Below are 54661 nucleotides of genomic sequence, written 5' to 3' on the forward strand. Positions count from 1 at the left end.
GCCCGCGGCGCCCGCGGCGCCCGCGGCCCCGGCCGCGCGGGCTGCGCGGAAGGCGGTCAGGGCTGCTTCCTCGCCGGGGAGGGGGCCGTCCGGGAGGGGGGCGATGAGGGAGCGCAGGGCGGCGTCCAGTCGCTCGGCCGCGATGCGCGCGGCCTTCTCGGGACCGTCGGGCGCACCCGTGCCCGCCATGCCTTCGGCGACGACGGATTCGCCGCGCAGCACTCGCTCCACGGCGTCGTCATCCAGCCAGTCGTTGTCGTACCGGTGGTCGTCCGCCATCACATGTCCTTCTGCGTCCGCGCGCGCAATTGCGTCACACCGGCAGAAGCGTTGACTCCGCCCGCTCCGGTGTGTGACTGCCGCTGTCCGGGGGTGGCGTCGGCGGGCGTACGGCCGCCTCCGGACGTCACCAGTTCGGCCAGCCGCCGCAGGCCCCGGTGTGCGGCGGTGCGCACCGCTCCGGGGCGCTTGCCCAGCACGCCGGCGGCGCTCTTGGCGTCCAGGCCGACGACCACGCGCAGCACCACGGCCTCGGCCTGGTCCTGCGGGAGCTGGGCGATGAGGGCGAGGGTCCGGCCGGTGCCGAGCGCCTCCAGAGCCTCGCCCGCGGTGTCCGCGTCGCCCGCGCGGCCCGCGAGCTCGCTGTCGTCCCCGCCGATGGCGGGGCGTCGCCCGCGCATCCGTATGTGGTCCAGCGCCCGGTTGCGGGCGATCCGGGCGGCCCAGCCACGGAAGCGGTCGGCGTCGCCCGTGAACCGCTCCAGGTCCCGGGCTATCTGCAACCACGCCTCCGAGGCCACGTCCTCCGCCTCGGCATCGCCGACCAGCGTGCGTACGTACCCGAGCAGGCGGGGATGCACGGTCCGGTAGACCGTACGGAATGCCGTTTCGTCCCCGCCCTGCGCCGCGCGCACCGCGGCGGTCAGCTCAGCGTCGTCCCCCTGCACGCTCTCATCCTGCACTACGCGCCGTACCTGCGGTTCAGTAGCCCTGCGGACCGTTGCCGAAAGGATTCTGCGGCGGCGGCCCCTGAGGGGGCTGCCCGTAGGGCGTCCCCGGCGGCTGCTGCGGCATCGGCGGCTGCTGCTGGACGGGCGCCCAGCCCGCAGCCGGCGCCGGAGGCGCCGCCGGAGCACCGTACGGCATGCCCGGCATCCCCGGCATGCCGGGCGCGGGCACGCCGCCCATCGGCACGCCGCCCATCGGCGGCACGCCGAGCGGGCCGGCCAGGGCGCGCTGCTCCTGCAGCTTCGACAGCTGCCGCACGACCAGCAGGGCCAGGAGCGCGGCCACGATGTACAGCACGAGGGCGAGCGTGGAGACCGAGAGCGCGGTCTTCAGCGACTCGACGTCCTCCCGCGCCGACGAGAAGACGTAGCGGCGCGTCTTGAGCCGGCGCTCGGCGACCGCGAACATGATCGAGCCGACGATGCTGAAGCCGCCCGCCGTCAGCCACAGCGTCCACCAGGCATTGAGCAGGCCCTTGGGCGCGCTCTGCGGGCCCGCCGGGGCGCTGGCCCGGTAGATGTCGTTGGCCATCTGCTTGGGGAACCACAGGTTGACGACCGGCGTGAACCACGAGCCGACGGCCCAGCCGCTGCCGAAGCGGTGCGTTCCGGGCGCGAACGCCTCGGCGTTGAGCCGCATCCGGCGGAACCAGATGACCCACAGCACGGCCGTGGCGATGAGCACCAGGGAGTACAGCCCCACCATGGCGGCGTAGAAGCCGTCGGCGTCGTCGATCCGATCCCGCGCAGTGCTGGTGAGGCCGTCCCTGAGGATCTCGTCGAGCGCTCCGCGCTGCTCGCCGCGCGCCGCGATGAGGAGCAGCAGCACCGCCATCGCCAGCGACAGCAGCACCGTCAGCGCGATCCGCACGCCACGCCGCAGGTCCACGCCGCCGACCGGCATCCCGGCCGGCATCATGCCCGGCGCGCCCGGGTACGGGTACGGGTACGCCGCGGCAGGTGCCCCCACGCCCACCGGCTGCTGGTACGCCCCGCACGCGGCGCAGCGGCCGTCCGGGCCCACTGCGGCGGCGCGGCAATGACCGCACGGATACATCTCTTCGACCCCCCAGGTGGTGGCCGGTCCCGGCCACCCGGAAAACGGCTATGAGCGGGAGATACTACGCGCCCGCGGGGGCCGGCCAGGGTGTGACGAATTTTCGATTCCCGGCGCTGTAGGTAGTGCGTGCCCCACCAGGGTTCGCAACGGCGGCGGCCGGAGCCTCTCCTGTGGGGGGTGGCGGCTCCGGCCGTCCTCCGTCGTCCTTGCCGGCCGTTCACCGTCCGGCGAGCCGCCGTTCGACCATGCCCAGCCGCGCCAGCAGTTCGTGGAAGAGGTCCTCCACCAGCGGTTCGGGGTCGGCGGCCAGCACGTCCGCCAGTTCCGCCGCGTCCGCCGCGTGCCCCGCCGCGGCCGCCCACGCGGCGCAGTGCGCCGCGGCCGCCCACGGGCTGGGGAAGAGTTCGTCGAGGCCGAGCCCGGTGTCGGCCATGTAGTGGGCCAGCGGCGTCCGCCCCAGGCAGGCCGACCAGCACGCGCCCCCGGGCTCCGCGCCGCCGAGGACGGCGCAGTGGCTCTCCATCACGTACGCGGCCAGGGCCGGCGCGCCCGTCCGGTCCGCGAGCTCCCGCACCAGCGCGTCCACGCCGGCCGGCTCGGGCGGCCCGGGGTGCTCCCACAGCCGCCAGCCGCCGGCGAAGGTCCCGGCGGGTCTCAGGTGTTCACGGCGCACCGCGGGAACGGGGCACTCGGCGAGTGCCCCGTCGCCGCCGCGGCCGAGGAGTAAGTAGCCCCAGAAACCCATGAGCGTTCTCCCTCTGTCTGTTTCCGTCCGCGAAACAAACGGCTCTGGGTCTTACAGCGCGGCAGGCTCCTCCTACGTCACACCAGCCGCGGGCAACCTCACGCGTCCTCGCCCGCCACGTCCTTCACCGCGATCGTCAGGTCGTTGGTGACCGTGAAGTACGGCCGCAGCCGCACCTCGCCGCGCGTCGCGGCGGGGAAGGTGTCGATGCCCTTGCGGTCGGCAAAGTCCCCGGCGATCCGGCCGAGGCGCACGAGCGCCGCGCCGGCCGACGGGCGCACGTAGAGGTCCCACAGGTCCTGCTCCTCGCCGATGCGCCGGCTCATCGGCTCGTGCGGCAGGAAGCCGGTCCCGTTCTCGACGGCACCGCGGACGTCGCCCACCGAGCCGTCGGCGTCCCGCAGCCGGGCGATCAGCTCGGCGCCCTCCCCGAGCGTCGTGTCCCCGGAGGCGGCGAGGGTGACCATCGTCCCGTCCTCGCCCACCCGCACCTCCACGGCCTCGACGTGCCCGGGCCGCAGCCAGGTCCGTACGGCCAGGAAGCCGTCGCTGGTCGCGTACGGCACCCAGGCGGCGACGCCCCGCGCGGTGTGCTGCAGCGGCAGGTCCAGCAGCGCCTTCTGCTCGACGAGCGCGGCGCGCAGGCGGCGGCGCGAGGCGTCGCCCGCGCGCTCGGCGTACACGTCCCAGCGCCCCTCGGACAGCACGTGCGCGGCCCGGTCGACGCGGGCCTCCACCCACGTGCCCGGCTCGCGGCCCTGCGCGGGCAGGACCGCCCGGGCCGTCTCCTTGCCCTTGCTGCCCCGGTGGCGGAGCAGGACGTGCGTGTCGGCACCGGTCAGCTGCTCCGCCGGCACCCGGACGACCAGCGAGCCGTCGGCGTCGGCCGCGCAGCGTGCCTCGGGGTGGGCGATGCCGTCCTGCGGGCGCGGTGCGGCGGCCTGCTGCTGCTTGCGGCCGCCGAACAGGCCGCGCAGCAGCCCGCCCTTCTTCGGCGGCGTCGCGGTGGTGCAGCCCGGGCGCAGTTCCTCGAAGAGCTCCTCGTAGCGGCGGGCGACGGCGGCCGGTTCGTAGCGGTGTGCGGCCGTGCGGGCGGCCGAGCCCAGCCGGGCGCGCAGGCCGGCGTCGCCGGTCAGCCGCAGCAGGGCGTCCGCGTAGGCGTCGACGGTGCCGGAGCCGTCGAGCGGGACGAGCACGCCGTCGGTGCCGTCCGTGAGAATCTCGCGGGGGCCGTGGGGGCAGTCGGTGGCGACGACCGGCAGGCCCGCGTGCATGGCCTCGACGATGGTCATGCCGAAGGATTCGGCGTCGGAGGCCACGGCCGCGACGGCGCCCTTCGACCACTCGGTCTCGATGGGCGAGCGGGCGCCCATGAGCGTGATGCGCTCGTACAGGCCCAGGTCCTCGATCTGCCGGCGCAGCTTGGCCTTGGCGGGCCCGCGTCCATAGATCCGCAGGTTCCAGTCCGGACGCTCGGCGGCGACCTTGGCGAAGGCGTCGATCAGGCGGTCGTAGCGCTTGACGGCGACGAGGCGGCCGGCGGAGACGATCAGCTTGGAGGTGCCGTCGGAGGGCGCGGCGGCCGGGGCGGGGACGGCGTTGGGGACGCAGAGGATGCGGGCCCCGGCGTCCGGCAGCGCCCGGCGGTAGTGGCCGGCGTCGGCCTCGGAGACGGTGGTGAAGGCGTCGAGGGCGGCGATGGCCGGGTCCATCACGGCGTGCAGCTCGGCGACGTGCGCCTCGTGGGTGAGGTGCTCCTGGCCCAGCCGCAGGTACGGGCGGCCCTCGCCGTACTGCGCGAGGTAGCCGATGAGCTTGGGGCGGGTGGCGATGACGACGTCGGCGTCGGTCGCGGCCAGGTGCGCGGCGACGCGTTCGTCGGTGAGCGCGGTGGCGGCCATGCGGCCGTTGTCGATGCGCTCGTCGCGGAAGACCTCGCTGGGCCGCTGGTTGAGCGGGGCGGCGTGCTCGCCGGTCTCGGTGCCCTCGCGCAGGTCGACGAGGGACGTGAGCCGCACGCGCGGGTCGAGGGCGAGCTCCGGCTCGTCGGTGGGGCGGTTGACACTGACGATCCGCACGTCGTGCCGGTCGGCCAGGGCCGCGGCGAGGTTGACGGTGGAGCGGATGGTGCCGCCGATGCCGTAGGCGTTGTGCAGCAGGAATTCGATCTTCATCGGACCCTCGTTACGGTACGCGGTGCTTCCGGGGAGGGTAACGCTCCGCGCCGCGGCGGGGTGGCGCTTCGCGGTTCCCCCACCCCGCCCCTTCCCGAAACCGGGGCTCCACCCCGGGCCCCGGTCCTCGACCGCCGGACGGGCTGCATTCGTCAGCGGCGCACCCGTCCGGCCAAGGCCGTGAACTCCGCCCACGGGCGGGACGGGACCCGTGGGTCCCACAGGCGTTGCGCCACCGCCGCCAGCGGCAGCCGGATCCCCGACGCCACCTGGTCCGGCGTCTGGGCGTGGGCGAGGTCGCACCACACGGCCAGGCGGCCGCCGGGAATGCGGTCCGGGGTCGTCGGGCCCTTCGGCACGGGCACCGTGCCGCGCAGCACGGCCGGCGACCACTGCCGGTAGATCCGCTCGCCGGTCGGGTAGACGAACTGATTGGGCTGACCGAGCACGTAATAGAGGTATTCGTCGTTCAGGTTGACCAGCGTCCGTCCCTCGTTCAGGTACTCCTGCGGCTGACGGGCGCCGATCTCCTTACCGGTCCAGTACTCCACTTCGATGGATTTGTCCGGTGTGACCACGCCGCCCGTGAAGAATCCGTCGTTCCACGCCTTCGGCGTCTTGCCCAGGCTGCGCACGACCGCCGCCCGGTCGTTGAGCCAGCCGGTCGCCAGGTCCTGGACGCGCGCCTTGGGGCCGTACTTCTGGCGGGCCACCTCGGCCAGGCGGGGGTAGGAGGTCTGCGGGTCCTTGGCCATCAGCGCGCGGTACTCGTCCGAGCCGAGGTGGAACCACGGGCCGGGGAAGAGCGGCGCGAACTCGCGGATCAGGTCGTCCAGGATGCGGGCGGACTGGGGGTTGGCGACGTCCACGGCGCCGCGGGCGACCGTCCCGGAGGCGTCGCGCAACTGCAGGGACGGGTGGGCGTTCATGACGGCGCCCAGGTGGCCGGGCGAGTCGATCTCGGGGACGACGGTGATGTGGAGGGCCGTGGCCAGGTCGGTGATGCGGCGGAGCTCGGCCTTGGTGAGGTGCTGCGGGGAGACGACCTCGGGGTGCGAGGAGCTCTCGATGCGGAAGCCCTGGTCGTCGGAGAAGTGCAGGCCCAGCTGGTTGAGCTTGAGGTCGGCCATCTCGCGCAGCCGGCGCTCGATCCAGTCGCCGGAGAAGTGCTTGCGGGCGACGTCCAGGTTGAGGCCGCGCTGGGGGCGGTCGGGGCCGTCGCGCAACACCCCCTCGGGGAGCCCGCCGCCGGTGCGGACGGCCTGGACGACGGTGCGGGTGCCGTAGAACGCGCCCGCCTCGTCGGGGGCGGTGATCACGACCTTGCGGTCCTGGGTCGTCAGCTCGTACGACTCGCGGCCGCCGCTCTGGCCGGGGCGCAGCACCAGCTCGACGTCGCCGGGCCGGGCGGGCGCGGCGGCGAAGGGCAGCCGCAGGTCGGCGGCGAGCCGGCGGGCCTCGTCGGCCAGCGGCCCCTTCTCGTCGGCCACCACCCTGGCGCCCTTGGCCGGCCGCCAGCCGGGGCCGTTCCGCGCGGTGTACGCCCGGACGGCGGGCACGGTCTGCGGCACCCCGCGCGCCACCGGTGCCGGCGCCGGCGCGGGTGCGGCCGGGGAGGGTTTGCCCGATGTGGCCGCCGTCGATCCCTCGGGCGAGCGGGAGTCGTCGCGGGCCGGACGGTCGGCCGATCCGTCCCGTGGGCACCCCATGAGGGACATCGTGGCGAGGAGGGCGAGGCTGGCCACGGTTCCCCGGACGGCCGACGCGCGGGAGAGCCTGACGGTCCGTGCCATGGAGCAAAACCTCCTATGTGGTGCTTTGCTGCGAAGATATTGGTTTTCACCCGGAGTGTCGTGACTCATGGCCCGGACACGCCGGGACACATAGGACATCCGAGACCCCTTGGTCCCTGCGGCCTAGGCCGTACGTGCCTGTTTGATCACACCTGACAGACCCCGGGGGACCGAACCGACAGAGCGTCGCTACGATGGCCAGGGCCGGTGGACCGTACCCGGCCGGGCCCGACCGACAGTGAAGCCGGCAGGCCCCAATCCCCGCTCCCGGAGGGTTTTCCGTGCCGGCTGGAACGCTGTACCGCGGCCGGGAAGGCATGTGGTCCTGGGTGGCTCATCGAGTCACCGGCGTCCTCATTTTCTTCTTCCTGTTCGTGCACGTCCTCGACACCGCTCTCGTCCGCGTCTCTCCCGAGGCGTACGACGACGTCGTCGCGACGTACAAGACTCCGATCGTGGCCTGCCTGGAATACGGCCTGGTCGCTGCCATCCTCTTCCACGCGCTCAACGGCCTCCGGGTCATCGCGGTGGACTTCTGGTCCAAGGGCCCGAGGTACCAGAAGCAGATGCTCTGGACCGTCGTCGGCATCTGGGTCGTGCTGATGGCCGGGGCGATCTACCCCGTCCTCGGGCACGCCGCACGCGAACTGTTCGGGAGCTGAGACGCGAGATGTCCGCTGAAACCACCCCTGCTGTGAGCGACGTGTCCCTCTACGACGTGGACAACCCGGCTCCGCTCATTGAAGCGCCGCGCAAGCGCACCAAGAAGACCCCGAAGTCCACGCGCACCAATTTCGAGCTGTACGGCTGGCTGTTCATGCGGCTGTCCGGCATCGTGCTGGTCGTCCTGGTCCTCGGCCACCTGCTGATCCAGCTCGTGCTGGACGGCGGCGTCAGCAAGGTCGGCTTCGCCTTCGTGGCGGGCCGCTGGGCCTCGCCGTTCTGGCAGGCATGGGACCTGATCATGCTGTGGCTGGCGATGCTGCACGGCGCGAACGGCCTGCGCACGGTCATCAACGACTACGCGGAGCGGGACAACACCCGCTTCTGGCTGAAGATGCTGCTGTACACCGCCACGGTGTTCACCGTCCTGCTGGGCACGCTGGTGATCTTCACCTTCGACCCGAACATCCGCTAGAGCCGGGGCTGAGGCGCTAAATCATGAAGATCCACAAGTACGACACCGTCATCGTCGGCGCCGGTGGCGCCGGCATGCGCGCCGCCATCGAGGCGACGAAGCGCAGCCGCACCGCCGTGCTGACGAAGCTCTACCCGACCCGCTCCCACACCGGCGCCGCCCAGGGCGGCATGGCCGCCGCCCTCGCGAACGTCGAGGAGGACAACTGGGAGTGGCACACCTTCGACACGATCAAGGGTGGCGACTACCTGGTCGACCAGGACGCCGCCGAGATCCTGGCGAAGGAGGCCATCGACGCGGTCCTCGACCTGGAGAAGATGGGCCTGCCGTTCAACCGCACCCCGGACGGCACCATCGACCAGCGCCGTTTCGGCGGTCACAGCCGTAACCACGGCGAGGCCCCGGTCCGCCGGTCCTGCTACGCCGCGGACCGCACCGGCCACATGATCCTCCAGACGCTGTACCAGAACTGCGTCAAGGAGGGCGTGGAGTTCTTCAACGAGTTCTACGTCCTCGACCAGCTGATCACCGAGGTGGACGGCGTCAAGAAGTCCGCCGGTGTGGTCGCCTACGAGCTGGCCACCGGCGAGATCCACGTCTTCCAGGCGAAGGCCGTCATCTACGCCTCCGGCGGCACCGGCAAGTTCTTCAAGGTGACCTCCAACGCGCACACCCTGACGGGTGACGGCCAGGCGGCCTGCTACCGCCGCGGCCTGCCGCTGGAGGACATGGAGTTCTTCCAGTTCCACCCGACCGGCATCTGGCGCATGGGCATCCTGCTGACGGAGGGCGCCCGCGGTGAGGGCGGCATCCTCCGCAACAAGGACGGCGAGCGCTTCATGGAGAAGTACGCGCCGGTCATGAAGGACCTCGCGTCCCGTGACGTCGTCTCGCGCTCCATCTACACGGAGATCCGCGAGGGCCGTGGCTGCGGTCCCGAGGGCGACCACGTCTACCTCGACCTCACCCACCTGCCGCCGGAGCAGCTGGACGCCAAGCTGCCCGACATCACCGAGTTCGCGCGGACGTACCTGGGCATCGAGCCCTACACGGACCCGATCCCGATCCAGCCCACCGCGCACTACGCCATGGGCGGCATCCCGACCAACGTCGAGGGCGAGGTGCTGGCCGACAACGACACCGTCGTCCCCGGCCTGTACGCCGCCGGCGAGGTCGCCTGCGTGTCGGTGCACGGCGCCAACCGCCTGGGCACCAACTCGCTGCTCGACATCAACGTCTTCGGCCGCCGCGCCGGCATCGCCGCCGCGGAGTACTCGGTGAAGGCCGACTACGTCGAGCTGCCGGAGAACCCGGCGCAGCTCGTCGCCGACCAGGTCGAGCGGCTGCGCAACTCCACCGGCACCGAGCGGGTCGCCGAGCTCCGCAAGGAGCTGCAGGAGACCATGGACGCCAACGTCATGGTCTTCCGCACCGAGCAGACCATCAAGACGGCCGTCGAGAAGATCGCCGAGCTGCGCGAGCGCTACCAGAACGTGTCCGTCCAGGACAAGGGCAAGCGCTTCAACACCGACCTGCTGGAGGCCATCGAGCTGGGCAACCTGCTCGACCTGGCCGAGGTGATGGCCGTGTCCGCGCTGGCGCGCAAGGAGTCCCGCGGTGGTCACTACCGCGAGGACTACCCCAACCGCGACGACGTCAACTTCATGCGCCACACCATGGCGTACCGCGAGGTCGACGCGGACGGCAAGGACTCGATCCGCCTCGACTACAAGCCGGTCGTCCAGACCCGCTACCAGCCGATGGAGCGTAAGTACTGATGGCTACCCCGACTCTCGAGAAGGCCGGGACGGCGGCGCAGGACGCTTCGCCGTACATCACGGTCACCTTCCGGATCCGCCGGTTCAACCCGGAGGTCTCCGCGGAGGCCACCTGGCAGGACTTCGAGGTGGAGATCGACCCGAAGGAGCGCGTGCTCGACGGTCTCCACAAGATCAAGTGGGACCTGGACGGCACGCTGACCTTCCGGCGCTCCTGCGCCCACGGCATCTGCGGCTCCGACGCCATGCGCATCAACGGCCGCAACCGGCTGGCGTGCAAGACGCTGATCAAGGACATCAACCCGGCCAAGCCGATCACGGTCGAGCCCATCAAGGGCCTGACGGTCCTGAAGGACCTCGTGGTCGACATGGAGCCGTTCTTCCAGGCGTACCGCGACGTCATGCCGTTCCTGATCACCAAGGGCAACGAGCCGACGCGCGAGCGCCTGCAGTCCGCCGAGGACCGCGAGCGCTTCGACGACACCACCAAGTGCATCCTGTGCGCCGCGTGCACGTCCTCGTGCCCGGTGTTCTGGAACGACGGCCAGTACTTCGGCCCGGCGGCGATCGTCAACGCGCACCGCTTCATCTTCGACTCGCGTGACGAGGCGGGCGAGCAGCGTCTGGAGATCCTGAACGACAAGGACGGCGTGTGGCGCTGCCGCACGACGTTCAACTGCACCGACGCCTGCCCGCGTGGCATCGAGGTCACCAAGGCGATCCAGGAGGTGAAGCGAGCGCTCATCACGCGCCGCTTCTGATCCCCCCGTTCACGGGTTCCGGGCCCGCTCCGCACCACTGGTGCGGGGCGGGCCCGTCCGCGTTCACCCGAGCCGACCGGTGATGCGGGCCGGGGGGCGCCGTCAGGCGGTGCGCAGGCCCGACGTCACCCCGAGCAGCGCCTCCTTCTTGCGGAGGAGGTCGGCCAGCTGCTCGTCGACCCGGGTGAGCTGCTCGTCGAGCACGCCGACGGAGTGGTCGCAGGCGAGCAGGCCGGGGCCGCCCTGGGTGCAGGGCATCAGCTCCCGGATGGCCTCGGTCGTCAGACCGCCGGCCAGGAGCTCGCGGATGCGCGTGACGCGCTCGCCGGCGTCCGGGTGGTAGCGGCGGTAGCCGTTGGCGTCGCGCTCGGAGCTGAGCAGGCCCTGCTGCTCGTAGTAGCGCAGGAGCCGGGTGCTGACCCCGGTACGACGGGACAGTTCACCTATGCGCATCAGCGGATTCCCCCACCTGACTTGACCTTGACACTGATGTCATACGGCAACCTCTCGGCCATGACACGGATTCCCGCACTCTCCACTTCCGTCACCGGCACCGGCCCGGGCCTCCTCCTCGCGCACGGCGCGGGCGGCAGCATCGAGGGCAACTACGCCCCGGTCCTGCCGGCCCTGGCCGCCGCCCACACCGTCGTCGCCCCCGACTACCCGGGCTCCGGCGCCACGCCGCGCGCGACGGGCCCCCTGACCGTGGACGCCCTCGCCGACGCCGTCGTCGCCGCGGCCGACGAGGCGGGCCTCGACACCTTCACCCTGATCGGCTACTCGCTGGGCACGATGGTGTCCGTGCGGGTCGCCGCCCGCCACCCGGAGCGGGTGCGGGGCCTGGTGCTGTCGGCGGGCCTGGCCCGCCCGGACAACCGGCTGCGGGCCACGCTCGACCTGTGGCAGAAGCTGCTGGCCGAGGGCGACCTGCAGGCGTTCGCCCGCTTCGTCGCGCTCAGCGCCTTCGGCGAGGACTTCTTCAACGCCGTCCCGCAGGATCAGGTGGGCCCCTTCCTGGACCTGATCGCCGCGGGCGTGCCGGCCGGCACCGCCGACCAGGCCGCCGCCGTCCTGACGGGCGACAGCACCGCCGACCTCGCCGGGATCTCCGTCCCCACCCTGGTCATCGCCCCGACCCAGGACACCCTGGTCTCGCCGGCCCACTCCCGCTACCTGGCCGACCACATCCCGGGCGCGGAGTACGCCGAGATCGCCACCGGCCACGTCCCCATGGCCGAGCGCCCGGAGGAGTGGGAGAAGCTGATCGTGGCCTTCCTCGACCGCCACGGCCTCTGAGCACGGAAGGCGGCCTCCGGCGGCCACGTGAAGGGGCGTCAGATGCGCCCCAGCATCCACAGCCGCCAGATGCCCGTTCCGTCGGAGAGGTACTGCGCCCCCGAGACCGAGGACGTGCTGAGGACGTAGTCCTTCTTCTGCCACAGCGGCACCATGGGCACGTCCTCGGCGACGATCTTCTGGATGTCGCGGATCTCGCCGGCCACCCGGTTGCGCAGGGGATTCTGCTGCGTCAGCCGGATGAGCTGCTCCACGCGGGGGCTGGAGTAGCCGGAGTGGAACGCGTCGCCGCCGCCGACCAGCGGGGTGGTGAAGGTGTCGGGGTCGGGGAAGTCGGCCACCCAGCTGACGCAGTACGCGTCGTAGGCGCCCCGCGCGTAGCCCTCCTGGAACTCCTGCCAGGCCACCTTCCGTGTCGTCACCCGGAACAGGCCGGTGGCCTCCAGCTGCTTCTTCAGCAGCGCCGCCTCCTGGTCCGTCACCGCGCCCTGCGAGTAGGCGAGCCCGAACGACACGGGCACCTGCACGCCCGCCTTCTGCAGCAGCTGCCTCGCCCGTCCGGCGTCCGGCGTGGGATAGGCGTCGAAGAAGGACGTGGCATGGCCGGTGAGGCCCTGCGGGACGAGGGAGTACAGCGGCTCGACGGTGCGCAGGTGCACGTCGCGCGCGAGCGCCTGACGGTCGACGACGGCGGCCACCGCCTGGCGCACGGCCGGGGTCCGCAGGGGGGAGTCCTCGCGCAGGTTGAAGACCAGGAAGCGGGTGTTGGCGGCCGCGTTCTCGTTCACCCGGACGCCGGAGTCCGGCGAGGACAGCCGGGCCAGGTCGGTGGGCGGCATCTGCCGGGCGGCCACGTCCACGGACCGGCGCTGCCAGGCGTCGCTCATGCGCTGCGGGTCGGTGAAGTACCGCACCGTCACGTCCCCGCCGACCTTCTTCACGGCGCCGGCGTACGTGTCGTTGCGCTCCAGCTCGGCGGTGGCGCCCGGCTGGTAGGACGTGAGGACGTACGGGCCCGAGCCGTCGGCCTCGTTGCCCTCGCGCAGCCGGTCCGCGGGGTAGCGCGTGCTGTCGACGATGGACCCCGCACCCGTGGCGATCTTGAACGGGAAGGTCGCGTCCGGCGCCTTCAGCCGGAACGTCACCGTCCGGTCGTCGTCGGCGACCTCCACCGACCCCAGCGTCTCCAGCAGCGGCTTCGGGCCCTGCCCGGACTTGATCCGCAGGATGCGGTCGAAGGAGAACTTCACGTCCTTCGCCGTCAGGGGGTGCCCGTTGCTGAACTTCAACCCCTCCCGCAGCTCGCAGGCGTACGTGCGTAAGTCCTCGCCCCGGAAGCCGCAGCGGCGCGCCGCGTCCGGCACCGGGGCGCCCGAGCCCGGGCTGAACGTCATCAGTGACTGATACACGTTGCCGTACAGCGCCCACGAGCCCGCGTCATAGGCTCCCGCGGGGTCGAGCGTGCTGACCGTGTCGGTCGTGCCGACCCGCAGCGGCCCCCCGCCGCCGCCGTTCCCCGAGGTGATCCCGCAGCCGCCGGCACCCATGACACACAACGCCAGCAGTGCCGAAGGCACCACGGCCCTTCGCATTCGGACCCCACGCACCCCTGCGCCCCTCCCGCCCGGTGATGCGCATCACCGTAAACAAGCGAACGCGCGTCCGTCCCGGGAATCGGCCAAGTGATCGTCGGCCGTCCGCGGAGAGGGTGGGCAGGTGTCCGTTATGAGGTGCGCCGCAAGGCCCGTACGCCACGCAACCCGATGGCACCTACAGCCGTCCCCAGAAGAAACGAGGTGATCGCGAGCAGCAGATGCACCCAGAAGTACGCGGTCGGGGAACCCGCGTCGTCGAAGGCCAGCCCGCTGCCGTCCTTCCAGAGATTCTTCACGAAAGTGATCCAGATGACCCAGCTCCAGGCGCCGAAGGCGAGCAGGAACCACGACACGGGACGCGAGAGGGTCGCGGGGGTTCGGGGGGCCGCTTCCCCGGAAGACTTCACCATGGGTTTCAGTATGCGTTCCGGCACTCGCACTGGTCCTATCGGGTCCTCGCAGGCCGCACGCCGTGAGGCACCGTCCTGGTTCACAGTCCGTGGAGGTACGTTCACCAGCGTGCCGACCACAACATCACACCCCCCGCGGTACCCCGCGCACCGCACGCGGTACTCCGCACCGCGCCGAGTCCGGCGCTCCGCGACCCTGCTGGCGGCCGGCGCGTCGCTGCTGCTCCCGCTGGCGACCGCCGCACCCGCCCTCGCCACGCCGCCCGCCCCCTCCGCCACCCCGGCGGCCGACGGCAAGGGCCAGCCCAAGCAGCCGCCCAAGCGGCCGCCCGCCAAGATGTCCACGGTGGGCGGCGAGCTGCTGGGCCGGCCGGGCGTCCAGGTGCAGCCGGGCCCGGGCGCGCCCGCGCTGCCGAGGGAGCTCAGCGGCAATTCGTGGCTCGTCGCGGACGCCGAGTCGGGCGAGATCCTCGCCGCGAACAACGCGCACTGGCAGCTGCCGCCCGCCTCCACCCTCAAGATGCTCTTCGCCGACACCGTGCTGCCGAAGTTCCCCAAGAGCCAGCAGCACACGGTCCGCTCCTCCGATCTGGAGGGCATGGGCGACGGCAGCAGTCAGGTCGGGATGAAGGAGGGCGTCACCTACTCCGTCCGCGACATGTGGATGGGCGTCTTCCTGCGGTCCGGCAACGACGCGGTGCACGTGCTGTCCGCGATGAACGGCGGTGTCACGAAGACCGTCAAGGACATGCAGGCCCACGCCGACGCCCTCCAGGCACGCGACACGCACGTGGTCACCCCCGACGGCTACGACGCCGAGGAGCAGGTCTCCAGCGCCTACGACCTCACGCTCTTCGCCCGCTCGGGGCTGCAGAAGGCGGACTTCCGCGAGTACTGCTCCACGGCCCGGACGCAGTTCCCGGACGAGGACCACCCGGGGAAGACGAAGGAGATCGTCAACACCAACCGGCTCCTCACCGGCCAGGGCATCCCCGCCTACAAGGGCATGGCCGGCGTGAAGAACGGCTCGACGACCAACGCCGGCAACACCTTCACCGGCGTCGCCCAGCACGACGGCAAGAAGCTGCTGGTCACCGTCATGAACCCGGAGATCAAGGAGCCGCACCAGGTCTACAAGGAGACCCAGCTGCTCCTGGACTGGGGCTTCGAGGCGGCCGGTCACGTCAAGCCCGTCGGCGTGCTGGTGGCCCCTCCGGGCGCCTCCGACAAGCCGGGCGGGGTCAGCGGTGGCGGCACCGCCGGGCAGGGCGCCCAGGCGTCGGTCTCCGGCGGCGACGGCATGTGGACGGCCGTCGGGCTGACGGGCGGCGCGCTGGCGGTGCTGGCGGTGGCCGGCTACATCGTCAACCGCCGGCACCCGCTGCCGCAGCGCGTGCAGCACCGTCGCCCGAAGGAGTGAAGGCGGGCGTCACCCGTCGTTGCCCTTGCCGCCCTCCGCGTCGTTGCCCTTGCCGTTCTCCCCGTCGTTCCCGCGCCGCGTGGGCGCCGCCTCCCCGGAGCTTCCGGTGGCCGTCCACGCGGCGCAGTACAGGGTCAGCTTCGCCGTGAAGTTGATCCACAGCAGCAGCGCGATCGGCGTTCCGAACGCGCCGTACATGCTCTTGGCCGCCACGCCCTGCAGATAGCCGCTCAGCACCAGCTTGAGCACCTCGAAGCCGACCGCCCCGACGAAGGCGGCGACGACGAGGCGACGGCGCGGCGGCCAGACGCCGGGCAGCCGCGAGAGCACGTAGAGCAGCAGCAGGAAGTCGGCGAGGACGGCGATGCAGAAGCCCGCGGCCGTCAGCAGCCCGCCGACGCCGGACAGCCCCGTCCGGTCGGCCACCCAGCCGACGGCCGACGACGCGAACGCCGAGCAGGCGGCGGACAGCAGCGCGACCGCGCCCAGGCCCACCAGCACCGCCGCGTCCTTGAGCTTGAGCAGGAAGACGTTGCCGGGGTCCTCCTCCACCTCCCACACCGCGCGCAGGCACTCGCGCAGGGAGCCCACCCAGCTGACGCCGGTGAGGAGCAGCAGGACGGCGGCGACGAGCGAGACGGCGCCGGCGTGCTCGGTGAAGCCGTGCAGGTCGATGCTGCCGGCGAGGCCGGGCAGCTGCTCGGAGATCTTCTTCTCCAGCTCCTGGACCTGCCCGTCGGTGAGCAGGGCCGCCGAGACGGCCGCGCCGAGCGTCAGCAGGGGGAAGAGCGCCACGAAGCTGGTGAAGGTGATCGCCGCGGCCAGGCGGGTCCATTTCACCCGGTCGAGGGTCTCGTACGTCCGCCACGCGTGCGTACGCATCGCCTTGCCGATCGGGGGACCGATCCAGGGGAGCCGCGTCAGCCAGTCCATGAGGGAACGTCTACCCCCGATCCGGCCGGAATCGTCGCCCGCGCGCAGGTCACGGGGAGGGGCGGCTCAGCGGGGAGAGGTCGCTCTGGTGCGGCACCTCGCCCGCCGCGCCGTCCTTGCCGAAGGGGAAGTCGCGCTCCAGGCGCCAGATGCCGTCCTCCCCCTGCTCGTACAGCGCGAACCCCTCGATGGCCCACTCGGCCTCGTAGTCCGCGAGCTCCGCGTACGCCCGGTCCATCGCCTCCTCGGCGATGCCGTGCGCCACGGTCACGTGCGGGTGGTACGGGAACTGCAGCTCCCGCGCCACCGGCCCCGAGGCGTCCCGCACCCGCTTCTGCAGCCAGGCGCAGGAGGAGGAGCCCTCCACCACGTTGACGAAGACGACGGGCGACAGCGGGCGGAACGTGCCCGTCCCGCTCAGCCGCATCCGGAACGGCCGCCCGGCCTCCGCGACCTCCGCCAGGTGACGCTCGATCGCCGGCAGTGACGAGGCGTCCACCTCGGTGGGGGGCAGCAGCGTCACGTGCGTGGGAATGCCGTGGGCGTGCGGGTCGCCGAAGCTCTCACGGCGCTTCTGGAGGAAGCTGCCGTACGGCTCCGGGACCGCGATCGAAACGCCGAGCGTTACGGTCCCCACTGCGTTCTCCCTCCTGTGCGCCTGTACGTCCCCGTGGTCAGTGTGACGGCTGCGCCGCACCCGCTGCCAGGTCACCTGGTCCCCGGCGCCCGGGACCGTGGGCCCGACGTGCACGGACGCATCCGAACCGTATCCGGATGGCCCAGCCTCCGCTGGGTTTCCGCTAGTGCTTCGCGGGCAGGAAGCCGACCTTGTCGTACGCCTGGGCCAGCGTCTCCGCGGCGACGGCACGGGCCTTCTCGGCGCCCTTGGCCAGGACCGCGTCCAGCGTCTCGGGGTCGTCCAGGTACTCCTGCGTACGGGCGCGGAAGGGGGTGACGAAGTCGACCACGACCTCGGCGAGGTCGGTCTTGAGCGCGCCGTAGCCCTTCCCCTCGTACTTCTGCTCCAGCTCGGCGATCGTGCTGGAGGTGAGCGTGGAGTAGATGGTGAGGAGGTTGCTGACGCCCGGCTTCTCCTCGGCGTCGAAGCGCACGACCGTGTCGGTGTCGGTGACCGCGCTCTTGATCTTCTTCGCCGAGACCTTGGGCTCGTCGAGCAGGTTGACCAGGCCCTTGGGGTTGGCCGTCGACTTGCTCATCTTGGCCGTCGGGTCCTGCAGGTCGTAGATCTTGGCGGTCTCGCGGACGATGTGCGCGGCCGGCAGGGTGAAGGTGTCGCCGAAGCGGCCGTTGAAGCGCTCGGCGAGGTCGCGGGTCAGCTCGATGTGCTGGCGCTGGTCCTCGCCCACGGGCACGGAGTCGGCCTGGTAGAGGAGGATGTCGGCGACCTGCAGGATCGGGTACGTGAAGAGGCCGACGGTGGTCTGGCCGGCGCCCTGCTTGGCGGACTTGTCCTTGAACTGCGTCATGCGGGACGCCTCGCCGAAGCCGGTGAGGCAGTTCATCACCCAGGCGAGCTGGGCGTGCTCGGGCACGTGGCTCTGGACGAACAGGGTGCAGCGGTCCGGGTCCAGGCCGGCGGCCAGCAGCTGGGCGGCCGCGATGCGGGTGTTGGCCCGCAGCTCCTTCGGGTCCTGCGGCACCGTGATCGCGTGCAGGTCGACCACCATGTAGAACGCGTCGTGCGTCTCCTGCAGGGCCACGTACTGACGGATGGCACCGAGGTAGTTCCCGAGGTGGAACGAGCCTGCGGTGGGCTGGATGCCGGAGAGGGCGCGCGGACGATCAAGGGCCATGCCCACATTCTCTCAGGTGTGGAAGCGGACTCGGCCCAGCGGTGCATGTCGGGGTGTAGAAAGGCGTCACCAGCATGCCCCGACACGAACGGAGCACACGTTGACCGCCACGGAACGCAGCATCTCCGCCGCCGACGAGCACAGCGCGCACAACTACCACCCGTTGCCGGTCGTGGTCGCGACCGCGCAGGGCGCCTGGCTGACGGACGTCGAGGGGCGCCGCTACCTCGACATGCTCGCCGGGTACTCGGCGCTGAACTTCGGGCACGGCAACCGACGGTTGATCAACGCGGCCAAGGAGCAGCTGGACCGGGTCACGCTCACCTCGCGCGCCTTCCACCACGACCGCTTCGCGGAGTTCTGCGCCGCGCTGACGGAGCTGTGCGGCATGGAGATGGTGCTGCCGATGAACACCGGCGCGGAGGCGGTGGAGACGGCCGTGAAGACCGCCCGTAAGTGGGGTTATCGCGTCAAGGGCGTGCCCGACGGCCGGGCGAAGATCGTCGTGGCGGAGAACAACTTCCACGGCCGCACCACCACCATCGTCAGCTTCTCCACCGACCCCGAGGCCCGGGCGGACTACGGCCCTTACACCCCCGGCTTCGAGATCGTCCCGTACGGGGACCTGGCGGCGCTGGAGGCCGCCGTCGACGAGCACACGGTGGCGGTGCTGCTGGAGCCGATCCAGGGCGAGGCGGGCGTGCTGGTCCCGCCGCCGGGCTACCTGGCCGGGGTCCGGCGGCTGACCACCGAGCGGAACGTCCTCTTCATCGCGGACGAGATCCAGTCGGGACTGGGGCGCACGGGCCGGACGTTCGCCTGCGAGCACGAGGACGTCGTCCCCGACGTGTACGTGCTGGGCAAGGCGCTGGGCGGCGGCGTGGTGCCGGTGTCGGCTGTGGTCTCCTCGCGCGAGGTGCTGGGCGTCTTCCGCCCCGGCGAGCACGGCTCCACCTTCGGCGGCAACCCCCTGGCGTGCGCGGTGGCCCTGGAGGTCATCGCGATCCTGCGCTCCGGCGAGTACCAGGAGCGGGCCACGGAGCTGGGCGAGCACCTGCACCGCGAGCTGCACCAGATGGCCGGCTCGGGCGCGGTGACGGCGATCCGCGGCCGCGGGCTGTGGGCGGGCGTGGACATCGACCCCGCGCACGGCACGGGCCGCGAGATCTCCGAGCGCCTGATGGCGCACGGGGTGCTGGTGAAGGACACCCACGGCTCCACGATCCGCATCGCCCCGCCGCTGGTGATCAGCAAGGAGGACCTCGACTGGGGCCTGGACCGCCTCCGCGAGGTCCTCGGCGGCGCCTGAGCGGCCTCAGCGGCCGCCCCCGGGGGTCCTGGACCCCCGGGGGCGGCCGTCGGCCGTGGCGGGCGGCACCAGCAGCCGGCCTGCGCGCTTGATGTGCCGGGTCACGGGCATCGTCTCGGCAGCCCGCACCCCGGGCAGCGCGCCGATTTGGGTGGCCAGGTAGTCGTACAGCGCGTCGGCGTCCCGGGCGACGACGCACACCATCATGTTGCTCGGCCCGGTCACGGCCGCGGCGAAGGCGACCTCGGAGTGCCCGGCGAGGGCCTCGGCGACGGCGCCGAGTTCGGCGGGGGCGACGGTCAGCCACAGCACGGCCTCGTGGGTGAACCCGTAGAGCCGGGGCTCGATGTCGACGTCGAAGTACAGCACGCCGGCGGCGTGGAGTTCGTCGATCCGGCGCCGGACGGTGGACTCCGACCAGCCGGTGGCGGCGGTCAGGTCACGGACGGCGGCGCGGCCGTCCGTGGCGAGGACGGCGAAGAGGCGGTGGTCGGCGGCGGTCAGCACCACGTCCCGGGAGTGCGGCGCGGCCGGCGGCCGTGACAGCTGTGCGATCTGCTGCTCGTCGAGCGCGGCGGTGCGGCCCGGCCAGCCGGCCGTTCCGGCGACCGCGCGCAGCATGCAGTGGGCGGTCACCGCGGTGATCCGCGGGGTCCTGGGCAGCTTGGACAGGAGCATGCTCCCGTGGGCGGAGCCCGCCCGGGCGCGGGTGATGCAGGTGATCTCGGTGCCGCCGGAGGCGAGCCCGACCCACGAGGTGTCGTCCCGTTCGGCGAGCGCCGTGGCGATCGCGACGGATGCGTCGGGAGTGCACTGGATGCGTACGCACCAGTCGACGTAGCCGAGGCTGCGGGCCTCCGGCAGTCCCACGACCCGCAGGGCGCCGGCCGACCGCAGGCGGTGGTAACGGCGGGCGACCGTGCGGTCGGAGGAGCCGACGGCGGCGGCGATCCGGCTGAAGGGGGCGCGTCCGTCGATCTGCAGGGCGTGCGCCAACTGCCGGTCGAGGACGTCGAGGTCGGATATGACGGAATCCATCGGACGACGCTACTCGACGTCGGATTCCTTCAGAAGGAGGGTGGTTGGGGACAGAGGGCGTCCGGTGCGGCGAAGGTCGTCGGCATGACGAACGGAACACAACTCGACCCCGTCGCCGGTACGGCCCTGATCACGGCGGCCCAGCGGGCGAGGGAATCGGCCAGGGCGGACGCCCTCTTCCACGACCCGTCGGCCGCGACGCTGGCGGGAGAGACCGGCGCGTCCCTGCTCGCGACGGCCGGCGACATCCCGGCCATCGCGGTGCGGACGCGCTTCTTCGACGACGCCGTCAGGGATGCGGTGGGGTACGGGGGTCCCCACCGCCTCGTGATCGTAGCGGCGGGGATGGACACGCGCGCGTACCGGCTGGGGCTGCCGGACGACGTGACGGTCTACGAACTGGACCGGCCGGAGCTTCTGGCGCGCAAGGAACGTCTGTTGAAGGAAAGCCTGTTGGCGGACAGTGAGCCGACGTGCCACCGCGTGCCGGTGGGCGTCGACCTGGCAGCGGACGACTGGGGCGACGCCCTGGCCGCTGCGGGGTTCCGGGCGGACGATCCGACGTGCTGGCTGGTCGAAGGGCTCAACCAGTACTTGCCGGAGTCCGGCGTGCACGCCCTCTTCGACCGCCTCTCGGCCCTGTCCGCGCCGGGCAGCCGCCTGCTGACCGACTTCGTGTCCGGGGCGCTGCTCTCCGCCCCCGAGGCCCGGCCGGTGCTGGACCTGATGGCGGAGTGGGGTGCGCACTGGCGCTACGGGACCGATGCGCCGCAGGAGCTGCTGGAGGGCTTCGGCTGGGAGACCGAGGTGAGGTCGTTCGCCGAGGTGGGGGCGGCGCTGGGCCGGCCGATGCCGGGCGGGGAGGCGCTGTCGGGCTGGCTGGTGTCGGCGAGGCGCCAGCCGTAGCGGGGAGGGGCGGTCCGCCCGGAACGCGAGCCGCCCGCCCCGTACGCGTCCGGGGCGGGCGGTCATGGTGCTGGGGGGGGTTACGACCAGCGCTTGGAGGACTCGTTCTCCGTCTTGAGGCACTGGTTGAGGCGCTTCTGGATGGCGTCCGCCTGGGCGTTGGCGCGGCGGGCCGCCTCGGGCTCGCCCTCGTGCTTCATCCGCTTGGCCTTGGCCCGCAGGTTGGCGATGTTCTGGCGCATCTCGGCGGGCTTGCAGGTCGCGGTGGCGGCGGAGGCCGTGGAGGCGGGCAGAGCCGTGAACACAACTCCCCCGGCCAGCGCGGCAGTCAGGGCCAGGGCGGAAATGCGTCGACGCATGTGTCTCTCCTCAATCGGTTACACAACGTATCCGGCGGCACGGAGCGTAGTGGAGAACGTGATCACCGAGGACGGGCAAGGCGGGCAGAGACCGTGAAACCCGGCCGCCAAGTCCCCGTGGGATGCGTCACTTTCAGGCCATGATGGCTTGTTTACATGATCACATGCGGGACGAAGCGGGCGTACTCGTCCGTGATCAGCCCCGCCGACTCGCGGATGCCCAGCCCGGCGGGCTCGCCCTCGACCACCCAGGCGCCGAGCACGACGTGGTTGCCGTCGAACTCCGGCAGCGGGGCGAGCTCCTGGTAGCAGCAGGGCTCGTCCCGCACGACGGGCGCGTCCCCGGCGGGGTGGAGGGTGACGCCCGCGCCCTCCCGGCCGAAGAGCGGCTTGGCGGCGTAGCCGCGCGTGCGGGCCAGCTCCCGCGGCCCGTCGAGGTAGGCGGGCAGCAGGTTCGGGTGGCCGGGGTAGAGCTCCCAGAGGATCGCGAGCAGCGCCTTGTTCGACAGCAGCATCTTCCAGGCGGGCTCGATCCACAGCGTGGACCCCGTCCCGCCGCCGTTGTCGAGCGTGTCCAGGACGTGCGGGCCGAAGTCGTCCTCCGCCAGCCACTCCCACGGGTAGAGCTTGAAGCAGGCGCGGACGAAGCGGAGTCTCTTGTCGACGAAGCGACCGGAGAGCGCGTCCCAGCCGATGTCCTCCATCGAGATGGCGTCCGTCGCGATGCCCGCCTGCTCCGCCGTCTCGCGCAGGTAGGCGACCGTCATCAGGTCCTCGCCGAGCTCGTCCCCGGCCGAGTGCGCGAAGTGCACGGGTGCGCCGGGCGGCAGCAGGGCGGCCTGGCGGCGCCATGCGTCGACGAGCCGTTCGTGGAGCGAGTTCCACTGGTCGGCGTGCGGCACGTCCGCGAAGCGTTCCTCCATCCAGAACCACTGCGGTCCGGCGGCCTCGACCAGGGACGTCGGCGTGTCGGCGTTGTACTCCAGCATCGTGGCCGGGCCGCCGCGGCCGTCGTAGCGCAGGTCGAAGCGTCCGTAGAGCGAGGGGAGTTCCGCCCGGCGCCGCCAGGACTCGGCGATCAGTGCGGCGAGACGCGGGTCGGTGATGCCGAGGTCCGCGAAGCGGTCGTGCTCCACGATGTGCGCGGCCGCGGCCAGGCACATGGCGTGCAGCTCCTCGACCACCTCCTCCAGCGCCTCGACCTCGGACAGCGAGAAGGAGTAGTACGCGCTCTCGTCCCAGTACGGCCGCAGCGAACCGTCGGGGTGGCGGGCCAGCGGATAGATCAGGCCCTGCTCCTCGACGGTGGCCTGCCAGCCGGGACGGGGGGTGATGCGATGACGCTGCATTTCGGGAGATCAGCCGCCGCTCGAACCGGAGTGGCTCTTGGACGACGAGCAGCCGAAACCGCCCCGCGAAACGGCCTGGCTTTTGTTGAACGTGCCGTTGTCGGCACGCGTGCCGGAATTACCTGAGTTGTAGTACCAGGTTCCGGATGTCCCGCCGGAGCCGGTGCCGCTGCTGCCACTGCTACTGCTGCTGCTCTTCTTGCACGCCTTGGAATCGAGGACTTTGTAGCCCTTTCCCGCCTCATAGCTGTTGCGGTCCACGCAGCGTTTGTCGGGCTCGGAACCGCAGGAGGTCAGGGCGGCGGCGAGTACACCCATTCCGCCCAATATGACGGTGCTGGACCGCAAACGTCGTCGCGTTTTCTTTTCCATCTTTGACGCCCCCGTAGCGTTCAACGTTCGAAAGTGCGTACACCCTAATCCCCGGTCCGGCGTGCGGTCCCGGCGGGCAGGCCCTTCACTGGGAGACGGCACAGGCCGTCGATCCCGGTGGAGGCGACATGAGGGCTCAGGCAAGCGGCTGGGTGAGGGGCACGGTGGGCGTGGCGCTCACGGCGGTCGTGGTGGCCGGCGCGGCCGGATGTTCCGACGACGGGGAACCGTCCGGCAGCCATGGCAGCAAGGTCGCGTCAGCGGCGTCGTCCGCGGTCGCCTCCCTGGCCTCTCAGGGGGCGGAGGCGCTCGCGTCGGCCACCGCGGAGGCGCAGCAGAAGCTCAACGAGGTGAAGAACGGCGTCGCCGCCAAGGACGAGGTCAAGCTCGGCACGCCGACGATCGGCGGGGACGGGCGGGCGACCGTGAAGGTGACGGCGCACAACACGGCCGACTCGGCCAAGTCGTTCGCCGTGCTCGTCCAGTTCAAGGACAAGGACGGCAACCTCGTGGACGTGACGGTGGTGACGGTCACGAACGTCGGGGCGAAGGCGGACGGCGAGGCGACCGCCACCGGCAACCGCAAGCTGTCCGGCAGCGACATCCGGGCGGAGGTCGGCTCGGCGGTGCGGTACTGAGACGGGGGGCGGTACTGACACGGCCGTACTGACACGGGGTGCGGTACCGGCCGGACCGGGGCTGCGGACCGGGGCGCGGTAGCGGTCCGGGGCTGCGGACCGGGCCGGACCGGGGCGTGACCGTGCGCGGCTCCAGGCCGCCGCTGGTGGCGGCCCGCGGCCGCTCGGCGCATGAGCGCGTGGTGCGCTCAGCACGCGAGGCGGTGCCGCTCCTTCCAGACCGCCGCCGAGAGCCGCGCCAGCAGCCTCGCCGCGGGGTCGTCGACGTCGTGGCCGTTGGCGAGCGGCCCGCTGTAGCAGACGGCCATCGCGTAGGGCCCCGCGTCGGGCGGGTGGATCACGGCGGCGCTGTGCCGCACGCCGGGGAACCAGCCGTTCTTGCTCGCCAGCCGGGTGCCCGGCGGCAGCCCCGCCGCCAGGTCCACGCGGTGGACGTTGTCCTCCAGCAGGCCGAGCACCTCCGGCTCCAGCGACTCCAGCAGCCTGACCAGGTCACCGGCGGTCACCCTGTTGTGGAAGCCGGCCGCGCGGCCGGGAACGTCCTCGATCCCCCGCGGGCTCGCACTGCCGGTCGCACCCGCCCGGCGCCACACCTCGGCCACGGCCTCGTGCCCCACCTCGGCCAGGCAGAGGTTGGTGGCCAGGTTGGACGAGTGCGTGACCATCCGCCCGGCGAGCCAGCGCAACGACGCGGTGCCGCCCAGCAGCTCCCACGGCCCCGGGTCGCTGTCGTCCTCGCGCACGTTGGCGTAGGTGGCGTCGCCGGTCACGGACGTGAAGGCGTTGACGACCGGCACCCGCACGTCCAGGTCGGCGCCGCTGCGGTGGAGCGCGGCCAGCACCGCCACCTTCATGGTGCTCGCCGCGTCGTGCGGCACGTCCTCGTTCCGTTCGAGCACGGGAGCGCGCCCCCAGGGCGCCACGACCACGGAAAGCATGCTCCGACTGTAGGGCCGTGCCGCCTCACGTGGCTGCCTCACACGGAGGACGTACGGCGCCGGTAGTACGAGACGGTGACGGCGGCGAGCAGAGGACCCCACAGGACCAGCGGCTGGTAGAGGCGCCCGACCTGGCCGGTACGGGAGGATGACGCCCGGCCGGCGGGCTCAGCCGCACGGCGGAGCCGCCATCGGGGGAAAGTGGCGGTCGCGGGCCCCAGCTCGACGTCCGATCGCCGCCAGCGCGCCCCGGTGGGGCCGACCATGCTTGGCGGCATGAACGATCCACTGACGACGGACGCCGTAGCCGTCCTCACCCGCATGTACACGGCCGAGGCGGAGTACCTGGCCGCAGGAGGCCCGGGTGAGGCTTCGTTCGATCTGCTGGCCCCCTACTTCTCGCCCGATGTCGTGCTGCACCAGGCCGACGCCCTGCCCTATGGCGGCACATGGCGCGGGCACGCAGGAATGGAGCAGTTCTTCCTCGCGATGAGCGCGGCCTGGGAATCGTTCGACATGGAGGAGCAGGAGTTCCTGGCCACCGGCGAGACCGCGGTGGTCCTCACCCGGGTCCGGGCACGCGCGCGTGCCACGGGCCGGGAGCTCGCCTTCCCCATCCTGCAGACGATCAGGGTGGAGGACGGCCGGATCGTCGAGGTCCACCCGTTCTACTGGGACACCGCCGCCGTCGCCGACGCCTGCGCGCCTCAGTAGGCCGGGGCATCCGGGCTGGGGCCGGTCGCTCTCCGGTCGCTCTCCGGTCGTATCCGTCCTCCGCCGCCCGGCGGAGCCGGTTCGGGCCGCCGGGCGATCCCCGGCGGCCGGTCGGCTGCGATCTTCGGTAGGGAACGGGCCGGCCGGGCCCACCGAGCCGAGGACCGCGCATGCAGCCGCTCCCGCACACCGGATCACCCACTGCCGCCCGCACCGGGCGGTTCCGCGCCGCCTGGCGTGCGGCCCACGATCCCGTGGCCGGGGTGTCCCGGCGTATGCACCGCGTCGCGTGGGCCGTGCCGTTGTCCGTCCTGCCGTCCAGCATCTGGCGGCTCCCGGCGGCGTTCGACCGCGGCATCGGGTTCGGCGAGCGGCTGTACGTCGTGTTCCTGTCGGTCCTCTCCGAAGCGGTCGCGTTCACGGCGTTCGGGCTGATCGCCCGGTGGGGCGAGGTCTTCCCGCGCTGGGTCCCGGTGCTGCGCGGCCGCCGGGTCCCGCCGTTGGCGGCACTCGTCCCGGCCGGCATCGGGGCCGCCGCGCTGACGCTCCTGTGGACGGCCCTGACCCTCGTCACCCATGTGCTGGGCACGACGATCCGGGGCGACGACCTCCCCGCCGACTTCCCGAGCGAAACCGGCGGGTGGCAGGCCGCCTGGTTCTACGTCTGCTACGCGCCGCTGATCCTGTGGGGGCCGCTGCTGGCCGTGCTGACCATCGCGTACGCGAGGCGCCGACGGGTCGCGGCGGCAGGGGCATGCGGCGCGTAGCCTTCGCCGGGCCTCAGTGGTCAGCCCCGCGGCGCCGCCGCCTTGAGGGAGGCCACGAACGCGGACCAGGCCCCGGCCTCGATGAGGAGGGCGGGGCCTGCGGGGTTCTTGCTGTCGCGGACGGGGATGAGGCCGGTGGGTATGTTGTCGGCGACCTCTAGGCAGTCTTCCTGACCATCGCTGTACGTCGACTTGCGCCAGACCGCGGCGCTCAGGTCGGCTCGCATGTGCCGAACTCCTCCATTGCCTTTTCGATCCATCGGACAGACGCCTGCGGAGGTAGCGCCATGGCGTGCACGCGATCGTATCGATGGGAATGACGCGCCACCGATCGACGATCTTTCACCATCTCGGTCAAGGTGCCGCCCTCCAGATAGACCACGTCTGGAGCGTTGGCGAAGGACAGAACGGTCACCGAGCCGCCCATGCCTGCATGCCCCCCGACCGCGAAGGGCAGCACCTGCATCTCGACGTTGGGGGCCTCCGCAGCCTCCAGTAGACGTGCCAACTGGTCACGCATGACGGACGGGCCACCGACCGGGCGCCGGATCACCGCCTCGTCCAGCACAGCCCACAGCAGAGGTGGGACGTCCTTCGTGAGGACGCTCTTCCGGGCGAGTCGCGTCGCCACCTTCTCGTCGATTTCCTCCGCAGTGCACCACGGCAGCGCCTGGCGCATTACCTCGCGAGCATAAGCCTCGGTCTGCAGCAATCCTGGCACCGTGTGCGCCTGATACTTATGCATGGCGGCGGCCTTCGTCTCGTACTCCCTGTACTTGCGGTATGCGTCCGTGGGCGGGAATCGGTTGAGGTGATCCCACAGGTCGGACAGGTCACCGTCCGCGCCCAGGAGGCTGTCCATTTGGTCGGAGACGCAACGCGATGGCGTCTCCTTGCCCAGCTCGAATTGAGCGATACGACTATGGGCGATGGGAATCTTGTCGCCCAACTGGCGTTGGGTCCAACCTGCCCGTACGCGCAGCTTGCGCAGCTTCGCCCCGTACAGCGCGGGCAGTGAACTGGACGGGTCGAGTTCCTTGGGTGCTGGCACCGTCGCCACCTGTTTTCATCTTGAAGCGTCGAAAACCGTTACCCCTGGTGAGCGTAGCTCCACAGCCCGATGCTGAGAACCGGAACCGGAGCAACAGACCACGACCGAGGTACCCGACCATGAACCTCCACCACGCCGCCGCCCGCACCGCACGCGAGCTCGCCGACGCCTTCAAGGCGCACGGCTGCACGATCCAGGTCGTGCCCCAAGTGCCCGTCGACGGCCAGGTGTTCCTCGCCATCCACGACCCCCTCAGCGGCTACGAGGCCCAGCTGCTGACCGCCGCCCTGTCCGCCTACACCGGCGGCAGGCCGCGCTGCGAGGAGTGCCAGACCATCAAGCGGAACAGGGCCCGGGCCCTGCGCGACGGCAACCGCGACGAGGCCGCGGAGATGGCCACCGTCATGGGCATTCACCAGCGGATGGCGCACACCTGATCCATTCGTCACCGTACGGGTGTTGGAGCGGCGGAACGCCCTCGTCCAGCCGCCCCCGTCGCATACGTTGCGGCGCATCGGGTTGCTTCGTGCCGCATACGAAGCGACCCCCGGCGGTGCTACCAACACCGGTCGGGGGTCTGCACCCGCAAGGAGTAAGCAGGAACCCCTCGGAATGTTCCGGCATGTTATCGCGCCCACGCGCTTCTTCACCCAGATCTCGAACGACATCATCCGCCACCCCCGCCTGTCCTCCGACGCCAAATGCCTTCTGATCTGGCAGCTTTCGCTCCCGCCCGGCGCCGACGAGCCGCTCTCCGTGTCCGCCGGACGGGCCGGGATCAAGAAGACGGCGTTCACCCGGGCCAAGAGCGAGCTGAAGGCGGAGGGCTACGTGCACGAGTGGCGGCGCTCGGGGCCGCGGGGCCGGTGGTCCACGACGCAGCTCGTGTCGAACGTTCCGCTGACGGAGGCGGAGGCCCTGGCGGTGCGGAACAGCAGCAGCACGAGTGTTCCGCCGACGGCCGCCCCTCCGGCCGTCGGTGAGCCGACGCCCCGGGCGGTCGGCCGTTCCCAGGAAAAGAACGGGGAGCACACTCCCCACCCTCCCCACCCGCTCGCCGAGCGTGGCGCCGCCGCCCTCGCGGCGGTGTCGCACCGTGAGCGCAGGCTCCGCCTCTCGGGGCGGGACATCCTTGCGCTGGCCCCGATCGCGGGGCAGTGGTTCGAGCGGGGGGCCACCCTCACCGATCTGCACGACGCGCTGACCTCGGGACTCCCGGACGCCGTCCGCTCCCCCGCGGGCATCACCCGTGACCGTCTCGTCCGCAAGATGCCGGACCCGCTGCCCGAGCCCGCCCCGACTCCTCCCCCGCTACGGGCCTGCGCGGGCGGCTGCGGGCGGATGATCCGGCCGGTCGCGGACGAGAGCCGCTGCCGCGACTGCCGTCTGCAGGCCGCGGAGGCCGCGGAGGCCGCAGCCACCGCGCAGGACGTCTCCGGTGCCGTCGAGGCCACCAGACGCGGCATGGCCGCGATCCGCGAGGCGCTGAGCGGCGACCCGAACGGCGGCCCCCGCGACCGGCTCGGCCGCCCCCGATCCCGGCTCCAGGCGTGAAGGCGATGTCGCCGCCACCGTCCCGCCCGCGGAGCGGCTCGCGCTCAGCGCGGAAGCCTTCATCGGTACGTCCGACCACGTGGGGTTCGCCGCCCAGACGAACACCTACTCGTTCGCCATCCGTCCCGGCGCGGGCACCTCGAAGCCCTGAGGACCCGAACTGGCTTGATCGGGACAGTCGGTGGAAGTACCAACATGTAACGTGCGCTCCTGATTGCCGTCTCTTACACGGCCGTGGATACGGCCACTGCATCGGGAGGGTTTGATGATCGCGGACATGATCGGGACCTGGGCGACGGGCTGGGCTGTGTCACGGCAGGCACCCTCGCCGGTAGACAAGCCGTGGGGTTTCTACATCGACGTGGCCGACAACCCTCTCGAAGTGGGACGCCACGTCCTGCCGGAGGCCGACGAGTCGTTGGTCCGCAGTGCCGCCGCCTCGGTGACCGTCCCGCGGACCTGGATGAAGATGCCCGCCGAGCCGGAGGAGATCGAGCCCTGGCTGCCGGAGGGGTGGGTGATGGCCTGGGAGGACACCGGGCATCTGATGGCGGTCGATTTGGTGGCCACGGACCCGGTCGCGCCCGAGGGCTACACCGCGGCCGTGGAGGCCGTCGGCGCCGTCGTGCGCGTCCGGGTGCTGGATGCGGCGGGCGAGCAGGCCGCCCAGGGTCAGATGGCGGTCCTCGGGGAGGCCACGGTCGTGGACCGCGTGGTGACCGAGGAGGCGCACCGGCGGCGCGGGCTGGGCGACTTCGTGATGCGCGCGCTCGCCGACCGGGCGCTGGAACAGGGTGCGACCCTGGGCGTTCTCGGCGCGACCGATGCCGGGCGTGCGCTGTACGAGACGCTGGGCTGGAAGAAGCACGCGACCCTGGCGGAGTGCGTCTACCGGCCCTGACGGGTGCGGCGGCATGCGAGGAGCGTTCGGACAGGCGAGATAACGCCAAGTCGACTGCGGCGCGTGCTCAGGACACGAGGGGCTGCTCCTCCGACTCGGTCAGCGTCACCGTGCACAAGCCGCCGCGTTCCGCCTTCACGTCCGTCACCTTGAGCTGCGTGCCCGGCAGGAGGATGAATTCGTCCTCGTTGGTGAAGGCGGAGAAATCGCTGATGCCCACGGCCCGGGCGGGGCGCACCTCGAAGAGCGTCCGCTTGCCGCGGCTGCCGAGGAAGGCGCGGGCCACGCTGAGCTTGGGCGTGCACGACGACACGCCCCACCACGTCACGGTCCGGCCCACCGGGTACTGCGCCCGCAGGTCCAGCGACACACCGCGCCACAGCGACTCCGTGCGGGCGGGGAGCTGCGACACCGCCGAGAACAGCAGCCGCAGGTACGGGAGGTACGGGACGAGCCTGCTCCGGTCCGGGGAGCGCAGGATGGCGTTGATCTCGCGGTAGAACGCGGACTCGCAGGTGTAGAGGTAGAGGGCGGCGATCGCGTCGGCGGACAGGCCGCCGGCCGTTTCGTCCGCCCGCCTCTTGGCGAAGTCGTGCGACCGGTCGACGTGCCGGTCGAGGCCGGACAGCAGCTTGGCGACCGGGCCGACGGCGTCGCGGAAGTCCATGAGTGCGGTGTCGAACACGCCGGTGATGGCGGGGAGTTCGAGGCCCTCGTCCTTGACGCTGGCGAGCCGCTCCAGATACAGCTGGTGCAGCTCCATGGTGGACGCGATGAACGCGCCCATGCGCTCGGCGACGCCGCCGTCCGTCCCGCCGGCCTCCGCCGCGGCCTTGTTCCACCCCTTGCTCGGCAGCCAGTCGATCCCTTCGGCGCCCAGCGACGCGAGGGCGTCGTTCACCACCTTGAAGTGGTCGCCCTCGCAGAAGATGTCGCCCTGTGCCGCGGGGTTCGGGTGGTCGATGTGCCGGACCTCGACGTCGGGGTACTTCTCCTGGAGCTGGAGGACGATCTTCTTCAGGCTGCGCGCGTGAGCCCCCCACCACGCGAAGACGACGCCGCGGTCCTCCTCGTCGGCGTTCTGCTTGGCCTTGAGTATCTCTTCGACGATCCGCTCGGCGACCGGACGCCAGAACACGGTGTGCCGGTCGGATCCCCTCGCCGCGTCGCTACTGGCGGTGAGCGCCGTGTTCAACAGCAGCACGCCCTGCGTGAGCATCGCCTGGAACCACTCCGGCGGCTGGACGGTGTCCTGCTCCTTCAGCAGCGCACGGATGTCGGCGATCGGCGTCTTCTTGGGGATGCCGTACTTCCACATCGCCGCCGCCTTGATGATGCAGCGGATGCTGACGACCCTGCCGAACTGACTGTCCTTCCAGTCGTGGAAGGTGTTGTCGAACATGGCGATGCCCGTGGCGCTCTCCGGCCGCGGGTACGGGTTCTGACCGAAGACGACGACCTTCCACTTGTGCGGCGGATTGGGCTTGAGCGCCTGGAACGTCAGTTCGCGGGCCGGGACGACCTCCGTCCCACGGCCCGGGCCGATGAACGCGGCCGCGCCCGGCTGCGCCTCGATGACCGGCTTCAGCAGCGGAAGCCACGGTTCGCCGCCGCCCTTGAACAGTTCGGCGAGGGCCAGCGGGTCGTTCGCGTCGGGCTGGGCGGTGGCGTTGGTATCGATCATGGCCGGGAGGCTAGCAACGGGGTACGACAACGAGGTCCCGACCGGTTGTCAGTGGGGCGCTGTAGCTTCCTGATCACTGGAAGGACCGTTCCCGAGGGGGAGTGCACTATGGCTGTGAACCGCGAACAGACGCCGCTGAAGGTGGTGCTGACCGACATCAACGCCAACGTGGTGGAGGCGTGGCGGGCGGCGTTCGCCGACACCCCCGGGATCGAGATCCGCAAGGGCTCGATCCTCGACGAGACCGTCGACGCCTGGGTGAGCCCGACCAACGCACGGGGTCTGATGAACGGCGGGGTCGACGCCGTCGTCAAGCGGCACCTCGGGGCGGGCATCCAGCTGCGCGTGCAGCGGGCGATCCGCGACCGGTTCGCGGGACGGCTGCCGGTGGGAAGCGCGGTGTGCGTTCCGTCGGGGGCGACGAACCCGAAGTTCCTGATCTCGACGCCGACGATGGAAGGGTCCGCACAGAACGTCAGCGAGACCCTGAACGTGGCCCTGGCGTGCGCCGCCGCGTTCCAGGCCGTCCACCAGCAGAACGAGAAGGCGCCCGGCAGCATCGCGTCGGTGGCGCTGGTCGGCATGGGAGCCCAGACCGGCCGGGTTCCGGCGCGGGTGTGCGCCAACCTGATGTGGACGGGCTACACGTTGTTCAACGACTACCGCTTCGCGGACTACGACGAGCTGCGCAGCACGATCCTTGCGCAACTCGACGACATCGAGAACGCCCCCGCCGAGGAGCGGGTGCGCATAGCGCCGCCCACGCGCTCCGCCTCCCGCCGCTGACGGAGGCCGTCCGGGGCGGGGCCGGCGCGAGGCCGATTGTCAGTGGTGCCGTGCATCATCATCGGCATGACACAGAGCGCCCTCGCATCGCCCCTGATCGACCTCGCCCGCCGGCACCTCCCCGCCGACGTCGCCGAGCGGTGGATCGCCCTGCTGCGGCCGGCCGCCCGGCTGGTACCGGTGCCGGAGCCGCGGCCGGAGGACGTGGTGGTCGGCAGGCTCGGCGGGCTGCCGGCGCTGCCGGAGGGCATGGAGTGGCCGGTGTGGGAGGGCCACGGGCCGCTGTCGTTCATCGCGTCCGTCGACTGCGGGGCGCTGCCGGCCGGGGCGCTGGACATACCGCTGCCCGCCGACGGCACGCTGGCATTCTTCTCCTTTGACGGCCAGATCGACGACTGCGAGGCGTTCGTATGCGTCGACGACCCCGCGACGTGGGCCGGGACCCGCGTCGTCCACATCCCCGCCGGGGCTGCGGTCACCGAGCGCCCCCTGCCCGTCATCGACGACGAGGACGTCGAGTTCGAGGCGTACACCGAGGTGCCGCTGACCGTACGGGTGGAGCTGACCGCGCCCGACGTCTGGCACCCGGACACCATGGTGGCCCTGTCACCGGCCGGCGTGGTGAAGGACCCGCAGGCCCGCCCGGAGGAGGCCGAGGCGTTCCTCGACGCGCTGTACGACCTCCAAAGCGGCACCGACCACCACATCGGCGGCCACCCCAACCCCGTGCAGAACTCGGTGGAGTACGAGATCGCCCACGGCCTCCTCGGCAAGGGGACGCGCTGGGACGACCCGCGCGTCGCCGAGGACGCGAAGGGCTGGACGCTGCTCGCGCAGATCGACACGGACGGCGACGCCGACATGATGTGGGGCGACTGCGGCACCCTCTACTGGCTCATACGCCCGGAGGACCTGGCCGAACACCGCTTCGACCGCGCCATGTTCACGATGCAGTGCTGCTGAGCACTCTGACACCAAAGGTGACGGTGCGTCGCTTGTGACAATGGTCAAGTCGTGTGACACCAAATGTCGCACGGCTCGGCCAGGCCGCCCGGCGGGCGGCCCTGACACAGAGACACGACGTGAATCCCAGATCCTTTTCACGCAGGAAACCTGCCCGTCCGGGCCTGCGCTCGCTGGTCGTCGCGCTCGCGGCGGGCCTGCTGGCCGCAGGCACCGGGCTCGCCGCCCCGCAGCCCGCGCAGGCGGCGGGCGACTGGAAGGTGCCACGGCTGACGGTGATGCCGCTCGGCGACTCCATCACCGCGGGCGTCGGCAGCTCCGGCGGCAACGGCTACCGCGCCGAGCTGCGCGGGCAGCTGTCCGCGCACGCCGGCACCTTCGAGTACGTGGGCTCCCAGCGGGAGCAGCAGATGCAGCACGAAGGGCACCGGGGCTGGCGCATCGACCAGCTGTCCACCGCCGTCGAGCGCTGGCTGGCGACGGCCAGGCCCAACGTGGTGCTGCTGCACATCGGCGCCAACGACGTGAACTACCAGTACGAGACGGAGTCCGCGCCCGCCCGGCTCGGCCACCTCGTCGACCAGATCACGGCCGCCGCGCCCCAGACGACCGTGCTGGTCTCCTCGCTGAGCACGTCCACGGCCGAGGGGACGCGGGAGCGGATGAAGACGTTCAACGCCGCGCTCCCCCGGCTCGTCGAGGAGCGGCGCAGCAAGGGCTTCAAGGTCGGCTACGTCGACATGGGGGCGCTCACCACCAAGGACCTGGCCGACTGGCTGCACCCCAACGACGCGGGCTACCGCAAGATGGCCGACGCCTTCGCCGGGGGCGTCGCCCGGGCGGCCACGGACGGCTGGATCCGTGAACGCGTGGACGTCCGGCCCGCCCCGCACCGCACGGTGCCGGGCGACCACCGGGTCGACGTCGACGGCGACGGCAAGGCGGACTACCTGGCCGTCGAGACCGACGGTTCCGTGCAGGGCTGGCTCAACAAGGGCAACGGCAACTGGGCCGGCCGCGGCACCGTCGCGACGGGCGTGGGGGCGCCCGGCGACGGGGTGCGCTTCGCCGACCTCGACGGCGACCGCAAGGCCGACTACCTCGCCGTCGACGACAACGGCTCCGTCCGCGCCTGGCTCAACAAGGGCGGTGACGGGCAGGGAGGCTGGGAAAGCCGCGGCACCGTCGCCACCGGCGTGGGGGCGCCCCGCGACAAGGTGCGCTTCGCCGACCTCGACGGCGACGGCAAGGCCGACTACCTGGTGGTCGACGACGACGGCTCCGTCCGTGCCTGGATCAACAAGGGCGGTGACGGGCACGGCGGCTGGGACGGCCGGGGCACCCTCGCCGCCGGCGCCGGGGCGGGGGCGAGCGGCGACCGGGTCCGCTTCGCCGATCTCAACGGCGACGGCCGCGCCGACTACCTCGCCGTGGACGACAACGGCTCCGTCCGCGCCTGGCTCAACCCCGGTGACGGCAACGGCGCATGGGCGTCCCGCGGCACCGTCGCCGCCGGCGTCGGCGCGCCCGGCGACACCGTCCGGCTCTCCGACGTCAACGGCGACGGCCGCGCCGACTACCTCGTCGTCGACGAGGACGGCTCGGTCCGCGCCTGGCTCAACAGGAGCCCCGACGGCCGTGACGACTGGAGTGCGGGCGTCCTGCTGGCGACCGGTCCCCTCGGCAGCCCCGGCAGCCGGGTCCGCATCTAGCGGTTGCGGGTCACGACGTGGCCGTCGGGCCGGTGCGGACGACGGCCTGGTCGCCGTGGGGGCCGAACAGGTGGAGGATCTCCACGGCGGCCGTGCCGGCGGGGCCGAACCAGTGCGGTTCGCTGGTGTCGAACTCGGCGACCTCGCCCGGCCGGAGGGTGAAGTCCCGTTCCCCCAGGATGAGGCGGAGTTCGCCGGCGAGCACGTAGAGCCACTCGTAGCCGGCGTGGGTAACGAGCTTCGGTTCACGGTACGAGAGCACCTGCTTGAAGACCTGGACCCGGCCCGGGTACTGCGTCAGCGGCACGAGGATGTTGCCGCGCTCCTTGCTGTGGGGCTTGAGATGGACGCGGGGGTCGCCGGTGGCGGGAGCGGCCACCAGCTGGTCCAGGGCGACGCGGTGCGCTCGCGCGAGCGGGATGAGCAGTTCGAGCGTCGGGCGCCGTTTGCCCGACTCCAGGCGCGACAGCGTGCTCACGGAGATCCCGGTGTCCTCCGCGAGCGCCTCCAGCGTGAGCCCGCGGGCGCGCCGCAGCGCTCGCAGCCGCGGCCCGATGCTGTCCAGGATCTCCACGAGGCCGGCATCCATGGGGGGCATGGGGTTCGTGGGGTTCATGGGTTCCATTTTGCCGTCTTCGCAAAGGCGCTGTGCCGGCGTCGCCACCCGGTCCGAGCATGGGCGGCGACGATCCCCCCGGCAGAAGGCAGGCCCGTGACCACGACATCCTTGGCGGCTCAGCCCGCATTGAGCGCCCGCCGGCGCTGGACGGTGCTGGCCGTCTGTGCGCTGAGCATGTTCCTGGTGGGCCTGGACACCACCATCGTCAACGTGGGCCTGCCCGTGATCGGGCACGGCCTGGGCGTGGGCACCCGCAGCCTGGAATGGGTCGTGGACGCCTACACCGTGGTCCTGGCCAGCCTCCTCATCGTCTCCGGCGCGCTCGCGGACCGCTTCGGCCGGCGTCGGGTGTTCCAGTGCGGGCTGATCGTCTTCGGCGTCGCGTCACTCGCGTGTGCGGTCGCCCCGTCGTTCGGCCTCCTCGTCGCGGCACGGGCCCTCCAGGGGGTCGGGGCCTCGATGCTGAGCCCCGTGGCCCTGGCGATCGTGGTGAACGCGATGCCCGACCCGCGCGAACGGGCCCGGGCGATCGGCGTGTGGGCGTCGGTCTTCGGGCTCAGCATGGCGGCGGGACCGGTCACCGGCGGGGCGCTCATCGCGGCGTTCGGCTGGCGGTCGGTGTTCTGGATCAACGCACCGGTCATCGTGGCCGCGCTCGTCCTCGTCGCCGTGTTCGTGCCGGAGTCCCGCGGCCGGCGCGCCCGCCGGCTCGACCTGCCCGGCCAGGCGCTCCTCACGCTGGCCCTGTGCGTCTCGGTGGCCGTCCTCATCGAAGGGCCCCGCATCGGCTGGACGTCGCCCCTGGGGGTGGCCGGCTACGCGGTGATCGCGGTGGCGGCGGCCGGGTTCGTCCGGGTCGAGGGCCGCCAGAGCGAACCCCTGATGGACCTCGCCCTCTTCCGGCGACCGCCCTTCGCCACGGCGGCACTGGGCGCCGTGGCCGTGTTCGTCGCCCTGAACGCAACGCTCCTGCTCAACACGCTCTACCTCCAGCACTCCCGCGGCTGGACACCCCTCGCCACCGGCATGGCCACCCTGCCCATGGCCCTCGGAGCCACCCTGTGCGCGCCCTGGTCCGGCAACCTCACCGCACGCCTGGGCCCACGACGCCCGCTGATCCTCGCGGGCGCCTTCACCGCCGCCGGCGGACTGTGCATGGTCGGCCTCGGCCCGGACACGAACGTCCTGCTGCTCCTGCTGGCCTACCTGCTCATCGGCATCGGGTTCGGCTTCGCCAACGCACCGATCACCAACACCGCCGTCAGCGGTCTGCCGCCGTCCCGTGCCGGCGTGGCCGGGGCGATCACCTCCACCGCACGCCAGGTCGGATCGGCGGTCGGCATCGCCGCCGCCGGAGGGCTGGTCTCCGGCGCCGCCCCCGGCGACATCGCCCGGGCCTCCCACCCCGGATGGCTGCTCGTGACGGCCTGCGGGCTGTTCCTCCTCGTCGTGGCGCGGGCCTCCCGCCCTGCGACCGCACCGGCCCCCCGGCCGAACTGACGCACCGCCGCGCCCGCCGGGCCCGCGGCGGCCCGGCATCCGGAGGGGATCACGCCGGGTGGCCCGGCGGGACACAGTGGCCGCACGGCCGCCGCGTGGCCAGCTGGTAGGTGCGGGTGGCGCGGCCGAGGGCCAGCCCGTAGGCGGAGAAGCCGCCGTAGGCGAGGGCCACCACCCAGCGGGCGTGGCCTTCGAAGCCCCCGTCGATCACGCCCGCCCACAGGAGCGTGCCGTACACGAGGAGGAAGACGCCGAACGGCGCGAGTGCGCCCGCGCCCGTCCAGCCGAGGGCCAGCAGCGGCAGGCGCGGCAGGCGGCGTCCCCAGGGCAGGGTCAGGGCGAGGGCGAGCAGCATGCCGATGCCGCCCAGGACGGCGGTGATGTCGACGCCGTGGTCGTAGAGCCAGATCAGCGCGTCCCCGGCGTAGTACTCGTCCATGCCCGGCCGTTCGTTCTCGCCCGTGTAGCCGGTGCGCAGGCCCAGCGCCCACGCGGTCTTGAGCGCCGTGTAGGGAACGAGTGCGGCCACCGCCGCCCATCCGGCGCGGGTCCTCAGGTGCACCGCGCTGCGGCGGCCGCGCCCACCGCAGTGCGCGCAGGTGCCGAGGACGTGCCGCCGGTGGGCGAGCGCGGCACAGGCCCACAGCAGGGCGCCGGCGGTGACGACGCCCTGGTTGGCCCAGGCCGCCCAGTCGACGGGCGGCTGGTGGCGGGAGAGCAGTTTCAGCACCAGGGCCGGGCTGAACAGGAACCCGAACCCGGACAGGACGGCGAGGCCGGCCACCCCCCAGGCCGCCGCAGGCGCCCACCGCAGCCCCGGCCGCCGCAGCATGACGTACCCGAGGGCCGCCGCCACCGTGTACGTGCCGGCCAGGGTCCACTCGGCCGCGGTGCCGCGCCATGTGCCGCCGGCCCCGTAGCCGAAGGCGAGCCCCGGGCACAGGGCGGCGATCACCGCCCCTGCCGCGTAGGCCGCGGACCACACCGCCGCCGCGCGTACCGCCCACTCGGGCCACGTCGCCTTCACGTTCGTCCATCGCATGCCGCCAGCCTCGCTCCGGCACCACCGGCCCCACGTCCCGCGCAGGGACCGTCCGCCTCCGCCGTGCGGCGGAACCACGGGCCGGGCGGTCCGCCGGGGGGACGGGGCCGCGCGGCGGGGGCTTGCGGGAAAGCCCGGCGAACGGCATCCGCGCGTGGGACGCTGGGGCCCACGCCCGACACGCGCCATAGATGCCAGGGGAGCAGCCATGACCAGCGGCGACGGACTGCCGCCCGAAAAGCGGTGCGACGACTGCGGTGGCACGGGACGGACGGCGTGGGAGGTACCCGACGGGAGCAGGACGACGACGTCCTGCAGCGGCTGCGGCGGCACGGGCACGGTGCCGGCATGAGCCTCTTCCCCTCGGAGAGCTACGGCGCCGACCTGCCGCCGGAACGGGTGCCGGTCGGGCAGGCCGCCTGTCCCAAGTGCGACGTGCGCCCCATCAAGCTGGCCGGCGCGCGGACCTGGCTGTGCCTGGCGTGCTACGCCGCCGAGTACCGGGACCTGGCCCGGCAGGCGGGGCGGTCCCAGAGGTTCGGGCCCGCGCTGATCGCCGGGCCGCAGTGCCCGGTGTGCGGGGGCAGCGACGTGGACGCCAACGGGCGACTGTGGTGGTGCGTGCCCTGCCAGATGGTCCAGCGCGTCCGGAACTGACCGGCGTGCGGAACGGGCCGGCGTGCGGAACGGGCCGGCGTGCGGAACGGGCCGGCGTGCGGAACGGACCGCGGCCGGAACGGACCGCGGCCGGAACGGATCCGGGCCGGGGGACCGGCGCCGGCCCGGACCACCGGTTCCGTCGTCATTCGGCGGGCGGCAGCACGCTCAGCAGCGCCTCCAGCGCGCCGGAGAAGGCGTGCTCCGGCGGCGTGCCGTAGGCGACGAGGAGGCCGTCGCCGGTCGACGTGCCCGGGGCCGGGGCCCCGGCCGGTGCCGCCGGGTGGCGGAAGCGGCCCAGCCCCTCCAGGGCCAGGCTCTGCCAGGCGGCCGCCTGCACGGTGGTGCGCTCCGTCCCCTGCGGCAGCTCCAGCACGGCGTGCAGGCCGGCGGCGATCCCGGTGACGCGTACGTGCGGGGCGTGCTCGGCCAGGGCCGAGACGAGCTGGTCGCGGCGGCGGCGGTAGCGCAGGCGCATGGAGCGCACGTGCCGGTCGTAGGCCCCGGTCTCGATGAACTCGGCGAGGGCGAGCTGGTCGAGCGCGCTCAGGCCGTACTCCCCCGGGCGCTTGAGCTCCAGCACGTCACCGAGCAGATGGTCCGGAAGCACCAGCCAGGCCAGGCGCACCCCGGGGGCGAGGGCCTTGCTCGCGGTGCCGCAGTAGACGACGTGCTCGGGCGCCAGGCCCTGCAGGGCGCCCACGGGCTGGCGGTCGTAGCGGAACTCGCCGTCGTAGTCGTCCTCGACGACGACCCCGCCGGTCCGCGCGGCCCAGGCGACGACGGCGGCGCGGCGGTCGGGGTGCAGGGCGACGCCGGTGGGGAACTGGTGGGCGGGGGTGAGCAGCGCGGCCCCCACGTCCCGCCAGGCGTCCAGCTCGGCGACGACGGCGCCGCTGTGGTCCAGCGTCATGGGGCGCGGCCGCAGGCCGGTGTCCGCCACGATGCCGTGGTGCACCCAGAGCCCGTGCGACTCCACGCCCATCTCGCGCACGCCCCGGCGGCGCAGCGCCCGGCCCAGCAGGGCCAGGCCCTGGGTGAAGCCGGCGCACACCACGATCCGTTCGGGGTCGGCGCGGACGCCGCGGGCCCGTGCGAGGTAGCCGGCGAGGGCCGTGCGCAGCTCGGGGCGGCCGCGGCCGTCGCCGTAGCCGAAGGCTTCGTGCGGGGCGGCGGCCAGGGCGCGGCGGACGGCGGTCAGCCAGGCGGTGCGGGGGAAGACGGACACGTCGGCGGCGCCGGGGCGCAGGTCGTGCAGCGGGCGGACGGGTGTCGGGGGCAGCGCGGCGCGGCGGGCGGCGGGCTGCCGCGGGGCGGGGGCGGTGCGCCGGGCGACGCGCGTGCCGGAGCCCTGACGGGCGGTGAGCCAGCCCTCGGCGACGAGTTCGCCGTAGGCGTCGGCGACGGTGTTGCGGGCCAGCCCCAGGTCGGCGGCGAGGGACCGCGAGGCGGGCAGCCGGGTGCCGGGGGCCAGCCGGCCGGACCGTACGGCCTCGCGCAGGGACCGGGTGAGTGCGGCCCGCACGCCGCGGGCGCCGGCCCCGCCGGCGAGGTCCAGGTGCAGGTCCGCGCCGAGGACGGCGGGCACGTCGGCCGCCGCGTCGGTGTCCGCGGGCGCCGGGGCGCCGGCGTCCTCGGGGATCGCCGCCAGGGCGGCCGCATCGTCAATGGCCCACGTTCTCTCCATGGAAATGGACCATACTGCTGGGCTACCCCGACCGTAGTGTCGACGTCATGGCAACCGAAACCACTGGCCGGCACGGCCCCCGCATGCATTTCCACAAGCTCGCCCCCGAGGTCTCGAAGGCGATGTTCGCCCTGGAGAAGGCGGCCCGTCAGGGCCTGGACCCGACGGTCATCGAGCTCGTCAAGATCCGCGCCTCGCAGCTCAACCACTGTGCGTTCTGCCTCGACATGCACGTCAAGGACGCCCGCAAGGCGGGCGAGACCGAGGAGCGCATCCACCTCCTCGCCGCGTGGGAGGAGGCGGGCGGCTTCTACACGGAGAAGGAGCAGGCGGCCATCGCGCTCACCGAGGCCGTCACCGTCCTCACCGACGGCTTCGTACCGGACGAGGTGTACGAGCGGGCCGCCCGGCACTTCCCGGAGCAGGAACTGGCCCAGCTGCTCGCGATGATCATCACGATCAACGCCTGGAACCGGATCGGAGTGACCACCCGGCTGCAGCCCGGCTCGTACCAGCCGTGACGGTCGTACCAGGCGTGACGGTCGTGACGGCCGCCGGGAAAGCCCCCCACGGCACGGCGCCCCACCCGGTCTCGTACCGGGCGGGGCGCCGTGCCGTGCAGACCGTTCAGGCCGGGCGGGCGGGCGTCAGCGCACCCAGGCGCGCCAGACGTCCGGGTGCCGCTGCACCCACCGCTTCGCGGCCTCGTCGGCCGGGAGCCTGTCCTCGGCGATCATCTGCGCGACCTCGTTCTGGTCGGCCTTCGACCAGTGGAAGTTCTTCAGGAGCCGGGCCGCCTTGCCGCCCTTCTTCGCGAACTCCGTGTTGAGGTACTTCTTCAGCGGCGTGGTGGGGTACGCGCAGTCCACCGTCGCCGGGTCCGCCGCGCCCTTCTCCGCGCAGGCGTCGGTGTACTCGGGGAGCTTCACCTCGACCATGGGGACCTGGTTGAAGAGCCACTGCGGCTCGTACCAGTAGGTCAGGAAGGGCTTCTTCTCCTTCGCGAACTGCTTGAGCTGCGTGATCTGGGCGGCCTCCGAGCCGGCGAAGACGACCTGGTAGTCCAGCTTCAGGTTCTTCACCAGCGCCTTGTCGTTGGTGACGTAGGACGGCGAGCCGTCCAGGAGCTGCCCCTTGCTGCCGCTCTCGGGGGTGCGCAGCTGCGCCGCGTACTTGTCGAGGTTCTTCCAGTCCAGGACGTCGGGGTGGGCGTCGGCGAAGTACTTGGGCACCCACCAGCCGATGTGGCCGGTGACCCCGAGTTCGCCGGCGTCGGTGACCGTCTTCTTGTCGGCGACGTAGCGCTTCTCCTGGTCCGGGTGGCCCCAGTCCTCCATGAGGGCGTCCACACGGCCCTGGCTGAGGGCGTCCCAGGCCGGGACCTCGTCGACCTGGACGGTGTCGACGCGGTAGCCGAGCTCCTTCTCCAACAAGTACTTGGCGACGGCCGTGTTCGCCCGGGCGCCCACCCAGGACTGCACGGACAGCGTGACGGTCTTCCCGTCGCCCGCCGCGTTCGCGTAGGGCGAGGACTGCCGGGTCATGTCGGCGGCGCCGCAGCCGGTCGCGGTGGCCAGCAGGGCCGCGGCCGCGACGACCGTCCATGTCGTGCGCTTCCTCATCGGTTCGCCTCCTTCGTCGGCTGCGTCACCCGGTCGAGCATCAGCCCCAGGCAGGCGATCGCCGTGCCGGCCATCAGTCCGGTGGCCAGGTCGCCCTGGGCGAGGCCGAACACGACCTCGTAGCCGAGCGCGCCACCGCCGACGAGGGCGCCGATGATGACGACGGACAGCACCAGCACCACGGCCTGGTTGACGGCCAGCAGCAGCTCGGCGCGGGCCAGCGGGAACTGCACCTGCCGCAATTGCTGCCCGCCGGTCGCGCCCAGTGAGCGGGCGGATTCGAGGGCCGCGGGGTCGGCCTGGCGCAGGCCCTGGCTGACGATGCGGACGACGGCGGGCAGCGCGTAGACGATCGCGGCCGCGGCGGCCGGGGCACGGCCGATGCCGAAGAGGGCGACGACCGGGATCAGGTACACGAACTGCGGCATGGTCTGGAAGACGTCCAGCACGGGACGGAGCAGCCGGTCCACGCGGGGGCTGCGGGCCGCGGGCACGGCGACGGCGAAGCCGAGCACCAGCGTGACGGCGACGGCCGCCAGCACCTGCGAGAGCGTGTCCATCGCGGGCTCCCACCGGCCCAGCACGCCGATCGCGGCGAGCGAGAGCACTGCCGTGAGGGCCGTGCGCCAGGTGCCGATGAGCCAGGCCAGGGCGGCCACGAGGGCCAGGGCGCCCCACCAGGGGAGGGCTTGCAGGCCGTCGCGCAGGGGGTCGAGGACCCAGCCGGTGTACTGGGCGGCCCAGTCGGCGGTGCCGCCGATGCCGGGGATTCCGCTGTAGAGGTGCTGGACCATCCAGTCCTTGGCCTCGTTGACGGGGGTGGCGATGGCCACCGTCCATGTTTCAGGCCATGTGGTGCCGGCCAGGCGGCCGAGGGCTACGGTCGCCGCTATGGCTGCCGCCCATGTGGTTGCCGTTCGGGTGCGGCGCCGCGGTTGGTCGTGCCCACCCGTTCCGCCCCGCGGAACGCCTGCCCACGACCCGCGTCCCGCAGTCGTGCGGTCCAGGACGATCGCCAGGAGGACGATCGGGATGCCTGCTGTCAGGGCTGCGCCCACGTCGACCGTCGAGAGGGACTGGTAGACGCGGTCGCCCAGGCCGTCCGCGCCGATGACCGAGGCGATGACGGCCATCGACAGGGCCATCATGATGGTCTGGTTGACGCCCAGCAGCAGTTCCCGCCGCGCGAGCGGCAGGCGGGCCGTCAGCAGCCGCTGGCGGCCGGTGGCACCGAGGGAGTCCACGGCCTCCAGCACGCCCTGGTCCGTGCCGCGCAGGCCCAGCGCGGTGAGGCGGGCCATCGGCGGGGCCGCGTAGACGACGGTGGCCAGGACGGCCGGGGCCACGCCGATCCCGAAGACCAGGACGACGGGCAGCAGGTAGGCGAAGGCCGGCAGCGCCTGCATGGTGTCCAGTACGGGGCGCAGCCCGCGGAACATGCGGTCCGACAGGCCGGCCGCGAGGCCCAGCAGCGCGCCGACGGCGACCGAGGCCGCCACGGCGACGATCATCAGGGCGAGGGTGCGCATCGTCGGCACCCACATGCCCAGCAGCCCGCACACGGCGAAGGACGCCAGTGCGGTCGCGCCCGCCCGTACGCCCGCCAGGCGCCAGGCCAGCAGCGACGCGCCCGCCGTCACACCGGCCCAGCCCAGGGCGAGCAGCACGACGTACACGGTGCGCACCGCGGTGATGATGGCGTTGCTGATGTGGCCGAAGAAGTGCAGGAAGAGCCAGTGGCTGTCGCGGTTGTCGATGATCCAGTCGTTGGCCCTGCCGAGCGGGCCGTCGAGGGAGACGGCCAGCTCCGAGGGCCACGCCCCGCTGCCCCAGCGGGCGGCGGCGAACGGCGCGAGGACGGCGGTGACCGCGCCCAGCAGCAGGAGCTTGCGGGCGGCGGGCCGCTGCCAGGCGGCGCGGAGCGCGCCCGGCGGAGCGGCGGCCTGGGGAGCGACGGTCGTGGTGGCGCTGCTCATGCCGCGGCCTTCCCGAGCGGCTGGACCCGGTCCAGGCCGGCGACGATGCTCAGCAGGCTCTTGAAGTCGACGATGCCGAGGCACCGGCCGGAGTCGACGACGCGGGCGGGGCTGCCCGTGCGGGCGACGGCCTCGATGGCGTCGGCGACGGTCGTGGCGGGGTTCAGGGCGGGGCCGTTCTCGGCCTCGCCGGAGCTGCGCACCGGGCGCATGGCCCGGCGTACGGTCAGGACCTGCTCGCGCGGCACGTCGCGGACGAAGTCACGGACGTAGTCGTCGGCCGGGGAGCCGACGATCTCCTCGGGGGTGCCGCACTGCACGACGCGGCCGCCGCGCATCAGCGCGATGCGGTCGCCGACGCGCAGGGCCTCGCTGAGGTCGTGGGTGATGAAGACCATGGTGCGGCCCTCGTCGCGGTGCAGGCGTACGACCTCTTCCTGCATGTCGCGGCGGATCAGCGGGTCGAGGGCGCTGAACGGCTCGTCGAACAGCAGCACTTCGGGGTCGGCGGCCAGGGCGCGGGCCAGGCCGACGCGCTGCTGCTGGCCTCCGGAGAGCTGGGCGGGCCGGCGGGCCTCCATGCCGGCGAGGCCGACCTTCTGCACCATCTCGGCGGCCCGGGCGCGGCGTTCGGCCTTGGCGACGCCCTGGATCTCCAGCCCGTAGGCGACGTTGTCGAGGACGCTGCGGTGCGGGAGGAGGCCGAAGTGCTGGAAGACCATGGCGGCCCGGTGGCGGCGCAGGTCGCGCAGCGCGCCCTTGTCCATGCCGCACACGTCCTCGCCGTCGATGGCGATGGTGCCGCTGGTGGGCTCGATGAGGCGGGTCAGACAGCGGACGAGCGTGGACTTGCCGGAGCCGGAGAGGCCCATGACCACGAAGCACTCGCCCTTGCGGACGTCGAAGGAGACGTCGCGGACGGCGACCGTGCAGCCGGTCCGCTCGCGCAGTTCCTCGGGGGACAGGCCGGCCAGTTCACTGTCCGGCACGCGCGCGGCCTTCGGGCCGAAGACCTTCCACAGGTTGCGGACGGAGAAGACGGGCGCGGCGACGGTATCGGCAGCAGGCATTACGCCTCACCCCCAGGGGTCGTGGCCTCGGCAAGCAGTTCGGCGCACTTCTCCCCCACCATCAGGACGCCGATCATCGGGTTCACGGCCGTCATGGTCGGGAAGACCGAGGCGTCGGCGATGCGGATGTTCTCCAGGCCGCGGATGCGCAGCTGCGGGTCGACGACGGCCCCGGTGTCGTCGGCGGCGCCCATGCGGCAGGTGCCGGCCGGGTGGTAGACGGTGTGCGCGACCTTGCGGGCGTACTCGCTGAGGTCCTCGTCGGAGGTGACGTCCGGGCCCGGGCAGACCTCGCGCCTGAGCCACCCGGCCAGCGGTTCGGCCTTGGCGATCTCACGGGCGATCTTGATGCCGTCGACGAGGGTGCGGGCGTCGTAGTCCTCCTCGTCCGTGAAGTAGCGGAAGTCGAGGGCGGGCTTGACGGCCGGGTCGGCACTGGTGAGGTACAGGCGGCCACGGCTGCGCGGCTTGGGGATGTTGGGGGTCATCGACACGCCGTGCTCGGGCTTTTCGTAGCCGAGTCGCTCGGGGTTGTCGGTGAAGGGGATCTGGTAGAAGTGGAACATCAGGTCCGGGCCGTTCGAGGCCGGGTCGCGGCGCACGAACAGGCCCGCGTCGGAGTCCATCGCCGAGTTCTCGGGGATCGGACCGTCCGTCTCCCACACGATGACCGACTCGGGGTGGTCGAGGAGGTTCTCGCCGACGCCGGGCAGGTCGTGGACGACGGGGATGCCCAGCTCCTCCAGGTCGGTCTTGGGGCCGATGCCGGAGTGCAGCAGCAGCCGCGGGGTGTCGACGGCGCCCGCGCACACGAGGACCTCGCGCGCGGCCTCGACATAGATCTCCTCGCCGTCCTTAGTGCGGACGTGCACGCCCTTGGCGCGGGTGCCCTCCAGCTCCAGCCGGTGCGCCCAGGTCTCCAGCATGAGGTGGAGGTTGGGGCGGTCGAGGAAGGGGTGCAGGTAGGCGACCGAGGCGGAGGACCGCTTGTTGTTCTCGGGGTGGTAGGCGAGGTCGAAGAAGCCGACGCCCTCGTGGAAGGGCTGCTGGTTGAAGCCCTCGACGCGCGGCACGCCGACGGCCTTCTGCGCGGCCTCGACGAAGTCGCGGGCGATGGCGTTCCGGTCCTTCTCGTCCACCGCGACGATGTTGTTGCGCAGCCGGGCGAAGTACGGGTCCATCGACGCCGCGTCCCAGCCCTCGGCACCGGCCTCGGCCCACTCGTCCCAGTCGCCGGGCAGCGGCTTGAAGGAGATGAGGGTGTTGTGCGAGGAGCAGCCGCCCAGCACGCGGGCGCGGCTGTGCCGGATGTGGGAGTTGCCGCGCGGCTGTTCGGTGGTCGGGTAGTCGTAGTCGAGGTCGCCGCCGAGCAGGCCGAGCCAGCGGCGCAGGGTCAGGACGTCCTCGCGGTCGACGTCCGTGGGGCCGCCCTCGATGACGGCGACCCTCACGTCGGGGTCCTCGGTGAGGCGGGAGGCGATGACGGAGCCGGCGGTGCCGCCGCCGATGACGACGTAGTCGTAGACAGGCATGGGGGGATGAACTCCTTCTGCGGCAGGAATGTTCTTCGCTTGACGGGTGCGGGGCGTCAACCCGCGAACCAGCGCACCGGCTTGGGGTCCAGGTTCTGGTAAATGTGCTTCGGCTCGCGGTACTCGGCAAGCCCCGCGGGACCCAGTTCGCGTCCCGTTCCGGACTTCCCGAAGCCGCCCCACTCCGCCTGCGGCAGATAGGGGTGGAAGTCGTTGATCCACACCGTGCCGTGGCGCAGCCGGCCGGCCACGCGCCGCGCCCGGCCCGCGTCCTTGGTCCAGACGGCGCCGGCCAGCCCGTACTCGGTGTCGTTGGCGAGCGCCACGGCCTCGTCCTCGGTGTGGAAGGTCTCCACGGTGAGGAGGGGGCCGAAGGTCTCCTCGCGGACGACCCGCATCGCACCGTGGCACAGGTCGAGGACGGTGGGTGCGTAGAAGTAGCCGCTCTCCGGGCGGGTGCCGCTGGGCTCGGGGCGCTTGCCGCCGCAGCGCAGGGCCGCGCCCTCGGCGAGGGCGGAGGCGACGTACGCCTCGGTGCGGGCGAGCTGCTGCGCGGAGACGAGGGGGCCGCACTCGACGCCCTTCTCGGTGCCGCGGCCGAGCTTGATCCGCTCGGCGCGGCGGGCGAGTTCGGAAACGAAGCGGTCGCGGACGGACTCCTCGATGATGAGGCGGGAGCCGGCCGAGCAGACCTGGCCGCTGTGGATGAAGGCGGCGTTGAGGGCCTGGTCGACGGCGGTGTCGAAGTCCTCGGGCGTCTCGCAGGCGTCGGCGAAGACGACGTTGGGGTTCTTGCCGCCGAGTTCGAGGGCGACCTTCTTGACGGTCGGGGCGGCGGCGGCCGCCACCTTGGTGCCGCTGGCGAGTCCGCCGGTGAAGGAGACGAGGTCCACGTCGGGGTGCTCGGCGAGGCGGGCGCCGACGGGGTCGCCGGCGCCGGTGACGACGTTGGCCACGCCGTCGGGCAGTCCGGCCTCGGCGAGCAGCCGCACGAGGTGGACGGTGGACAGCGGGGTGACCTCGCTGGGCTTGATGACGAAGGTGTTGCCCGCGGCCAGCGCCGGGGCGATCTTCCAGCTCGCCTGCAGGAGCGGGTAGTTCCAGGGCGTGATCATCGCGCAGACGCCGACGGGCTCGTGCACGACGACGCTGTGGACGGTGTCGGAGCCCGCGTCGACGACGCGGCCCGCACCCTCGCTCACCACCAGGTCGGCGAAGTACCGGAAGGCGTCGCTCACGCAGTCGACGTCGACGCGGCCCTCTTCGAGGGTCTTGCCGGTGTCGCGGCTCTCGGTGAGCGCGATCTCCTCGCGGTCGCGCTGCAGCAGGTCGGCCACGCGCCGCAGCAGTGCGGCCCGTTCGGCGACGGGCGTGCGCGGCCAGGCGCCGGCGCCCCCGTCGAACGCGCGGCGGGCGGCGGCGACGGCCGCGTCGGTGTCCTCCGCGCTCCCCTCGGAGACGACGGCGAGGATCGTGGCGTCGGCGGGGTCGAGCACCTCGCGCTGCGCGCCGGACGCGGCCGCGCGCCACACCCCGTCGACGTGGATGGTCTCGACTGACGACATCACTTACTGCCTTCCGGTTCTAGACGGTCCCGTCACCGGCCGGCACGACGGCCGGACCGGCAACGGGACGCCCCTAACCAGAAGGGCGAAACCTATGCCTCCTTTTTCACGAAGAGTGACACGGGTCACTCGGCGTGCACGCCCGGGGAGTGGGCGGCCGGGTCAGCCGGTGCACTGTCCCGTGGGGCAGAACGAGGCCACCAGGGCCCGCGAGACCCGGGCCGTCGCGAGCCGGTCGGCCGCGGGGCCGGCGGACAGCAGCGCGTACTGCTTCCCGTCGGGCGCGGCGTGGGCATGGATGATCACGTGGCGGGTGGTGCGGTCGGTGAGCGTGTAGGTGTACTCCAGCTCGGCGGGGTTCCCCGCCCCGACCGCCCGGGCCAGCCGGACCTCGCGGTAGTCGGTGTAGAGGGAGACGTACTTCCTGGTCTGCACCAGCGAGTCGTAGGGGGTGGCCCCCGGCGGGTTCAGGGTGAAGACCTGGATCAGGCTCCTGCCGCCCGGTGCCCGGTAGAAGACGCTGGGCCCGTCGGTACTGCGCGTCCAGCCCGTGGGTACGTCCAGCCGGAAGCCTGCCGGGTCCAGGGTCCTGACGAAGCGGTCCGGGAAGCCCGTGCCGGCGAGCGTGCTCGGGGTGGGCGTCGGTGCGGGGGCGGGGGCGAGCGTGAAGCCTCCGGATCCGGTGCCGCCCGTGGGGGCGGGGGCCGGGCCGTAGCTCGTCGTGGGGCCGGGCGTCACCGGGGCGGAGGTCGCGGGGACCCCGCGGGTGCGGTCGTCGTCCCCGTCGTCGCGGACGAGCGCCCAGACGCCGGTCCCGATGGCGCCCGCCAGGACGATGCCGGTCAGGACGCCGGCGAGGACCGACGCGTGCGAAGGCCCGGCGGGCGGCCCGGGCGGCGGGCCCGGTGGGGGCGGCGGGACGAGGAACACCTCGGGCTCGCCGGACGCACCCGGCGGCTCCGCGGGGTGCGGCGCGCTCGGTGCGGGCGGCGGGACGGGCGGTGGGGCAGTCACCCATTTCTGCTGGTCGGCATCCCAGTACATGGCGCTCGCCGCCTCAGCCCGTTAAGGAGCTGATCGCCTGCACGACGGCGACGGCGGACGCCAGTCCGCCGACGGCCGTGGCGCCGCCGGTCAGCAGCTCGCGCAGCCGGGTCAGCCGTCCGGAGCGGGTCCGCCCCCGGGCGCGGGCGTCCTCCTCCAGCCCGGTCAGCTCCGCGTCGAGCGCGTCGAGCTGCTCGGTGCGGGCGAAGCGGGGCAGGTCCAGCCTCAGCTCGCCCACGGCCGCCAGCAGCTCGGGCGTGACCTCCAGCAGCTGCCGCGAGGCGTCGACCGCCTCCGCGTCCTCACCGGCGGCGGCCGCGCCACCACTCATGTCGAGGACGGCCATGCCGCCCTCGCCCGGCATCCGCAGGCCCTCCGGTACCACCACCGGGGCGGCCTGCCCGTCCCCGGCGGGCCGGCCGGTGCGCTCCGAGCGGTCCTCGGCCCGGGCGCCCTTGCCGGAGGCGGCCGCGCCGCCGGTCATGCGACCGATGAACATGCCGCCCTTGTCGTCGTTCCGCTGGTCCGTCATCGTCCCCCGCTTCCTGTGAGGTGCTTGGCCTCGGCGCCCGCCCCCTGGGCCACGGCGCCGCCGCTCATCGAGCCGATGTAGATGCCGCCCTCGCTGATCTGCACGATCTGCTGCTCGAACTGGTCCGTCTCGTAGCCCTGGGAGCGCAGGGCGTCCCGGACCCCGCTGGCGATCCGGTCCTGGACCGTCTTCACGTAGCGGCTGACGTCCATCTCCTGGAACAGCGAGACGTGCTTGGCCGCCGCCAGCTCGCGCACGGAGTCGGCCGGTCCGTCCGGCACGGCGCGCCGCGGGTCGGCGAGCCAGGTGCGGAAGCCGGAGACGGCCGAACGGACCGTGGAGACCGCGGCCGCGAAACCGGCGGCGGGCGCCGTCAGCAGGGCGCGCACGCCGTCGCGCAGCAGGTCGTCCTCGCCGCGGGCCGCGATCACGTCGACGGCGCGGAACTCGGGCCGGACGGGCGTCAGGACGTGCGGGGCGACCTCCAGGACCAGCATGCCGCCCTGGGTGTGCACCCTGACGAGCACGGAGACGACCACCTGTTCGTCCCAGGCGCCGACGCGCACGCGCAGGAAGTAGCGGCGCGCCTCGCCGCCCTCGTTGACGGACTCCGCCAGATGACGGCGGACGCTGTGCTCCTCGTAGTCGACCATGGGCCGCTGCGGGCCGACCGGCAGGTAGACGAACTCCTCGATCTCCAGGTCCTTCAGCCGGTCCCGGCTGCTCTCCGCGGCCCCCTTGCGCAGGGCCTCCAGCCGGGGCCGGATCAGCTCCACGATCGTGCGGCCGGTGAAGGGCGGGGCGCCGTTCGGGGCGAGGTCCCCGGCCTGCTTGCGCTGCTTGAGCTCCAGGGCGAACGACCAGGGCTCGTAGGGGATTCCCATGCCGATGAAGGGCCGGGACGGGTCGTAGATGGTCAGCCCCGCGTACTGCTCGCGGTCGATGGCGCGGGCGATCCGCCGGTGGTGGGCGGAGTCGGGGAAGGCCCGCGGCCGGCTGCGGAAGACGTCGCGGCCCAGCTCGTCGCGCATCACGGCCGCCACCCGCGCGCGGTGCGTCCACACGGGCACCGCGAGCAGCAGCGGGAAGATGATGCCGACCCAGTTGTTCGCGCCCTCGGACAGGGCCCAGAAGGTCAGCGCCCAGTACCCGAGCGTCAGCGCGGGCACGCCCACCGGGAGCAGGACGCGCAGGGCCCGCAGGGCGCCGCTGCCCCGCAGGGCCTGGCGCAGGGTGCGCTTGTCGACGACGTAGGCGGCCGAGCCGCGCCCGGCGGCGGCGTAGGCGGCCCAGTGGACGAGGCAGACCAGGGCGTACGCGCCCGACCAGAGCGGCGCGGGGGCCCCTTCCGGGGTGGAGGCGACGTCGACGGCGACGAAGCCCGCCCAGAGGCCGAGGAGCAGGAACGCGGTCAGGGTGTCCTGGGCGCGGGCGCGCAGTGCGTGGGTGAGCACCGGCACCACGTCCACGCCCAGCGAGGGGGCGATGGGTCTTTCTTCGTGTTCCACCAGCTCTTCGATGACACGGCGGCGGAAGTCGATGTCGAGGTAGGTCCCCGCGCAGAGTAACCGGGTGGCCTCTGTCGGGGCGTCTTGAGCGGATTGACTCATTTCTGTCCCCCGATCCGTCGAACTCATGTGTTGAGTACATGAGTTGACGTATTTTCGGAAGACCTCAGAATAAGCCAGAAGGCCCGCCGGCGACCCCGGTTGGGGACGACTGGCGGGCCCTGTGGGAACCGACCGGGTGCGACCCGGTCAGCGGCTTCGATCAGAGGTGATCAGATCAGGCCGAGACCGCGGACGGCGTCGCGCTCCTCCACCAGCTCCTGCACCGAGGCGTCGATGCGGGCGCGGGAGAAGTCGTTGATCTCCAGGCCCTGGACGATCTCGTACTTGCCGTCCTTGCAGGTGACGGGGAAGGAGGAGATGAGGCCCTCCGGGACGCCGTAGGAGCCGTCCGAGGGGATGCCCATGGAGGTCCAGTCGCCCTCGGCGGTGCCGTTGACCCAGGTGTGGACGTGGTCGATGGCGGCGTTGGCGGCGGAGGCGGCCGAGGACGCGCCACGGGCCTCGATGATCGCCGCACCGCGCTTGGCGACGGTCGGGATGAACGTGTCGGCCAGCCACTGCTCGTCGTTCACGACCTCGGCGGCGTTCTTGCCGGCGACCTCGGCGTGGAAGACGTCCGGGTACTGGGTGGCGGAGTGGTTGCCCCAGATCGTCAGGCGGCGGATCTCGGAGACCGCGACGCCGGTCTTCTTCGCCAGCTGCGAGATCGCGCGGTTGTGGTCCAGACGGGTCATCGCGGTGAAGCGCTCGGCCGGCACGTCCGGAGCGGCGGCCTGGGCGATCAGGGCGTTGGTGTTGGCCGGGTTGCCCACGACCAGGACCTTGATGTCGTCCGCGGCGTGGTCGTTGATGGCCTTGCCCTGCGGCTTGAAGATGCCGCCGTTGGCCTCCAGCAGGTCACCGCGCTCCATGCCCTTGGTGCGCGGGCGGGCGCCGACCAGCAGCGCGACGTTGGCGCCGTCGAAGGCCACGTTCGGGTCGTCGGTGATCTCGATGCCGCGCAGCAGCGGGAAGGCGCAGTCGTCGAGCTCCATGGCGGTGCCCTCGGCGGCCTTCAGGCCCTGCGGGATCTCCAGCAGGCGCAGCTTGACCGGCACGTCCGCGCCGAGGAGGTGACCGGAGGCGATGCGGAAGAGCAGCGCGTAGCCGATCTGACCGGCCGCGCCGGTAATGGTGACATTGACGGGAGTGCGGGTCATGGCGATCTCCTGCTGCGAACTGGTGGGTGTCCCTGCCCGGGTGTGTCGATCTCTCTTGGTGTCAAGAGATCAGGCGTCAGGCTATCCGACCCGGCCCGCCCCCAACCGCCGACCCGGTGTGGGACGCCTCACCGTCCGCTCCACCGGGCCCCTCCGCCGTCAACCGGTGGGCCCGGGCTCCGCCGGGGCCGAGGCGCGCGGCACCGTGCACCCCTTGCGGCCGGACAGCAGCGTGGCGCACGCCGACGCCTGTCCCGGCCCCGGCACCGCGACCATGCGCGTGTGGCCGTCCGTGCCCCGCTCGACCCGGCCGCTCTCGGTACGGGCCCCCGCGCCCGTACCGCTGATGCGCAGCCCGTCACCCGGCACGGCCTGGGTGATGCGGGCCCACGCGGCGCCGCACACCTTGCTGTACCGCACCTCCAGGTAGGACGTGCCCACGGTCGCGGACCCAGCCGTCGTGGCGTGCCGGCCGCCGCATCCCATGTCCTCGGGGTCCTTGCCCGAGCAGTCGCCGCCGGTGCACTTCACCCCGGCGGGCGGCTGTGCCGTACTGCTCACGCCCGGCGTGGCGACGGTGCCCCCGGCCACCTTGCCGTCGTCGCCGTCCGCGCCCAGCAGCAGCACGCCCGCGACGGCCACGAAGAGGGCCCCCACGGCGCCCACGGCGAACAGCACGGCGGTGCGCCGCCGGCCGGGGCCGCCGGGGCCGTGCAGCGGGATGGCCTTCGCCCGCACGTCGGGCGACTCCGGCGGACGCGGCAGCCCCGTGCGCACCGGGGCGCCCTCGCTGCGCAGCGCGGTGCGGACCTTGCCGCCCGCCTTCTCCTCCTGCCCCTGCCGCTCCTGCCGCTCCTGCTGCCTTTGCTGCCCTTGCTGCCGCTCCTGCCGTGCCGCCCCGACCCGCCGGCCGGCCTTGACCGGCTTCTGCGGGGCCGGGCCGAACTCGCCGAGGGCGGCGCGCGCCTCGGCGACCCGGACGGCCTCCATCGTCACGTCGTGCCGCAGCTCGGAGCGGCTCCACGCGCGCTCGGCCAGCTCCCACATCGTGCCCAGGTGGCCGACGTCGGTGCCCGTCACCTCTGCCAGCGCCTCGGCCGCCCCGCGCGGGGGCAGCAGCCGGCCGTTGAGGTACCGCTCCCAGGACGTCTTGCTGTAGCCGGTGCGGTCCGCCACGGCGGCGATGCTCAGCCCGCTGCGCTCGACGAGTCTGCGCAGCTGCTGGGCGAACTCGCGCACCTGCGGGTCGAGTTCTTCCGGTAGCGCCCTCCAGCGAGGCATTGCCCTCCCCCTGTCCCCCGGTCCGTACGGTGGTGGTCCCCCCGTGCCGCTGTGCGTCCCCTCCACAGCCTCGTTCCCGGCTACCCACGGGGATGCCCGAAACCAGCATGTCAGTTCCCAACGGGGCGGCGCACGGTGGCACTTGGGGTTGATCAAGGCCATGGGGCGCACGCCCCTGGAGCTCGCCCGGCGGTCCTTCCCGGCGGCCCTTCCCGGAGGCCGGGCGTCACCGGGCGGTGACACGGGCGGGCCTTTTGATACGGAAAACGGACCTGGTACCGGACGTGTCACGTGCGGGCCACAGCGGCCCGTCCGGCCTTGATCCAGGTCGGCGCGGTCTTGATCATCAAACGTGAGCGGCGGCCCGTCCTCCCACGGGGGTGGAGGACTGGTCGCCGGCTCGCCTCCATCCGTCTACCTACCCGTGTGGCGCACGTTTGACGCGCGCCACACCCGGCGCACCCGCGACGGTCGTGACGGTCGTACGGCTCAGGCGGCCGCGAGCTTGTGGCGCAGGGTCTCGTCGAGGGCCGCCAGGAACTGCTCGGTGGTGAGCCAGGGCTGTCCGGGTGAGACGAGGGTGGCCAGGTCCTTGGTCATCCTGCCGCTCTCGACCGTCTCGACGCAGACCCTCTCCAGGGTCTGTGCGAAGCCGGTGACCTCCGGGGTGCCGTCCAGGGTGCCGCGGTGGGCCAGCGCCCGCGTCCAGGCGAAGACGGAGGCGATCGGGTTGGTCGAGGTGGGCCGGCCCGCCTGGTGCTGCCGGTAGTGGCGGGTGACCGTGCCGTGGGCGGCCTCG

The 54661-nt window shown here is 72.5% G+C and carries 54 protein-coding genes and 1 pseudogene (1 of these 55 cut by a window edge); 20 read left to right on the forward strand and 35 right to left on the reverse strand.

The window, feature by feature from the left end; translation table 11 throughout:
• From IE182_RS19290 to IE182_RS19315, 6 genes and pseudogenes are all read right to left on the reverse strand, one after another.
• A pseudogene (locus IE182_RS19290) lies at window positions 1-279 on the reverse strand (hypothetical protein); the annotation flags it as partial.
• A complete protein-coding gene (locus tag IE182_RS19295; RefSeq protein WP_190111120.1) occupies window positions 279-947 on the reverse strand; it encodes an RNA polymerase sigma factor in 669 nt (222 codons plus the stop codon). The gene IE182_RS19295 and the pseudogene IE182_RS19290, both read right to left, overlap by 1 nt.
• A gap of 34 nt (window positions 948-981) precedes the next feature.
• Window positions 982-1977, reverse strand: a complete 996-nt coding sequence (locus tag IE182_RS19300) for a DUF4328 domain-containing protein (protein ID WP_229844941.1) — start codon at window positions 1975-1977, stop codon at window positions 982-984.
• Window positions 1978-2284: 307 nt separating this feature from the next.
• Window positions 2285-2812, reverse strand: coding sequence for a hypothetical protein (locus IE182_RS19305; RefSeq protein ID WP_190111122.1), 528 nt, complete (start codon window positions 2810-2812; stop codon window positions 2285-2287).
• A gap of 98 nt (window positions 2813-2910) precedes the next feature.
• Window positions 2911-4986: a glycosyltransferase gene (locus IE182_RS19310; RefSeq protein ID WP_190111123.1), complete on the reverse strand. Its 2076-nt coding sequence runs from the start codon at window positions 4984-4986 to the stop codon at window positions 2911-2913.
• A gap of 152 nt (window positions 4987-5138) precedes the next feature.
• Window positions 5139-6779 (reverse strand): beta-N-acetylhexosaminidase, encoded by a 1641-nt coding sequence (locus IE182_RS19315; RefSeq protein WP_190111124.1) that lies wholly within the window; start codon window positions 6777-6779, stop codon window positions 5139-5141.
• Between the two features lie 281 nt (window positions 6780-7060).
• On the opposite strand from IE182_RS19315, the gene sdhC reads away from it, so the two are divergent.
• Genes sdhC through IE182_RS19335 form a run of 4 tightly spaced genes read left to right on the forward strand, consistent with a single transcriptional unit; the run spans window position 7061 to window position 10456 of the window.
• Window positions 7061-7441 carry a succinate dehydrogenase, cytochrome b556 subunit gene (gene sdhC, locus IE182_RS19320; protein ID WP_190111125.1) on the forward strand — a complete coding sequence of 127 codons (381 nt, stop codon included), beginning with the start codon at window positions 7061-7063 and terminating at the stop codon, window positions 7439-7441.
• A gap of 8 nt (window positions 7442-7449) precedes the next feature.
• Window positions 7450-7917, forward strand: a complete 468-nt coding sequence (locus IE182_RS19325) for a succinate dehydrogenase hydrophobic membrane anchor subunit (RefSeq protein ID WP_190111126.1) — start codon at window positions 7450-7452, stop codon at window positions 7915-7917.
• 23 nt (window positions 7918-7940) lie between these two features.
• On the forward strand, window positions 7941-9695 hold the full coding sequence (gene sdhA / locus IE182_RS19330) for a succinate dehydrogenase flavoprotein subunit (RefSeq protein ID WP_190111127.1): 1755 nt from the start codon (window positions 7941-7943) through the stop codon (window positions 9693-9695).
• The gene (locus IE182_RS19335) at window positions 9695-10456 is read left to right on the forward strand and encodes a succinate dehydrogenase iron-sulfur subunit (protein WP_190111128.1); all 762 of its coding nucleotides are present in this window, start codon (window positions 9695-9697) and stop codon (window positions 10454-10456) included. The genes sdhA and IE182_RS19335 overlap by 1 nt, the downstream gene beginning before the upstream one ends.
• A gap of 102 nt (window positions 10457-10558) precedes the next feature.
• Here IE182_RS19335 and IE182_RS19340 read toward each other — a convergent pair whose 3' ends face one another.
• Window positions 10559-10909, reverse strand: a complete 351-nt coding sequence (locus IE182_RS19340; RefSeq protein ID WP_190111129.1) for a MerR family transcriptional regulator — start codon at window positions 10907-10909, stop codon at window positions 10559-10561.
• Between the two features lie 60 nt (window positions 10910-10969).
• On the opposite strand from IE182_RS19340, the gene IE182_RS19345 reads away from it, so the two are divergent.
• Window positions 10970-11752: an alpha/beta fold hydrolase gene (locus IE182_RS19345; RefSeq protein WP_190111130.1), complete on the forward strand. Its 783-nt coding sequence runs from the start codon at window positions 10970-10972 to the stop codon at window positions 11750-11752.
• A gap of 38 nt (window positions 11753-11790) precedes the next feature.
• Here the strand turns inward: IE182_RS19345 and IE182_RS19350 are convergent, their stop codons facing one another.
• Together IE182_RS19350 and IE182_RS32125 are read right to left on the reverse strand one after the other, a co-directional pair.
• Complete coding sequence (locus IE182_RS19350; protein ID WP_444544991.1) at window positions 11791-13359, reverse strand: ABC transporter substrate-binding protein; 1569 nt, start codon at window positions 13357-13359, stop codon at window positions 11791-11793.
• Between the two features lie 116 nt (window positions 13360-13475).
• Window positions 13476-13757: an SCO4848 family membrane protein gene (locus tag IE182_RS32125; RefSeq protein WP_229844943.1), complete on the reverse strand. Its 282-nt coding sequence runs from the start codon at window positions 13755-13757 to the stop codon at window positions 13476-13478.
• A 10-nt stretch (window positions 13758-13767) separates the two neighbouring features.
• Here IE182_RS32125 and IE182_RS19355 point away from each other — a divergent pair, with 10 nt between their 5' ends.
• Window positions 13768-15177, forward strand: coding sequence for a D-alanyl-D-alanine carboxypeptidase family protein (locus tag IE182_RS19355; protein WP_373303586.1), 1410 nt, complete (start codon window positions 13768-13770; stop codon window positions 15175-15177).
• A gap of 9 nt (window positions 15178-15186) precedes the next feature.
• On the opposite strand, the gene IE182_RS19360 is transcribed toward IE182_RS19355, so the two are convergent.
• From IE182_RS19360 to trpS, 3 genes are all read right to left on the reverse strand, one after another.
• Window positions 15187-16110: a YihY/virulence factor BrkB family protein gene (locus tag IE182_RS19360; RefSeq protein ID WP_190111131.1), complete on the reverse strand. Its 924-nt coding sequence runs from the start codon at window positions 16108-16110 to the stop codon at window positions 15187-15189.
• Between the two features lie 49 nt (window positions 16111-16159).
• Window positions 16160-16747 carry a 2'-5' RNA ligase family protein gene (locus tag IE182_RS19365; protein ID WP_190111132.1) on the reverse strand — a complete coding sequence of 196 codons (588 nt, stop codon included), beginning with the start codon at window positions 16745-16747 and terminating at the stop codon, window positions 16160-16162.
• Between the two features lie 163 nt (window positions 16748-16910).
• A complete protein-coding gene (trpS, locus tag IE182_RS19370; protein WP_190111133.1) occupies window positions 16911-17924 on the reverse strand; it encodes a tryptophan--tRNA ligase in 1014 nt (337 codons plus the stop codon).
• A 100-nt stretch (window positions 17925-18024) separates the two neighbouring features.
• Here trpS and rocD point away from each other — a divergent pair, with 100 nt between their 5' ends.
• Entirely contained in the window at window positions 18025-19233 is a 1209-nt protein-coding gene (rocD, locus tag IE182_RS19375) for an ornithine--oxo-acid transaminase (RefSeq protein ID WP_229844946.1), read from the forward strand.
• 6 nt (window positions 19234-19239) lie between these two features.
• Here rocD and IE182_RS19380 read toward each other — a convergent pair whose 3' ends face one another.
• Window positions 19240-20271 carry an Lrp/AsnC family transcriptional regulator gene (locus IE182_RS19380; RefSeq protein ID WP_190111135.1) on the reverse strand — a complete coding sequence of 344 codons (1032 nt, stop codon included), beginning with the start codon at window positions 20269-20271 and terminating at the stop codon, window positions 19240-19242.
• An 84-nt stretch (window positions 20272-20355) separates the two neighbouring features.
• On the opposite strand from IE182_RS19380, the gene IE182_RS19385 reads away from it, so the two are divergent.
• Window positions 20356-21177, forward strand: a complete 822-nt coding sequence (locus tag IE182_RS19385) for a class I SAM-dependent methyltransferase (protein ID WP_190111136.1) — start codon at window positions 20356-20358, stop codon at window positions 21175-21177.
• Between the two features lie 80 nt (window positions 21178-21257).
• On the opposite strand, the gene IE182_RS19390 is transcribed toward IE182_RS19385, so the two are convergent.
• The 3 genes from IE182_RS19390 to IE182_RS19400 form a co-directional block, all read right to left on the reverse strand.
• Complete coding sequence (locus IE182_RS19390; RefSeq protein ID WP_190111137.1) at window positions 21258-21536, reverse strand: hypothetical protein; 279 nt, start codon at window positions 21534-21536, stop codon at window positions 21258-21260.
• A 152-nt stretch (window positions 21537-21688) separates the two neighbouring features.
• Complete coding sequence (locus IE182_RS19395; RefSeq protein WP_190111138.1) at window positions 21689-22885, reverse strand: glutathionylspermidine synthase family protein; 1197 nt, start codon at window positions 22883-22885, stop codon at window positions 21689-21691.
• A 9-nt stretch (window positions 22886-22894) separates the two neighbouring features.
• A complete protein-coding gene (locus IE182_RS19400) occupies window positions 22895-23257 on the reverse strand; it encodes a hypothetical protein (protein ID WP_190111139.1) in 363 nt (120 codons plus the stop codon).
• A gap of 128 nt (window positions 23258-23385) precedes the next feature.
• Here IE182_RS19400 and IE182_RS19405 point away from each other — a divergent pair, with 128 nt between their 5' ends.
• Window positions 23386-23895 (forward strand): hypothetical protein, encoded by a 510-nt coding sequence (locus IE182_RS19405; protein ID WP_190111140.1) that lies wholly within the window; start codon window positions 23386-23388, stop codon window positions 23893-23895.
• 188 nt (window positions 23896-24083) lie between these two features.
• Here IE182_RS19405 and IE182_RS19410 read toward each other — a convergent pair whose 3' ends face one another.
• On the reverse strand, window positions 24084-24833 hold the full coding sequence (locus IE182_RS19410; protein WP_190111141.1) for a serine hydrolase: 750 nt from the start codon (window positions 24831-24833) through the stop codon (window positions 24084-24086).
• 38 nt (window positions 24834-24871) lie between these two features.
• Window positions 24872-25111 (reverse strand): hypothetical protein, encoded by a 240-nt coding sequence (locus IE182_RS19415; protein WP_190111263.1) that lies wholly within the window; start codon window positions 25109-25111, stop codon window positions 24872-24874.
• On the opposite strand from IE182_RS19415, the gene IE182_RS19420 reads away from it, so the two are divergent.
• Window positions 25110-25547 (forward strand): nuclear transport factor 2 family protein, encoded by a 438-nt coding sequence (locus tag IE182_RS19420; RefSeq protein ID WP_190111142.1) that lies wholly within the window; start codon window positions 25110-25112, stop codon window positions 25545-25547. The genes IE182_RS19415 and IE182_RS19420 overlap by 2 nt on opposite strands.
• 170 nt (window positions 25548-25717) lie before the next feature.
• Window positions 25718-26314 carry a hypothetical protein gene (locus IE182_RS19425; protein WP_190111143.1) on the forward strand — a complete coding sequence of 199 codons (597 nt, stop codon included), beginning with the start codon at window positions 25718-25720 and terminating at the stop codon, window positions 26312-26314.
• A gap of 20 nt (window positions 26315-26334) precedes the next feature.
• On the opposite strand, the gene IE182_RS19430 is transcribed toward IE182_RS19425, so the two are convergent.
• Complete coding sequence (locus IE182_RS19430; protein WP_190111144.1) at window positions 26335-26541, reverse strand: DUF397 domain-containing protein; 207 nt, start codon at window positions 26539-26541, stop codon at window positions 26335-26337.
• Window positions 26526-27365: a helix-turn-helix domain-containing protein gene (locus tag IE182_RS19435; RefSeq protein WP_190111145.1), complete on the reverse strand. Its 840-nt coding sequence runs from the start codon at window positions 27363-27365 to the stop codon at window positions 26526-26528. The genes IE182_RS19430 and IE182_RS19435 overlap by 16 nt, the downstream gene beginning before the upstream one ends.
• A 119-nt stretch (window positions 27366-27484) precedes the next feature.
• On the opposite strand from IE182_RS19435, the gene IE182_RS19440 reads away from it, so the two are divergent.
• From IE182_RS19440 to IE182_RS19450, 3 genes are all read left to right on the forward strand, one after another.
• Window positions 27485-27802 (forward strand): hypothetical protein, encoded by a 318-nt coding sequence (locus tag IE182_RS19440; protein ID WP_190111146.1) that lies wholly within the window; start codon window positions 27485-27487, stop codon window positions 27800-27802.
• Between the two features lie 175 nt (window positions 27803-27977).
• Window positions 27978-28919 (forward strand): hypothetical protein, encoded by a 942-nt coding sequence (locus tag IE182_RS19445; RefSeq protein WP_190111147.1) that lies wholly within the window; start codon window positions 27978-27980, stop codon window positions 28917-28919.
• Window positions 28920-29196: 277 nt separating this feature from the next.
• Window positions 29197-29820: a GNAT family N-acetyltransferase gene (locus IE182_RS19450; protein WP_229844947.1), complete on the forward strand. Its 624-nt coding sequence runs from the start codon at window positions 29197-29199 to the stop codon at window positions 29818-29820.
• A gap of 67 nt (window positions 29821-29887) precedes the next feature.
• On the opposite strand, the gene IE182_RS19455 is transcribed toward IE182_RS19450, so the two are convergent.
• Window positions 29888-31504, reverse strand: a complete 1617-nt coding sequence (locus tag IE182_RS19455; protein WP_190111149.1) for an ADP-ribosyltransferase domain-containing protein — start codon at window positions 31502-31504, stop codon at window positions 29888-29890.
• Window positions 31505-31612: 108 nt separating this feature from the next.
• Here IE182_RS19455 and IE182_RS19460 point away from each other — a divergent pair, with 108 nt between their 5' ends.
• The 3 genes from IE182_RS19460 to IE182_RS19470 all read left to right on the forward strand — a co-directional run bounded on the left by IE182_RS19460 (window position 31613) and on the right by IE182_RS19470 (window position 34965).
• The gene (locus IE182_RS19460) at window positions 31613-32290 is read left to right on the forward strand and encodes a macro domain-containing protein (protein ID WP_190111150.1); all 678 of its coding nucleotides are present in this window, start codon (window positions 31613-31615) and stop codon (window positions 32288-32290) included.
• A 66-nt stretch (window positions 32291-32356) separates the two neighbouring features.
• Complete coding sequence (locus IE182_RS19465) at window positions 32357-33253, forward strand: YwqG family protein (protein WP_190111151.1); 897 nt, start codon at window positions 32357-32359, stop codon at window positions 33251-33253.
• Between the two features lie 119 nt (window positions 33254-33372).
• Window positions 33373-34965, forward strand: coding sequence for an FG-GAP-like repeat-containing protein (locus IE182_RS19470; RefSeq protein WP_190111152.1), 1593 nt, complete (start codon window positions 33373-33375; stop codon window positions 34963-34965).
• A 10-nt stretch (window positions 34966-34975) separates the two neighbouring features.
• Here IE182_RS19470 and IE182_RS19475 read toward each other — a convergent pair whose 3' ends face one another.
• Entirely contained in the window at window positions 34976-35590 is a 615-nt protein-coding gene (locus IE182_RS19475) for a helix-turn-helix domain-containing protein (protein ID WP_229844948.1), read from the reverse strand.
• Between the two features lie 87 nt (window positions 35591-35677).
• Between IE182_RS19475 and IE182_RS19480 the strand changes: the two genes are divergently transcribed.
• Window positions 35678-37084, forward strand: coding sequence for an MFS transporter (locus tag IE182_RS19480; protein WP_190111153.1), 1407 nt, complete (start codon window positions 35678-35680; stop codon window positions 37082-37084).
• A gap of 49 nt (window positions 37085-37133) precedes the next feature.
• Here the strand turns inward: IE182_RS19480 and IE182_RS19485 are convergent, their stop codons facing one another.
• The gene (locus IE182_RS19485) at window positions 37134-38126 is read right to left on the reverse strand and encodes a hypothetical protein (RefSeq protein WP_190111154.1); all 993 of its coding nucleotides are present in this window, start codon (window positions 38124-38126) and stop codon (window positions 37134-37136) included.
• Between the two features lie 276 nt (window positions 38127-38402).
• On the opposite strand from IE182_RS19485, the gene IE182_RS19490 reads away from it, so the two are divergent.
• Window positions 38403-38783 carry a hypothetical protein gene (locus tag IE182_RS19490; protein WP_190111155.1) on the forward strand — a complete coding sequence of 127 codons (381 nt, stop codon included), beginning with the start codon at window positions 38403-38405 and terminating at the stop codon, window positions 38781-38783.
• A gap of 145 nt (window positions 38784-38928) precedes the next feature.
• Here the strand turns inward: IE182_RS19490 and pdxR are convergent, their stop codons facing one another.
• Complete coding sequence (gene pdxR, locus IE182_RS19495; RefSeq protein ID WP_190111156.1) at window positions 38929-40470, reverse strand: MocR-like pyridoxine biosynthesis transcription factor PdxR; 1542 nt, start codon at window positions 40468-40470, stop codon at window positions 38929-38931.
• 47 nt (window positions 40471-40517) lie between these two features.
• Here pdxR and IE182_RS19500 point away from each other — a divergent pair, with 47 nt between their 5' ends.
• Complete coding sequence (locus tag IE182_RS19500; protein ID WP_190111157.1) at window positions 40518-40991, forward strand: carboxymuconolactone decarboxylase family protein; 474 nt, start codon at window positions 40518-40520, stop codon at window positions 40989-40991.
• 126 nt (window positions 40992-41117) lie between these two features.
• On the opposite strand, the gene IE182_RS19505 is transcribed toward IE182_RS19500, so the two are convergent.
• The 11 genes from IE182_RS19505 to IE182_RS19555 all read right to left on the reverse strand — a co-directional run.
• A complete protein-coding gene (locus IE182_RS19505) occupies window positions 41118-42092 on the reverse strand; it encodes an ABC transporter substrate-binding protein (protein ID WP_190111158.1) in 975 nt (324 codons plus the stop codon).
• On the reverse strand, window positions 42089-44068 hold the full coding sequence (locus IE182_RS19510) for an ABC transporter permease (protein ID WP_190111159.1): 1980 nt from the start codon (window positions 44066-44068) through the stop codon (window positions 42089-42091). Before IE182_RS19510 ends, IE182_RS19505 begins: the two co-directional genes overlap by 4 nt.
• A complete protein-coding gene (locus IE182_RS19515; protein ID WP_190111160.1) occupies window positions 44065-45138 on the reverse strand; it encodes a quaternary amine ABC transporter ATP-binding protein in 1074 nt (357 codons plus the stop codon). Before IE182_RS19515 ends, IE182_RS19510 begins: the two co-directional genes overlap by 4 nt.
• Window positions 45138-46670 (reverse strand): GMC family oxidoreductase, encoded by a 1533-nt coding sequence (locus IE182_RS19520; RefSeq protein WP_190111161.1) that lies wholly within the window; start codon window positions 46668-46670, stop codon window positions 45138-45140. The genes IE182_RS19515 and IE182_RS19520 overlap by 1 nt, the downstream gene beginning before the upstream one ends.
• A gap of 56 nt (window positions 46671-46726) precedes the next feature.
• Window positions 46727-48235 carry an aldehyde dehydrogenase family protein gene (locus tag IE182_RS19525; protein WP_190111162.1) on the reverse strand — a complete coding sequence of 503 codons (1509 nt, stop codon included), beginning with the start codon at window positions 48233-48235 and terminating at the stop codon, window positions 46727-46729.
• A 162-nt stretch (window positions 48236-48397) separates the two neighbouring features.
• The gene (locus tag IE182_RS19530; RefSeq protein WP_190111163.1) at window positions 48398-49249 is read right to left on the reverse strand and encodes a serine/threonine kinase C-terminal domain-containing protein; all 852 of its coding nucleotides are present in this window, start codon (window positions 49247-49249) and stop codon (window positions 48398-48400) included.
• 43 nt (window positions 49250-49292) lie between these two features.
• The gene (locus IE182_RS19535) at window positions 49293-49811 is read right to left on the reverse strand and encodes a hypothetical protein (protein WP_190111164.1); all 519 of its coding nucleotides are present in this window, start codon (window positions 49809-49811) and stop codon (window positions 49293-49295) included.
• A complete protein-coding gene (locus tag IE182_RS19540) occupies window positions 49808-51319 on the reverse strand; it encodes an AbeC-like domain-containing protein (RefSeq protein WP_229844949.1) in 1512 nt (503 codons plus the stop codon). The genes IE182_RS19535 and IE182_RS19540 overlap by 4 nt, the downstream gene beginning before the upstream one ends.
• Window positions 51320-51591: 272 nt before the next feature.
• Window positions 51592-52581, reverse strand: a complete 990-nt coding sequence (locus IE182_RS19545) for a malate dehydrogenase (protein WP_190111166.1) — start codon at window positions 52579-52581, stop codon at window positions 51592-51594.
• Window positions 52582-52740: 159 nt separating this feature from the next.
• Entirely contained in the window at window positions 52741-53862 is a 1122-nt protein-coding gene (locus IE182_RS19550) for a helix-turn-helix domain-containing protein (RefSeq protein ID WP_190111167.1), read from the reverse strand.
• A gap of 489 nt (window positions 53863-54351) precedes the next feature.
• Window positions 54352-54661, reverse strand: partial view of an NADP-dependent isocitrate dehydrogenase gene (locus tag IE182_RS19555; protein WP_190111168.1) — the end only. The gene runs 911 nt beyond the window's last position; 310 of the gene's 1221 nt are visible here — the last part of the coding sequence; its start codon lies off the right edge, out of view — the gene reads right to left on this strand; its stop codon occupies window positions 54352-54354.

Origin of the sequence: Streptomyces cinnamoneus, from assembly GCF_014650495.1 — a bacterium.
GTDB lineage: Bacteria > Actinomycetota > Actinomycetes > Streptomycetales > Streptomycetaceae > Streptomyces > Streptomyces cinnamoneus.

What these genes read in the sequence shown, in the direction of transcription:
- IE182_RS19305 (WP_190111122.1), bottom strand. Translation starts at nt 2,812, where the DNA reads ATGGGTTTCTGGGGCTACTTACTCCTCGGCCGCGGCGGCGACGGGGCA.
- IE182_RS19310 (WP_190111123.1), bottom strand. Translation starts at nt 4,986, where the DNA reads ATGAAGATCGAATTCCTGCTGCACAACGCCTACGGCATCGGCGGCACC.
- IE182_RS19315 (WP_190111124.1), bottom strand. Translation starts at nt 6,779, where the DNA reads ATGGCACGGACCGTCAGGCTCTCCCGCGCGTCGGCCGTCCGGGGAACC.
- IE182_RS19325 (WP_190111126.1), top strand. Translation starts at nt 7,450, where the DNA reads ATGTCCGCTGAAACCACCCCTGCTGTGAGCGACGTGTCCCTCTACGAC.
- sdhA (WP_190111127.1), top strand. Translation starts at nt 7,941, where the DNA reads ATGAAGATCCACAAGTACGACACCGTCATCGTCGGCGCCGGTGGCGCC.
- IE182_RS19335 (WP_190111128.1), top strand. Translation starts at nt 9,695, where the DNA reads ATGGCTACCCCGACTCTCGAGAAGGCCGGGACGGCGGCGCAGGACGCT.
- IE182_RS19340 (WP_190111129.1), bottom strand. Translation starts at nt 10,909, where the DNA reads ATGCGCATAGGTGAACTGTCCCGTCGTACCGGGGTCAGCACCCGGCTC.
- IE182_RS19345 (WP_190111130.1), top strand. Translation starts at nt 10,970, where the DNA reads ATGACACGGATTCCCGCACTCTCCACTTCCGTCACCGGCACCGGCCCG.
- IE182_RS32125 (WP_229844943.1), bottom strand. Translation starts at nt 13,757, where the DNA reads ATGGTGAAGTCTTCCGGGGAAGCGGCCCCCCGAACCCCCGCGACCCTC.
- IE182_RS19355 (WP_373303586.1), top strand. Translation starts at nt 13,768, where the DNA reads ATGCGTTCCGGCACTCGCACTGGTCCTATCGGGTCCTCGCAGGCCGCA.
- IE182_RS19360 (WP_190111131.1), bottom strand. Translation starts at nt 16,110, where the DNA reads ATGGACTGGCTGACGCGGCTCCCCTGGATCGGTCCCCCGATCGGCAAG.
- trpS (WP_190111133.1), bottom strand. Translation starts at nt 17,924, where the DNA reads ATGGCCCTTGATCGTCCGCGCGCCCTCTCCGGCATCCAGCCCACCGCA.
- IE182_RS19380 (WP_190111135.1), bottom strand. Translation starts at nt 20,271, where the DNA reads ATGGATTCCGTCATATCCGACCTCGACGTCCTCGACCGGCAGTTGGCG.
- IE182_RS19385 (WP_190111136.1), top strand. Translation starts at nt 20,356, where the DNA reads ATGACGAACGGAACACAACTCGACCCCGTCGCCGGTACGGCCCTGATC.
- IE182_RS19390 (WP_190111137.1), bottom strand. Translation starts at nt 21,536, where the DNA reads ATGCGTCGACGCATTTCCGCCCTGGCCCTGACTGCCGCGCTGGCCGGG.
- IE182_RS19395 (WP_190111138.1), bottom strand. Translation starts at nt 22,885, where the DNA reads ATGCAGCGTCATCGCATCACCCCCCGTCCCGGCTGGCAGGCCACCGTC.
- IE182_RS19400 (WP_190111139.1), bottom strand. Translation starts at nt 23,257, where the DNA reads ATGGAAAAGAAAACGCGACGACGTTTGCGGTCCAGCACCGTCATATTG.
- IE182_RS19405 (WP_190111140.1), top strand. Translation starts at nt 23,386, where the DNA reads ATGAGGGCTCAGGCAAGCGGCTGGGTGAGGGGCACGGTGGGCGTGGCG.
- IE182_RS19410 (WP_190111141.1), bottom strand. Translation starts at nt 24,833, where the DNA reads ATGCTTTCCGTGGTCGTGGCGCCCTGGGGGCGCGCTCCCGTGCTCGAA.
- IE182_RS19420 (WP_190111142.1), top strand. Translation starts at nt 25,110, where the DNA reads ATGAACGATCCACTGACGACGGACGCCGTAGCCGTCCTCACCCGCATG.
- IE182_RS19415 (WP_190111263.1), bottom strand. Translation starts at nt 25,111, where the DNA reads ATGCCGCCAAGCATGGTCGGCCCCACCGGGGCGCGCTGGCGGCGATCG.
- IE182_RS19425 (WP_190111143.1), top strand. Translation starts at nt 25,718, where the DNA reads ATGCAGCCGCTCCCGCACACCGGATCACCCACTGCCGCCCGCACCGGG.
- IE182_RS19430 (WP_190111144.1), bottom strand. Translation starts at nt 26,541, where the DNA reads ATGCGAGCCGACCTGAGCGCCGCGGTCTGGCGCAAGTCGACGTACAGC.
- IE182_RS19440 (WP_190111146.1), top strand. Translation starts at nt 27,485, where the DNA reads ATGAACCTCCACCACGCCGCCGCCCGCACCGCACGCGAGCTCGCCGAC.
- IE182_RS19445 (WP_190111147.1), top strand. Translation starts at nt 27,978, where the DNA reads ATGTTCCGGCATGTTATCGCGCCCACGCGCTTCTTCACCCAGATCTCG.
- IE182_RS19450 (WP_229844947.1), top strand. Translation starts at nt 29,197, where the DNA reads ATGATCGGGACCTGGGCGACGGGCTGGGCTGTGTCACGGCAGGCACCC.
- IE182_RS19455 (WP_190111149.1), bottom strand. Translation starts at nt 31,504, where the DNA reads ATGATCGATACCAACGCCACCGCCCAGCCCGACGCGAACGACCCGCTG.
- IE182_RS19460 (WP_190111150.1), top strand. Translation starts at nt 31,613, where the DNA reads ATGGCTGTGAACCGCGAACAGACGCCGCTGAAGGTGGTGCTGACCGAC.
- IE182_RS19465 (WP_190111151.1), top strand. Translation starts at nt 32,357, where the DNA reads ATGACACAGAGCGCCCTCGCATCGCCCCTGATCGACCTCGCCCGCCGG.
- IE182_RS19475 (WP_229844948.1), bottom strand. Translation starts at nt 35,590, where the DNA reads ATGGAACCCATGAACCCCACGAACCCCATGCCCCCCATGGATGCCGGC.
- IE182_RS19485 (WP_190111154.1), bottom strand. Translation starts at nt 38,126, where the DNA reads ATGCGATGGACGAACGTGAAGGCGACGTGGCCCGAGTGGGCGGTACGC.
- pdxR (WP_190111156.1), bottom strand. Translation starts at nt 40,470, where the DNA reads ATGGAGAGAACGTGGGCCATTGACGATGCGGCCGCCCTGGCGGCGATC.
- IE182_RS19500 (WP_190111157.1), top strand. Translation starts at nt 40,518, where the DNA reads ATGGCAACCGAAACCACTGGCCGGCACGGCCCCCGCATGCATTTCCAC.
- IE182_RS19505 (WP_190111158.1), bottom strand. Translation starts at nt 42,092, where the DNA reads ATGAGGAAGCGCACGACATGGACGGTCGTCGCGGCCGCGGCCCTGCTG.
- IE182_RS19510 (WP_190111159.1), bottom strand. Translation starts at nt 44,068, where the DNA reads ATGAGCAGCGCCACCACGACCGTCGCTCCCCAGGCCGCCGCTCCGCCG.
- IE182_RS19515 (WP_190111160.1), bottom strand. Translation starts at nt 45,138, where the DNA reads ATGCCTGCTGCCGATACCGTCGCCGCGCCCGTCTTCTCCGTCCGCAAC.
- IE182_RS19520 (WP_190111161.1), bottom strand. Translation starts at nt 46,670, where the DNA reads ATGCCTGTCTACGACTACGTCGTCATCGGCGGCGGCACCGCCGGCTCC.
- IE182_RS19525 (WP_190111162.1), bottom strand. Translation starts at nt 48,235, where the DNA reads ATGTCGTCAGTCGAGACCATCCACGTCGACGGGGTGTGGCGCGCGGCC.
- IE182_RS19535 (WP_190111164.1), bottom strand. Translation starts at nt 49,811, where the DNA reads ATGACGGACCAGCGGAACGACGACAAGGGCGGCATGTTCATCGGTCGC.
- IE182_RS19545 (WP_190111166.1), bottom strand. Translation starts at nt 52,581, where the DNA reads ATGACCCGCACTCCCGTCAATGTCACCATTACCGGCGCGGCCGGTCAG.
- IE182_RS19550 (WP_190111167.1), bottom strand. Translation starts at nt 53,862, where the DNA reads ATGCCTCGCTGGAGGGCGCTACCGGAAGAACTCGACCCGCAGGTGCGC.